The sequence below is a fragment of the Candidatus Omnitrophota bacterium genome (assembly GCA_028693815.1).
Taxonomy (GTDB): domain Bacteria; phylum Omnitrophota; class Gorgyraeia; order Zapsychrales; family Aceulaceae; genus Aceula.
The window spans coordinates 1-56719 of record JAQUUP010000007.1; the positions used below are offsets into that span (position 1 = coordinate 1).

The window sequence follows — 56719 nt, forward strand, 5'->3', positions numbered from 1 at the left end:
CCTGGTGGAATGACAACAGCTGAATCGCTTGCTAAGGGAATGCCGATGGTTATTGTTAATCCTATTCCAGGGCAGGAAGCTAGAAATACAAAACTTCTTTTGGAAAAAGGGATTGCTATAGAAATTGAGAACATTGATGAGCTTGGAGTAAAAATAAAAGAACTTTTAGATAATCCAGAAAAAATTAAGTTAATGAGCAAGGCTGCTCTTAAGCACAGCAATATTCAAGCGGCTTTTGATATTGCAAAACTTATCTTACAGCAATGATACAATATTATCTTTATAGATTTGGCCAATTTTGCGTTAGATGCCTTCCCATTTCTCTGTCGTATAAAATTGCCATCTTTATGTCTGACGTGCATTATTATCTTTGTTCCCGAGATCGTCGTATTGTTAAGAATAATTTGAAACTAATTCTTTCTTCAGAAGAGAAGCTATCGTATTTTGCGAGGGAGGTTTTTCGTAATTTTGGAAAATACCTTATTGATTTCTTTAAAATTGAAAGAAAGTTAAGCGACCAATATGTGAGCGACCACATTACTATTAAAAATATTGATCGTTTAACAGAAGTTTTAAAGAATCAAAAGGGTGCGATCCTTTTAACTGCGCATATGGGTAACTGGGAGCTTGGGGGATGCGTGATTAGTAAATTAGGGTATCCGCCGATCGCAGTTGCATTGCCGCACAAGGAAAGATCTGTTAATGATTTATTTAATGAGCAGCGCGCGATTGAAGGAATGACCATTGTTCCTAATAATGTTGCAATTCGAGAATGCATTAAAGGGTTGCGGCAAAACCGAATAGTAGCGCTCTTGGCAGATCGTGATTTTAAATCAAATGGTGAAGTTGTTGATTTTTTTGGTAAAAAAACAATTTTTCCGAGAGGACCAGCTGCTTTTTCGCTTAAAACAGGGGCGCCGATTATTCCCGCATTCTTAGTTAGAGAGAAAAACGATTGTTTTACATTATTTTTTGAAGAGCCAATTTTCCCATCGAAAAACGGGCATTCTAAAACAGAGCAATCCGACATGATCAAGAAATATGTTTCAGTTATTGAAAGCAAGATACGTGCGTATCCAACACAATGGTTTATGTTTCAGAGGTTCTGGGTCGAATGAGAATCTGTGTTGTAATCCCAGTTCATGATGAGGCAGCAACGATTGGTAATTTAGTTCAAGAAATTCGTTGTAAGAGTTTAGATGTTGTTGTCATTGATGATGGATCGGCTGATGATTCTGGAAAAATCGCTGAAGAAAAGGGTGCCGTGATTATTCATCATTGTGAAAAATTAGGCAAAGGCGTTTCTTTGCGTGATGGATTTGCTTATGCCGTTGATAATGGGTACGATGGTGTTGTGGCTATGGATGGAGATGGTCAGCATGCGGTTTGTGAAATTGATAGTTTTATTCAAATAGCAAAACAACATTCAGAAAGCATTGTTTCTGGAAGCCGAATGAAAAATTGCGACAATATGCCGCTTATCCGACGCTTAACGAATCAAGCGATGTCGTCACTAATATCTGCAATATGTCGGCAAAAAGTTCCAGATTCGCAATGTGGCTTTAGGTATATTAGTACAAAAATTTTGAAGGTGATCAAACTTTCGTCATCAGATTTCGAAATTGAGACGGAGGTCTTGATTAAAGCTAGTCGTAAAGGATTCAAAATTTATTCAATTCCTGTTCAAAGCATTTATCGAAATGAGTTAAGCAAGATCAACCCTTTCATTGACACAATTCGTTTTTTTATTTTTATCATAAAACAAGTTTGGTGTTTGTAAAAAACCAAAGTAAGAGCTCGATTTTATGGAAGACAAGATATTTAAATATGCCCTTGCCTTTTCGCTGATTATCCATATTGGAATTTTAGCGAGAATGTCTTATTCTAATATTCATTTTCAGGCCAATCCAATTAACAGCATTGAAGTTGTTTATCCAAGGATTACTATTCAAAAAGAGGTGGTTGACCGAGAGAAGAAGCAAGCACGCGACATAAAGGTTAATCTTGAAAAAAGCACACAAGAGCTAACGAAACAAAAGTCAAATTTGTCATCTTTTATGAAAGATATGTCAAAACTTGCTGATGATTTAATCCATCCAAATACTAAGCCGAAAAGTGCGAAATCAGATAAAGCAAAGCGTAAAATCTCTGTTCCCGAGATCGATTCGAAGAATATTAAAAACCCGCTTTATACAAAATATTATCAAGATATTCGAAACCGTATTCGGGAAAAAGCATATGATAATTATGAGCAATTTGACGCCGGAGAGATATATATAACTTTTATTATTGAAAGTGACGGTGTTCTAAAGGATATTAAAATTATCGAGGAGCGCACTAATGCTAATCAATATCTTCGTCGGATTAGCATTCGAAGTGTACAGCAGGCCAGTCCGTTTCCGTCTTTTCCTGAAGATTTAAAGTATCCAGAGCTTTCCTTTAATGTCGTTATTTCTTTTGAAGTTGAATAAATTTCTCATCGCTTCGTTTATTGACAACAGTCATAACCGGTGTTATTCTAAAATTTATGGAAAAGAACCAAGAGACAAATGATCAGGTAAAAATAGATTTCTTATCATATGTTTCAAGCTTAGGGTTTCAGGCTATGATATTTTTAGGAGAAATCGAGAGCCCTGTGACTAAAAAGAAGGAAACAAATCTTTTACAAGCTAAATTTATTATTGATACCTTGGTCATGTTGCGAGACAAAACAAAAGGAAATTTAGAGCCGCAAGAAGACAACTTGCTTAATGTTTCTATTTATGAGCTTCAGATGAAGTATGTTGATCAAACAGCACCGAAAACGGAAATAACATAGGCAGCTGATTAGAAGTTTTAAAAATTTTACCTTGCTCGATATGACGGTTTAATTTTGTATTGGAAACATAGAGTGTTGGTTTTAGAATTTGGAATGATGTGCATAAAGTTTGTTAATGAAAGGAAGCGCAATGAATAAAATTTTAGTTATTCATGGACCAAACCTTGATCTTTTAGGAACGAGAGAAACAGATATTTACGGCAAAACTTCACTTTTGGATATTAATGCGATGCTTGAAAAGAGTGCGAAAGAAAGTGGAGTAAGTCTGGAATATATACAAACGAACCATGAAGGGCAAATTGTTGATGCTATTGGTAGTGCTCCTAAAAATGGGTTTGATGCAATTTTGATTAATCCTGCTGCATATACGCATACAAGCATTGCTATTCGAGATGCTGTTGCTGCTGTTGATTTGCCAACTGTGGAAGTTCATTTATCTAATGTTTATGCTCGTGAAGAATTTCGGCAGACGTCGCTTATTTCTCCTGTTAGTACTGGGCAGATTTGTGGATTTGGTCCTCATAGTTATGTTCTGGGTCTTCAAGCAATCTTACCTTTGTTAAAGAAGTGAATTTATTCAGAAAAAATATAAGCGTTGTTTTAGACAAATTGGATATTGATGCTTTTCTTGTAACAAAAAGTGTTAATATTGCATATTTAACTGGTTTCCCTTGTGAAGATGCTTGGCTTTTGATTTCCTCGAAAAAATTATTTTATATTACAGATGCTCGCTATACTTCAGAACTTAAGAAGAACTTGAAAAAAGGTATTGAAATTGTTGAATATTCCAAATCAATGTTTGTTTCTGTTTTTGATTTAGCGTTGCAGTTAAGAATAAAACGGTTAGGGTTTGATGATCAGCATATTTCTGTTTTTTCTTTTCAAAAATTGCGTAAAGCAATGAAGCGAAAAGTTAATCTTATTCCAGTTGATGGATTAATTGAGCAGATTCGTATGGTTAAGACACGGCAAGAAGTCAGAAAGATCGATAAATCGATCGCGCTTAACTTAAAATGTTATGAATATCTCAAGAGAATTATACGTCCAGGGGTGACTGAGCAAGAGATTTTAATTAAACTTGAGCGTTATGTCAAAAGTCATAATGCTGAGTTTTCGTTTAGGCCGATTATTGCCTCTGGACCTAATTCTTGTTTTCCTCACGCCCGCATTACAAATCGAGAAATTCGACGAGGAGAACCTATTGTTGTTGATATGGGAATTGATATTGATGGTTACAAGTCTGACTTGACACGGGTGTTCTTTTTGGGTAAAATACCCCAATCTATAAGGGATGTTTATCATCTTGTGCGAGAAGCGCAGCGATTAGCAATTCAAAGAATTAAACCTGGTGTATTGATCCGCGATATTGATCAGCAGGCACGTAACTTTCTCAAAGAAAACAAGATAGACAAATTTTTTGTTCATTCTTTAGGCCACGGAGTAGGGCTAGAAGTTCATGAGGCTCCAGTAATATCTTCAAAGAATCTTTTAGAGCTGAAAGCGGGAATGGTTTTTACTGTAGAGCCAGGTGTTTATTTTCCTGGGCAATTTGGCATTCGGATTGAAGACATGGTTCTGGTAACATCTAGCGGATGTAGAATTTTAAGCGAATAATTTAATATTCTTTTTAATATAAATATTAGTATTAAAGGTTGTTGTGACAATAACGATAAATCAAATTACATCTGGCATGGGCTTAAGGGTTGATGACAATATTTACGTTGTTATTGATTATAGCCATGTTAAGCCAGGAAAAGGCAGTGCGTTTGTTCGCGTTAAATTAAAAAATCTTAAGACAGGACTTGTCATCGAGAGGACTTTTAAAAGTTCAGAAAAGCTCGATGATATTTTTTTAGAAGAACGAACATTGCAGTTTTTGTATCGCTCAGGTAAGAGTCTTCATTTGATGGATCAATCTACCTTTGAAGAGCAGATTATTTCTGAAGATTTATTGGGTGATGATATTAAGTATTTGCAGGACAATCTTAATGTGACTGGTCATGTTTATGAGGGTTTAGTTTTAAAAATTAGTTTACCAAATTTTATTGAAGCTCAAGTTGTTGAAACTGAGCCTGGCCTTAAAGGTGATTCTGCTCGTGCTGGAACTAAGCCAGCAAAAATTGATAGCGGTGCAGATATTTTAGTTCCGCTTTTTATTGGAAATGAAGAATGGATTAAAGTCGACACAAGAACGGGAACCTATGTTGAAAGGGTGAAGAAATGAATTTAAAAGAGATTAAAGAAATTATTAAGTTAATGAATGAAAATGATCTTTCTCAAATTGAGCTGGAGAGGGAAGGATCTAAGATTAAAATTAACAAAGGGCCAACAGGTGCGCCTGTTATTGTTTCAAATCCTGTTGCAGAATATAGAGGTGCTCCTGCGGTTGGTTCTGGGCCAGCGGTCGAGGCTGTTGCAGCGGTGTCTACAGTTTCGGGCTTGAAAGAAGTTAAAGCGCCAATGGTTGGAACATTTTATCGTGCGCCATCGCCAGATGCGCCGCCGTTTGTTGAGGTTGGACAAACTGTTGAAATTGGACAAGTTCTTTGTATTTTAGAGGCGATGAAGCTTATGAATGAAATCAAATCTGAAGTTCGAGGAAAAATTTCTGAAATTAAAGTTGAGAACGCTGAGCCAGTTGAATTTGGCACAGTTATGTTTCTCATTGAACCGGTTTAACATCTTACGCTTATGTTCTCAAAAATTTTAATTGCTAATCGAGGGGAAATTGCTCTTCGCATTATTCGTGCTTGCAAAGAGCTTGGGGTCAGCACCGTTGCTGTTTATTCTGAGGCAGATCGGGATTCTTTGCATGTCCGGTTTGCTGATGAAGCTGTTTGTATCGGAAGAGCCCCAAGCAAAGAAAGTTATTTAAATATTCCAGCTATTATTTCTGCTGCCGAGATAGCAAATGTTGAAGCTATTCATCCTGGATATGGATTTTTAGCAGAAAACGCACATTTTGCTGAGATTTGCGAATCATGCCACATTACTTTTATTGGGCCAACGCCTGAATCAATGCGTATGATGGGAGACAAAGTTTCTGCCCGAAATGTTATGAAAAAAGCGGGTGTGCCTGTCACTCCAGGTGGAAATTCTATTGTTAAGAATAAAGAAGAAGCCATGAAGCTTGTTAAAACAATTAAGTATCCTGTTATTATTAAAGCAACAGCAGGCGGTGGTGGCAAGGGGATGCGTGTATGTCATAACGACGTGACCCTCGTGAGTTCTTTAACTATGGCCCAAACAGAGGCTGAGGCAAGTTTTGGGAACCCAGATGTTTATATTGAGAAATTTATTACGAATCCTCGGCATATCGAAATTCAACTTTTATCAGATAATTATGGAAACACAATTCATCTTGGCGAGAGGGATTGCAGCATTCAAAGACGACATCAGAAGCTTTTAGAAGAGGCGCCTTCTCCAGCGTTAAGTAGTAAGTTGCGCAAGAAAATGGGAGAGATGGCTGTGAAGGGTGCAAAGGCTGTTAACTATCGGGGTGTTGGAACTGTAGAATTCTTGCTAGACGAAGATGGTTCTTTTTATTTCATGGAAATGAATACACGCGTCCAGGTTGAGCATCCCGTCACAGAGATGGTTACCGGTGTTGATATTGTAAAAGAACAGATTCGCGCTGCTGCTGGAGAAAAGCTTAAAATTAAACAGGAAGATGTTAAAATTTCTGGGGCTGCTATTGAATGCCGTATTAATGCTGAGGATCCTGATAATAATTTTATGCCATGTCCAGGAAGAATTGAAGAGCTTAATTTGCCCGGAGGTCCAGGCGTTCGCGTTGATACACATATTTATCCGAAATATATGATTAGTCCATTTTATGATTCGATGGTTGCAAAACTTATTGTCCACGGGAAAACAAGAGCAGAAGCTATTAAAACATTGGTTAGAGCGTTAGATGAATTTTATATTGCGCCAATTAAGACGACAGTTAATTTTCATAAAAGAATTCTTCAGAATCCAGATTTCTTAAAAGGAACCGTTTCTACAAATTTCTTAGAGAAAATGGCAAAGACAGAAACCGATTTACACAAATAACTTTTGAATATTTCATTAAGGAGATGCTTAAAATGAAACAAGATCAACAAGTTGACTATGGGTCTATTCAAATTCACAAAAAAGTTTTAGCTGATATTGTTTTGTCTGTTGTGCACGAGGCAGAAGGAATTGCTGTTGCTTCAGAAAGCTTTATGGGAGGTCTTTTAAATATTTTTCGTAAAAGAAATTATTCCGGAATCATTGTCACGATTGATAAGGATAACGAAGTTAGCATTGAGGTTCGAATTTGTGTTCAGTATGGTGTTAATATTCCAGACGCATCTCGTCAGCTTCAAGATGCTATCCGCGATGCGATTGAGAAAACAACAGATATTAACTTAAAAGATGTCCATATTAATATTCAGGGTATCGAAGGGGGGGCTTAATGAGAGTGTTTACTCGTCTTGCTATGTTGTTTTATAGTGTTATTATTTTGTTTGTTGGAAGTCTTGTTGTTTCATTTACAACACACACGATAGCACTGATAGAGGCTAATGACTATCTTGATGCTGTCTATAATGATACGAATTTATGTTTTGTGATTAGTGTTATTTCAGTGGTTGTTATGTTTTTAAGTCTTCTTTTTGCACGCATTATTATTGGTGGTCAGCAAAAGGAAAAAGTGATTGCGTTTGATAATCCTTCAGGACGCGTTAGCATTTCATTGAGTGCTTTAGAGGATATGATTAAGCGTGCAGTTGCTAAAATTTCTGAAGTTAAAGAAATTAAGCCAAGTATTTTGGCTACAAAAAAAGGTATCGAGGTTACGTCGCGACTGGTTTTAAAATCGGATGTGAGTATTCCAGATATGACAGCGCGGTTGCAGGAATTAATCAAGGGACGGGTTCAAGATGTTTTAGGTATTGAAGAAAATGTCAGTGTCAAGATTCATGTCACGAAAATTGTTCCTTCGTCTGGAAAAGAACAGAGCCGAAAAAGTGATGAAGTAGAACAGAAAGAGAATCTTTCCGTTCCTTTTCAGGGATATCGTAAATAGAACAACAGGTAAGGGTGTTTATGAAAAAGATAGGCATTTTAACTGGCGGTGCTGATTGTCCAGGGTTAAATTCTGTTATCCGAGCTATTGTCCGAAAAGGAATGCAAGAAGGTTATGTGATCACTGGAGTTAAGAACGGATGGCTCGGACTTATCGACAATGACATGAAAGTATTGGATTTAAAGCAAACATCTGGCATTCTTGATCGGGGTGGAACGCTTCTTGGAACAAGTCGTATTAATCCATTAGATAATCCGGAACAAATAAAAAAGATTGAAGAAAACTATAAGCGCAGCGGAATTGATGCGCTTATTGTTGTTGGGGGCGAGGTGACCCTTAATGTCGCTGTTGAACTTTATCGAAGAAAAGTGATTAAAGTGATCGGCGTCCCAAAGTCTATTGATAATTCGTTATCCGGAACAGATTATGCTTTTGGGTTTGATACTGCTGTTAATGTTGCAACTGAATGCATTGATCGATTGCATACAACAGCAGAAAGCCATCATCGTATTATGGTTATTGAGGTTATGGGTCGATATACAGGCTGGGTAGCCCTTGAGTCTGGCATTGCAGGAGGTGCTGATATTATCATGGTTCCGGAAATACTTGTTGATCTCGAAGAGGTTTGCGAGTCTATTCAAAGGAGACATCAAAGAGGAAAGACGTTTAGCATTATTGTTGTTGCTGAGGGTGCACAGTGCAAAGATCATCCAGAGTTTAATGAGAGTTTAGGAAAGAAATTTCGATTTGGTGGCGTTGGTGAATTTATTGCAAAAGCCATTGAAAAACAAACAGGGTATGACACGCGCGTAAGTGTTTTGGGCTACATTCAGAGAGGCGGAACACCATCTGCGTATGATCGAGTTATTGGAACGCGTTTTGGAGTTCATGCGGTTAATTTGGCAAAAGAAGAAAAGTTTGGTCAGATGGTGAGTCTTCATCATAATGTGATTCAATCAGTTCCTATTGAACGTGCTATTGAGAAACGAAAAACAGTTAATATGGAAATTTATGATATGGCAAAATGTTTTTTTGCTGAATAAAAAAATAGAAAGATTTTTATGAAAGAAATAATCCGTCAAATTGTTTCAGATTCTATCGCGGTTAAACAAAAAGCAGTTGAAGATAATATTGATACGCTTGTTAGGGCGGTTGATGCTATTGGAAAAACGCTTAAAAAAGACGGGAAGATTATTTTGTTTGGAAACGGAGGGTCTGCGGCAGACAGCCAACACGTAGCAGCAGAGTTTATTGGACGGTTTCAGAAAGAACGAAAATCAATTCCTGCGATTGCTTTAACGACAGACACGTCTATTTTGACAGCGTTGGCTAATGATTATAGTTTTGATGTTGTTTTTTCGCGTCAGCTAGAGGGTCTAGGTACGTCTAAAGATATCGCAATCGGCTTGTCAACAAGCGGAAACTCTAAGAATGTTTTTGAGGCGATTAAGACGGCAAAGAAAATTGGAATGAAAACAATTTCATTGACCGGCGGAACTGGCGGGTTGATTGCTAGGGCGTCTGATATCAGTATTATTGTTTCATCAAAAAATACGGCGAGAGTGCAAGAATCTCACATTTGCTTGGCTCATGTTATTTGTGAGCTTGTCGAAAGAAAGTTTAGCAAGAAATGAATACTCAAAAGAAAATTGTAAGTCTAGATATTCTAAAGAAGAAAATTGTTATTTTTCGAAAAAAAGGCAAGAGAATTATTTTTACGAATGGATGTTTTGATCTTTTACATATTGGCCATGTTAATTATTTAGAAAAGATTAAAGGCCAAAATGATATTTTAATTGTTGCCGTTAATAGCGATGCTTCTGTGAAGAAAATAAAGGTGACCGGCAGGCCTGTTCAATCGCAAAGATCACGCGCGGGTGTTATTGCAGGTCTTGAGGCTGTTGATTTTGTTATAATTTTTTCTGAAGAAACGCCATATAATGTTATTAAAGCTTTAAAGCCAGATGTTCTTTTAAAGGGCGCAGATTGGAAGTCAAAGGGAGTTGTCGGTCAAGATATCGTTGAGTCGAGCGGGGGAAGTGTTAAGTTTGTTAAATATTTAAAAGGTTTTTCAACAACAAGTATTATTGAGACAGTTTTAAAGAAATGCGTATAATCGAAAAGAAAAAGATATTGCGTGTTATTGATGCAAATTTAAATAGAGCAAAAGAAGGATTAAGGATTTGCGAAGATATTGCGCGTTTTGTTCTTGATCAAAAAAATGAAACTGAGCAGTATAAGGATATTCGTCACCAATTAACACAAGCATGTTTTTTTATAGTCGGAAGCAAAAAGAATATTATTTGTGCACGAGATATTATAAAAGATGTTGGCAAAAAGACAGTTGCCTCTGAACTTAAAAGAAAAGGCATTAAAGATATTTTCTATGCTAATTCTCAGCGTAGCAAGGAATCAATTCGCGTTTTGGAAGAGTTTACAAAATTGATAGATCCAAAAAAAGCTTTAGTGTGCAAGAAAATGCGTTATTCTGTTTATGAGCTAGAGCGAAAGATTGTTTGTTTGTTTTGATAAAATGATTGAGGGAAATGCGAGGGTAATTCAGCGGTAGAATGTCAGCTTCCCAAGCTGGACGTCGCGGGTTCGACTCCCGTCCCTCGCTTTTAAAATATTGATGAGACTAGGCACAAAAAGATTTTATTTGATAGTATTGTCGCTATTGTATTTAGCCGTAGGCGGTTGTGCAACGTATTCAAGCGATTCTTTGAAAAACTTGAGTTGTTCGCAAAAAGGAATTTATCATAAGGTTAGAGGGAAAGAAACTCTTTGGCGGATTGCTAAAGCATACGACTTGACGGTCGAAGACCTTGTGAGTGCAAATAATATTCCTAATGCGGCTCAGATTCAGGAAAATCAGTTAATTTTTATTCCTGGAGCAAGCGAGCAGAAAAAAGTTATTTCGATGCAAGAGGCCTTTGTTGATAATGAATTCAGATGGCCAATAAAAGGAAGGGTGATTTCTTATTTTGGCAATCAAAAAATGAATGCTGCCAATAATGGGATTGATATCGAATCTGAATTCGGGAAAGATGTTTGTGCGTCTCGCGGCGGAAGAATTGTTTTTGCAGACTATCTTCCGGGTTATGGTCAGACCGTGATGATTGACCATGGTGATGCGTACTTGACGGTGTATAGTCAAGATTCAGATATTTTAGTTTCTGTTGGAGATCTTGTTGTATCAGGAGATCCAATTGCAAAAGTCGGGAAAAAAGATATGGTGGCGTTTTTGCATTTTGAGATTAGAAAGAAATCTGTTGCGAGTAATCCGTTATATTTTTTGCCGTAAATGTAGAAAGAAATCATGGATTTAGAAAAACTTTTTTTTGATAGAAAAAATATTTTAGAAATTCTTAAAAAACGCGTGATTGATTTAAAAGACGGGTATCGTCAAAACGTTGCGCTTTTAGGTCCGCATTACATTGGAAAAACTTCCATTTTTCGCAAGTTTATTTCTGACTTGGACGATCCAGAGTTAATTACGATTTATTTAGATTTAGATCAAAAAGATTTTAAGCATATTTTTTCTAATTTTGTCGGAAGCATTCTTTATAATTTTGCAAAATTAAAGCAACTTGTTCTTTATGATGATCTTAATCTTTTAATGGAAGCGACAAGGCATGAGCTTCCACAAACTATTGAAGCGATTAAGCGAATCCAGAGCAATATTGAGAAGAAACGATTTGCAGAAAGCTATCGACAGCTTATTTCTCTACCGGAAGTTTTTTCTTTAGAATCAAAAATGTTTTGCTTAATTATTTTAGATGAGTTTCATAATCTTGAAGATTTGGGCATTGTTGATGTTTTTCAAGAATTAGGCAAGAGGATTATGACACAAAAAAGATGCTTGTATTTAATGGCAAGTTCTATGCAAAATATTGCTCGAAAAATTCTTTCTGAGAAATTGTCGCTTTTATTTGGTCATTTTGAAATTATCAACATTCTTCCATTTGATTTAGAAACAAGTCAGAATTTTATTGATGAATGTCTTTCTGGCGTTCAGATGAATCGTGATTTAGGAAGTTTTTTAATCGATTTTACAGGAGGTCATCCATTTTATCTTAGTATTTTGAATAGAGAAATTAAGAACCTAGCGTTAGTGTATGGGCAATCTGAAGTTTTTTTGCCGCTTTTATCCAAAGTTATTGAAAATACAATTTTTGATAAATGGGGCGTTTTAAGTCGTCATTTTGAAATTATGATTAGTCAATTGTCGCAAGGCAAAAATAATCGGGAAGTTTGTAGTTTGTTGATTGCACTTGCGAATAATCATCACAAAACAGAAGACATTGCTTCAAACACTGACCTTCGAAAGAGCTTTATTTTGCAAAAGATGTCTATTTTGATTGAACTTGGTATTGTTGAGAAATGTACAAGTTTTTATTATTTGAGAGATAAACTATTTAAATATTGGATAAAATATATTTTTCAAAAGAGGCTTAATTCGATCGGATGTGATTTTGAACGTCAAAAACAATGTTTTTCTTCTGAGCTCAGTGAATCGATTTTGAGCTTTCAATTGGTTTCCAAAAAAGATTTATCTTTGCGCGTCATGGATCTTTTAAAATGTTTTGATAATGAATCATTTAATTTTCAAGGGCGACGATATCGTTTGCCATGTTTTTACAAAATTAAACCATTAAAGATGAAAAGTGTTTCTCGAAAAGATTTGGATATTATCAAAGCATACTCTTCAGATGAGGCATGGTTTATTGTGCTTAATGAAGAGCCTTTGTCTGAAGGTGATGTTAATGCTTTTTTAAGTGAATCAAAAAAATTGAGCCAAAAACCGCATCGACGCGTTATCATTTCTCCTAAAAATTTGGAAAATAGCGCACGGCTTAAAGCACTTCAAGAAAAGACATGGATTTGGAACGAAGGGGAGTTAAATTTATTGTTAAATATGTACGATAAACCTTATATTGTAAAATGAAAATAGGCGTTCTTTCTGATACTCACTCTCGCGCGTTATCTAAGAAAGTTTTAGATGATTTTAAAACAGTTGATTTAATCATTCATGCTGGAGATTTTTGTTCGGCTGAAGATCTTAACAGTTTAAAAAGAATCGGAAGAGTAGAAGCGGTTTACGGCAATATGGATGGGTCTGGCTTGCGCAATATTTTGCCAAAAAGCCAAATTATTAATTGCGAATCATTTTCTATTGGTTTATTTCACGGAGAAGGTGCGCCAAAGTTTTTGCTGGATCGTGTTAAAAAAGAATTTAAAGGAAAGAAAGTTGATGCTATTATTTTTGGGCACTCACATCATCCTATGAATGAAAAGATAGACAACGTTCTTTTTTTTAATCCAGGTAGTGCGACGGATACCATTTTTGCGCCGTTTCGTTCTTATGGTATTTTAGATATTACGGATCATATCGAAGGAAGGATTGTAAACATTGATGAAAGCTAAAAGGCTTTGGGCCCCTTGGCGCTCTAAATATGTAACAGCGATACACGAGAAAGCAAAGGGTTGTGTTTTCTGCGGCATTTTTTCAAGTAAAGCAGATAAGAAAAATTATATTTTTAAAAGGACAAAGCATTGCTTTGCAGTCTTAAATATTTTTCCTTATAACAATGGGCATATTTTAATTATTCCTAATCGACATGTTAATGATTTAAAAAAGTTGAAAAAGGAAGAAAAATATGATTTATTTGATCTTTTGGAAGAATCAAAAGATCTTTTGGAAGAGGTTTTAAGTCCCCAGGGATACAATATTGGCATCAATATCGGACGTATTGCTGGAGCGGGATTTCCGGGACATCTCCACATCCATGTGGTGCCGCGCTGGAAGGGTGATGTAAATTTTATGCCAGTTATAACAGATTTAAAAGTTATATCTCAATCCTTAGAAACATTATACGAAAAATTGATTTATGCGGACAAGAGAAGAAATTGAACAATTAGAAGTAAGAAATTTAGCTCCTTATGCGATGTGTAGCAGGGATTCTGCAGGGCGCGTTTATGCGGAATCTCTTGATGATAAGCGCACATGTTATCAGAGAGACCGTGATCGTATTGTGCATTTGAGGGCGTTTCGAAATCTTGAATATAAAACGCAAGTTTTCCCTATTTTTGAAGGAGATTATTATCGAACGCGCTTAACACATACATTGGAAGTGGCCCAAATTGCAAGAACGATTGGTCGTAATTTGATGCTCAATGAGGATTTAATTGAAGCTGTTGCCCTTGCCCATGACCTCGGTCATCCACCTTTTGGTCATGCAGGAGAAAAAGCTCTTGATGAAATTATGAGCGAAGAAAAACTTGAAGGATTTTTTAGCCGTATTACTGGAAAGCATAAACCTAAGGGATTCAATCACAATAAGCGAAGCTATGAAATTGTGACGCGCGAAAGACGCTATCCGAATTTTGAAGGATTAAATTTAACAAAAGAAGTTTTGGTTGGTATTCTCAAACATAAAACTGTCTATGATATTCCTTCAAGCGAGGAAGAATTCTTAAAAGAATTCCCAACTTTAGAAGCGCAAGTTGTTAATGTTGCTGATGAGCTTGCGTATCTTGATCATGATATTGATGACGGGCTTGCGTCGGGATATATTAAAAAAGAAGACTTGGCAGAAAGCAAGCTTTGGACAACAACATTGGATCAAGTTCGAAAAACAACAAAAAGTACAAATGAAATTATTGAACGCAATCAAATTGTCAAGAATCTTATTAATATACAGGTTGTTGATCTTTTACAGAATTCAGATAAAGCGATTGAAGAAAGAAATTTTAAGTCTGTTTTGGATGTTAAAACGCTCGGAGAAACTGTTATTAAGTTTAGCGATGAAATGGATCAAGAGCGATGTAAACTTCAAAAGTTAATTAATGAGAAATTATACCACCATTATCGTGTTGAGCGCATGACAATGAAAGCTAAAAGAGTTGTGCATCGACTTTTTGATATTTATAGTAGTAATTTGAATCAGTTGCCATATGAGATTTATGATAGACATGTTCAATATGGCAAGCAAGAGGAACGAGAAGTTATCTGTAATTTTATTTCTGATATGACTGATCGTGCAGCTCTATCAGAATATAAGAAATTGATTTAATATGACAAATTTAAAAACGTATTATTGTTTATCTTCTCGAGAAAAATACAAGCGTGTTATTGCAGCTGTTCATATGGTTTATCGTTTGGTTAATTCGACATATAACACAAAAGAGCTTTTGATTCGATTGACGCGTATTATTTGTCAGCTTGTTGGCGCAAGTTCTTCTCGTGTTCATGTTCTGGACGAGCAAACAGGAAAATTGAAATTTATTGCTATTTTTAATGGTAGAGTTAATATTCTCTTAGAAAAGAAGTCTGATTTTAAAAAAGTATCCAAAGATGAAAAGACTGTTGTTAGAGGTGGGGTAGTTATCCGTAACCGTTTTATTGGCTTGCCGCTTGTTAGTGATGAAAATATTGGCGCTGTTTTTATGTGTCGCAAAAGAACAGAACTCCCCTTTGATGATTTCGACAGAGAAGTGTTGTCTGTTTTAGCAGAACAGGTCGTAACGGCTGTCAAAAATCTTCAACTGCATGAGATGCAGCAAAAAGTAATTTTGGATAGCATCAAATCTATGGGAAAATTTTTTGAAAAATATGGTCCGCTGAATAAATCAAATCATGCGCCAAGTTATTATAATGTGGTTCGATGTTTAGCTGAAGAGCTTAATATGAAAGAAAAAGATACTCGCTGTCTCGAATATGCTAGTATTTTACACGATGCCGGATCTGTGGATGTGCCGTGCGATATTTTGTCTAAGACGAGTCGATTGACGCCGAAAGAGTTTAAGGAAATTAGAAAACATCCTCAGAAAAGCGTGGAGCTTATTAAGCCTGTTGCGTTTCTAAGACCAATTTTACCAATTGTGTTGTATCATCATGAATGGTATAACGGCATGGGTTATCCTTCAGGATTATCTGGTGAAGATATTCCTATGGGTGCGCGCGTTATGGCCGTTGCGGATGCGTTTGAATCTATGATTTCTGCCCGGCCTTATCGAAAGGGCAAAAGTCTTGCTGAGGCATTGAAAGAATTGCAAAGACAAAAAGGATCACAGTTTGATCCAGTGGTGGTTGATGCTTTTTGTAAGATTGCTCGTCAAACAAAATGTAAAAAATACTTGAGCTTTATGGCTCGATAGCCATATAATAAATATATGAATATAAATTATAAACAGACACAGTTTGAACTTTTTCCTGGAGCTTCTCGAGAGGCTCAAGATGCAGAAAAACCAAAGTTCTTTTTTTCAAGCATTACTCTAACTTTTGAGAACATTATTGTCTTGACTGTTTTGTTGTTTATGGCTATTATTATATCTTTCTCATTTGGGGTTGAAAGAGGAAAAAGAGGCGTATTGGTAAAAAGTGATATTTCAAGCCAAAGTCAAGATATTTTGATAAAATCCGAACCTCTAAAGGTGCCAGAGATCCCTGTTGAGGAAAATAAGATTTCGGTAGCCAACGAGACTCAAGAGTCTGTTGTGCAAAAGGTATCGGAACCTTCTATTTTAAAAGGATTGCCAGAAGATTTTTACACTGTTCAGGTTGCTTCATTTAAGACGCGCAAATATGCAGAAAAAGAGGCGTTAATTTTAAAGAAAAAGGGCTATGAGATTTTTATTGTCCAAAAAGGAAGCCATTTGGTTGTTTGTGCAGGAAAATTTCTTGAGCATGATCAAGCAGAAGGTTTTTCAGTTAAACTAAAGAATAAATATAAAGACTGTTTAGTTAGGAGATTGTAAAATGTCGATTCATCCATCACTTAAAATTGATTCTGCGGGCACTCAGCACAAGACTGTTTTGTCGAGAATTCAACGCATTAAAGATTTAATGACAAAAGGTAAGTGGCAAGAGGGCAGCAATGTCACATCTTTACCAAAGACTAAAATTGTCAAAGTGAAAGCTCGAAAGACAAAGGCCGCAGATAAGCCTGCTGAGGGCGACGCAAAGAAAGCCGAAAAGGCAACGAAGTAGATCCTTGTTTTGGGATGAACATGGTTAGCTTCTTTATTATTGCGCTTATTTTCTTTTTTTCTATTATTCTTCATGAATGCGCCCACGGTTGGGTGGCATATCGCCTAGGAGACCCCACTGCGAAAGAGCAGGGGCGTTTAACGCTTAACCCTATTAAGCACGTTGATTTTTTTGGAACAATTGTTTTGCCATTGATGCTGGTTGTCATTGGTTCTCCTATTATTTTAGGTTGGGCGAAGCCTGTTCCTGTTAATTTCTCAAGACTTCGTAATCCAAAAAAAGATATGATGCTCGTAGGCCTTTCAGGTCCGATGACGAATATTTGCTTGGCTTTTATTCTAAGCATTATTTTGAAAAGTAATATCTTTCCATTTGTTAGTCATGTTCTTCAAATCGGCGTTGTGCTCAATCTTGTTTTAGCTATTTTTAATCTTATTCCTATTCCACCTTTGGACGGATCCCGTTTTGTTATGGGGCTTTTATCCGCACGATATGCATACTATTATGCAAAACTTGAGAGATATGGAATTGTTATTGTTTTTCTGTTATTATATTTTGGAGTTTTAAATCGTGCTGTTTGGCCTGTTGTTGCTCAATTGTCCAGTTATTTAGGAGTTCAGATATGAAGAATGTATGTGTTTCGCTAAAAGAGAATAGTTATAAAATTATTGTTGGACATAATATTTTATCTAAAATTGGTAATCAAATAAAATTTCTTAAAATTGGAGATGATGCCGTCATTATCACCAATCCTTTAATTAAAAAACTTTATGGTAACGCATTAAGTAAAAGTTTAAAGAAATCTAAAATATCTGCTAAATTCTTTTGCGTCCCTGATACAGAAAAAAGTAAATCTCAAAAAGTTGCGTTTGACGTTATTCAAAAAATTGCTCAATATGATGTGAAGAAAAAGATTTTTGTTATTGCGTTTGGAGGCGGTGTTGTTGGCGATTTAGCTGGGTTTGTGGCTGCTTTATATAAAAGAGGCATCCCGTTTATTCAAGTGCCAACCACATTTTTAGCGCAAGTTGATTCAGCCATTGGCGGCAAGGTAGCTATTGATTTGCCGGCTGGAAAAAATTTGGTAGGTGCGTTCTATCAACCTAAGTTAGTTTTTAGCGATGTTGCTGTTCTCAAAACTTTGAGCCAGAGGCAAATCAGAAATGGTTTGGCTGAGTCTGTTAAGTATGGAGTTATCAAGGACAAGGATTTGTTTGTCTATATTAGTTGTAATTATAAGAAATTGTTATCGCTTGATTTGCCTGCGTTGAGCCATGTTGTTTTAAAATGCAGCCATATTAAAGCAGATGTTGTTTCTAGAGATGAGAAAGAAAAAAAAGGTATTCGAACTATTCTAAATTTTGGGCATACGATTGGTCATGCTATTGAAACAGTTAGCTCTTATGATCGGTATCAGCACGGAGAAGCAGTCAGCATTGGGATGCGCGCAGCAGGCTCTATTGCCTGCGCTATGGGCTTGTTTAGCCAAAAAGATTTAGATGCCCTTGAAAGTCTTTTGTCTCAAATTGGGTTACCTGAAAAAATAAAGAATGTTAATGTTTCTAGCCTGATGAAGATTATGGTGCATGACAAAAAGAATATTTCCAAAAAGAATCGATTCGTGCTTCCGCAGAAAATAGGGCAGGTTTGTGTTTTAGAGGGGGTTTCTTTGCCCCTGATTCAGAAAACAGTCAAGTTTTATTGCGCTTAAGGATTAAGCTTCAAGACAAACACTTCTCCTTGATTAAAGATTTTCACACTATCTTCCGTAATAGCCAAGACTTTTTTGTCACCAATGGCGTCACCCTGCTGAACAATTTTAGCGTTGATTAGTGCTGTATAATGATCGCCTGATTTCATGATACCATTTAAATTAAGACCAGAAGAAGAGATTATTTTTTTTTCTGATGTTGTATTTTGATTGGCTGGAGGTAAGATATTTGTATGCTCAATGAACGTAGGCTTTGAAGCATGGTTAGTGGAAAGAAGAATTGTGCTTAAAACAACAGCACATCCAAAAAAACCACCAACAATAACGAGCATGGCTATTTTGACCCAAGGATCTTTTTTGAAAGAATCTTTTTGGGCCGGATCACCGCTATGCTTCTGCCTTTCTAAGACAGATTGTGTTTTCTTAAGGGCTTCATTTATGATACTCATATTTTATCCTAGTTCTTCAATACATTTTTTGATAATGTCAAAATCAATCGAAAAAGTCTCTGCGACAAATCCAGCTAAAAGTGCTCTGTCGCAAAGAATATTGATTAAGCGAGGTGTTCCGGTTGAATATTGATAAATCTCATTAATGGCTTCATCGGTAAATTGGATTTTTTGATTGGATCCAGCAATTTTGAGTCGATGAATTACATATTCTTTAAGTTCTGTTTTTTCAAGTGGCTTAATGTGGCAACGAATAGTAATACGCTGATTAAGTTGGCGCAACGATGTAAGCTTTAGTTTTTGACACAATTCGGGTTGGCCAACAAGGATAATTTGCAAAAGTTTTTCTTTTTCTGTTTCTAGGTTAGACAAAAGACGGATTTGTTCTAACTGAGATTCTTTAAGGTTTTGTGACTCATCAATAATCAGAACGACATTGTTGCCGTGGCTTGTCTCGTTAAGCAAAAAATCGTTTAAAGCGTTGATAATTGCTGATTTGTTCTTGCTTTTAATTTCGATGCCGAAATCTTTTATAACCATTTGCAGAAGTTGAAGTTCGGAGAAGTTTGGATAAAGAATAAATGCAGTTTTTGTTTTTTGGTCAAGGGTGTTTAGAAGTGCTCGACAAAGCGTTGTCTTACCGGTTCCGATTTCTCCTGTGATGAGAATAATGCCTTTACGCTGTTGAATGCCATAAGTTAAATGGGAAAATGCTTCGGAGTGATGTGCGCTGGAAAAAAAGAATGAGGGATCGGAAGTAACGTTAAAAGGATTTTCTTTAAGTCCATAAAATTGTTTATACATGGGATAAATTATATCATGTGAAGAGGTTTTGTAAAGGTTGTAAATACATGAAAAAAAAGTGGTTGTCGCTCTAAGAAAATATGCTATACTTTTAATAGCCACGGAACCTTAACCTTAAGGAGAAGTGGCATGTTTGTTGAAAATCAAGATAAAATAGAAAAACGCGTATTTCGAAGGACTAGCTTTAAAGAGCCTATATCTTATTTATTTACAGATCCTGAAGACGATGTGGGTGGTTGTCTTGGATCTGATCTTAGCGAGCGTGGGCTTTGTGTTAATTTTAATCGTTTTGTGCGTCCAAAAACAGATATGGTTTTCAAATTTCGTTTGTCAGGGGCTTCAGATGTTTTAATGGCAAAAGGACGGGTTGTGTGGGCGCATCGGGTTCCATGTTCAGACCGTTATCAGTTAGGTATAGAATTTGAAGAAACAAATACAAGAGTTCAAGAAGACATCCGCCAATACGTTGGATCTCATATCAAGTAATATCATCCTATAAAGTAATAATTATACTAGTTTTATTCTTAGGAAAGGAGTAGAAGTACACATGGCTAAAGCAACAGAAGAACAGGTGACCAATTGTCCTGCCTGCAAAAAGCATCTTAAAAAATCGAAGAAGTATTATCGAAATGGACAATATTTTTGTAATAAAAATTGCTGGAACAAAGTAAACAAATCAGCACAGGAAGAGTCTCAAGAAGAAAAGGGGTAATAAGAAAATGATTATGTCTTCTAACGAAAGACGAAGGGATCCTCGCGTAGATAATAATGTTCCTGTTAAAATTTCGAGCGAGGATTTTGATGTTGTTACTGAAAGCAAGAATTTAAGCTCTTCAGGGGCTTATTGTTTGGTGGACAAGCCTTTGGAACCTATGACCAAGCTTAAGATTCAGCTTTTACTCCCAGTGAAGCAAAAGAATAAAACGATTGTAAAGAAAATATCTTGTTGTGGAGTTGTGGTGCGTTCACAACCGCAAGAAGATAAAAAGTGCTTTAGCACGGCAATTTATTTTAATGACATCAAAGACAAAGATAAAAAAGTCATTACCCAGTATATTGATGTGCTCCTAAAGAATAAGATTTCAACTAATAATTAAATTTTAAAAAAGGTCTGTTATTATGGAAAATGGTGTCACGGTGTCAATAACGCCTCTTCAGATTTTATTGTCTTTGGCTTTTCAGGCTTGGATTGTTATTTTTCCAATTATTATTATTAGAAAATTAAATTCTATTTCAGAATTATTGCAATCGCAGTATGAAGACGAATCCGAAGAGTCTTAAAGCAGCACACATTAAGCTAGTTCCGATTTTATATAAAGATGATCAGTATGTTGTTTTCGATAAGCCTGCAGGTTTACTTGTAATTCCTACCCCTCAAAAAGAACAGCGAACATTAGAAAGTATTGTTAATGGCTACGATATTGATAAGAAAGAGGCTAAGCTCTATCCATGCCATCGTTTAGATCGCGATACTTCGGGTGCAATTATTTTTGCGTGGGGAAAAAATAATCAAAGGCGCATGATGGATCTTTTTAAGAACCGTAGTGTTAAGAAAATATATTTGGCGATTGCACATGGGATTTTAAAGAAAAAAAGCGATCAGATTAAAGCGGTGATAAAAGATTTTGATGCGCAAAAGTATCATTCAAAATCAAAAGGGCGTTTTGCTCAAACAGATTATCGCGTGATTGGCCAAGGTAAAGAGTTTAGTTTTCTTGAAGTTTTTCCTAGGACCGGTAGGACAAATCAAATCCGCATTCATTTAAGCCAGATTGGCCATCCGCTTGTTGGCGAAAGAAAATATGCATTTGCAAAAGATTATTTGTTAAAATTTAGGCGCACAGCGTTGCATGCGCATATATTGGAATGCCAAAATCCAATTACAGGCAAGATGATTAAAGCCAAGGCCCCGTTGCCTGAGGACATGGAAAAGTTTTTATTAAATTATGATTATCAAGGAGTATAATATGACAGAAGCGATTATAAAAAATATGACTTTAGATCAATTGACAACGCTTTGCCATGATACGGCTGTAGAAAAAGGGTTTTGGGATCAGGAGCGTAATATTGGGGAGGCATTAATGCTCGTTGTGACTGAATTGGCTGAAGCAATGGAATCTTATCGTATTGAAGATCAAGATAATTTTAAAGTAGAAATCGCTGATACATTTATTCGTCTTTTTGATCTGTGCGGCGGGTTAGGCATTGATATTGCTGAAGAGATTGAAAAGAAATCTGAAAAGAATAAAAAACGTCCGTATAAGCATGGAAAAATTTGCTAAGGAGGAAACATATGCTTAAATTAAAACAAAGGAATTATAGCCGGAGCATTGGGTTTGTGTTTTTAGGATTATTATTTGTTATTTCTTCAGGGTGCGTTACTGTGAAAATGCCACAGTATATAAGTCCGGAGAAATCGTATCAGAGGTCATTTTATGCGGGTTACAAGGAAGCGCTTAACGCAACGATTGTTGCGCTTGAGAAAACAGGATGGAAAATTTCGAAAGAAACGCATCCTTTTGTTTTTGAGAAGGACGAAATGTCTCGCGATAATGAGATTCGCCAAGTTTTAATTCTTACAAATATTCGGCAAAAAGCAATGCTTTTAGGTTCACGGTATACGACGATTAATGTTTTAGTTAGAGAAAGCGGACAAAAAACAAATATTGAAATTCGCTATTTTTCAACATTATCAACTGCGATAAAGAATTTTGACAGCTATCAAAACGACAGTCTTGTTGATCAAATATTTAAGCTCATCGCTGATCAATTAGAAACAAAATAAAATATCATTGCTTTATGGATCAATTTGTCTTAAAGAGTCTATTTTCTCCTGTTTCAGAACAGGAGAAGGCGACTAAAGTTTTAAGTGCAAATCTTCAAAAGGGTGTTAATTCCCAAGTTCTTCTAGGTGTAACCGGAAGTGGAAAAACTTTTACGCTTGCCAACGTTATTAAAGAAGTTAATCGTCCAGTTCTGGTCATTTCCCATAATAAAACATTAGCGGCACAGCTTTTTGGGGAGTTTAAAGAATTCTTTCCCGATAACGCGGTTGAATATTTTGTTAGTTATTATGACTATTATCAGCCTGAGGCGTATATCCCGCAGACGGATGTGTATATTGAAAAAGATGCTTCTATCAATGATCAGCTTGATCAGCTGCGATTGTCTGCAACAACATCCTTAATGTCCCGCCGCGACACGATTGTCGTTTCCAGTGTTTCATGTATTTATAATTTAGGGTCTCCTAAAGAATATAAAGATTTTTTGCTGTGTCTTGAGAAAAGTCAGAAAATGGAGCGCGATGCATTTCTTATGAAACTTGTTGATATCCAATACGAGCGAAATGATTACGAGTTTTCTCGTGGAAAATTTCGTGTTCGCGGCGATGTTGTTGAAGTTTTTCCTGCCTATCGAAGGGATGCGCTTCGTATTCAGTTTCTTGGTGATGAGATTGAGAAAATTTCTCAAATTGACCCGATAACAGGTGATGTGCTTTTAAATTTAGAAAAGATTGCGATTTATCCAGCAAAACACTTTGTCATGTCTTCGGATGCTGTTGAGTTAGGCATTGTGCGTATTGAGCGGGAGCTTGAAATCCAGCTTAAGGTTTTAAGGGAGAAAGGAAAACTTTTAGAGGCGCAACGCCTTGATTCACGAACGCGTTATGATATGGAAATGCTAAGGGAGGCTGGATATTGCCATGGAATTGAGAATTATTCTAGATTGCTTTCTGACCGCCCTGAAGGTAGTCGGCCGTATACGCTTTTAGATTATTTTCCAAAAGATTTTTTAGTTATTATTGATGAGTCGCACGTGACAATCCCGCAGCTTAATGGCATGTACGAGGGGGATCGATCACGTAAAAAAACATTGGTTGAGCATGGATTTCGTTTACCATCATGCTTGGATAATCGTCCCTTGAAATTTAAAGAGTTTTCTGATGTGATCGGTCAGAGGATTTATGTTTCGGCAACCCCTGGAGCGCTTGAGATTAAAGAAAGCAAAGGCAAAATTGTTGAGCAGATTATTCGTCCAACTGGAATTATTGATCCTGTTGTGGATATTAGGCCTACTGAAGGTCAAATTGATGATTTGGCTAAAGAAATTCTTAAACGTGCCAAACGAGACGAGCGTGTTTTAGTTACAACTCTGACTAAGCAGATGTCAGAAGATTTGACGAGTTATCTTGAAAAGAAGAAAATCAAAGTTAAATATATGCATTGCGATATTGAGACTATTGATCGTGCAAGGATTTTGCAGAATCTTCGCATGAAACACTTTGATTGTTTGGTTGGCGTGAATTTACTAAGAGAAGGACTTGATCTTCCCGAGGTTTCGTTGGTTGCAATTTTGGATGCTGATAAGCAAGGATTTTTGCGGTCGGAAAAAGCGCTTATTCAGGTTTCTGGTCGGGCTGCACGAAATGTCAACGGGAGGGTTATTATGTATGCCGACACTATTAGTCCTGCGATGAGAGCGATGATGAAGGAAAGCGATCGTCGAAGAAAAATTCAAGTTGCATTTAATGAAAAGAATAATATTAAGCCACAAACAATCAAAAAGGCAATTCAAAAAGGAATTGAAGAATTTGAGAAGGCTAAAGAGCTGGTTTTGGATGTTTCTGGCCAAAATCAAGAGCAATATAGTTTCTCAAATTTAGTAGCAGAGCTTGAAAGAGAAATGGATTTGGCGGCGCGTAATTTGCTTTTTGAAAAAGCAGCGCTTATTAGAGATAAGATAAAGGAGCTAAAAGCAAATGAATCATTCGTTTCTAAGAAGTAATACTTTTGTTTTTCTTCTTCTTACGGCTGTTGTATTCTTGGTTTTCGGCAACGCACTTTTTAATGAATATTCTTATGATGACCATTATTTAATTTTAAATAATCAATATATTCAAGATTTCTCGCATTTTAAAGATTTTCTTTTTAATGACGTTACTGTGATGACATCTATTGAAAAATCGAGCGGGTATTATCGACCAGTCTCGATGATTTTCTTGGTTTTGAATTATAAGCTGTGGGGCTTTAATGCGTTTGGTCTTCATTTGATGAGTGTGATTATTCATCTTTTAAACTGTTTTTTTGTTTTCCTTATTATTAAGCAAATTGCTAAGAATTTCTGGATTTCTTTTTTATCTTCTTTAATTTTTGCCGTTCACCCCATTCACGTTGAGGCGGTAGCTCCAATTTTTAATTATATGGGAATTTTGGCATCATTCTTTGCACTTTTTTCGTTTTGGGCGTTCGTTAAAAGCGATTCAATGCGCAACTTAAAATATGTTATTTTATCTGTGGTGCTTTTTTTATTTTCTGTGTTTTCAAAAGAAGAGGCTATTATCTTGCCTGGAATTTTTGTGTTGTATGATTTTTATTTTTGCTCAGGTTATTCTGTTTTAAGTGTTTTGCGTAAATGGAAACAATATTTATTTCTAATTGCGCCGGCTATTCTTTATATTGCTTTGAGGTTCCTTGTTTTTGGCAAGCAGGCAGCTTTAGGGTTTTGGAATATGAATATTGAATTTAATATTGCGACTAATAACAATGCTTGGGATCAGGTTGCTATTATTTTTTATGTATTTTTTAAATACTTTTCAATCTTAATTTTTCCTGTGAACTTAACGGCTTTTTATTTGATCAAACCAGCAACAAGCTTGATGCCGATCGAGATTTTTGTGTCTATATTTTCTGTTTTATTTCTAGTTGGGTATGCGATTCTTTCTGCCAGAAGAAATTCGATTGTCTCTTTCTTTATAGGGTGGTTCTTTGTTAGCAGCATTATGATTTCTAATATTATTCCAATTGGAGGGCTTTTTTCAGAGCGGTTTATGTATTTCCCGTCTGTGGCATATTGTTTTTTTATCGGATATTTTTTTTATAGATTGCCAATTTTTTTAAAAGACGTAGATAATCGGAAAAGAAGTTTTTTTGCAGTTATTGGATTTTTAGTGATATTTATTTTGTATGCACAAAAAACTGTTGCGCGTAATTATGTTTGGAAAAATGATATTACGCTTTGGTCAGATACGGCTAAAAAAACGCCTGAAAGCTATCGTCCTTATTTAAGTTTAGCTGATGCATATCATTTTTATGGGGAGCAGTATTATGATAAAGCTCTTGATGCATATCTTAAAGTGCTTGAATATCCTGAGGCGCCTAAATTGCGTGTTCAAAATAGCATTGGTAAGTTTTATGGGATGCAAAATAATCATCAAAAGGCTCTAGAGTATTTTAAAGCAGCACTTGTAGAAAACCCTGAAGATGTTGACACTCTTTATAATGTTGGGGTTACGTATTATTTTTTGAATCAAAATGATGAGGCAGCAAGATATTTTGAAAAAGTCAATTTTATAGACAAAGATTATCCTTGGGGTTACTATGGTCTAGGTTTAGTGTTTCAGAAAAAAGGTCAAAATAGAAAAGCAAAAGAACTTTTTGCAAAAGCACTTGAGCTTGACCCAGAATTTAAGAGCGCTCAAATTGCTTGGGAGGCTTTGTAGATTGAAGAAAGAATTATTGTTAGTGGATATTGGAAACACTTCGACAACGATCGCGATTGCAAAGAATAATAAGATTGTTTTGTTTGCATCTGTGGATACTGGGTTGTCGGCACCGCTGTTTAAAAAAACATTTTTATCCGCTATTCTAAAGGCTAAGAAAAAATATAAGAATTTAAATCAAGGCATTATTTGTAGTGTTGTGCCAAAAGTGTCCTTTTTGGTCGTATTTATTTTAAAAAAAGAGATATGTCAAATGCCTTTAATTGTTGGAAAAAATCTTAAGGTTCCAATTGAGAATTGTTATCAAGAGCCTCGTCAGGTTGGTCAAGATCGATTAGTTTGCGGCTATGCGGCTCGCCAATTGTATGGATGTCCTGTTATTATTATTGATTTAGGGACGGCGATTACAATTGATATTGTATCTTGCCAAGGTGGTTATGAGGGTGGTGTTATTGTCCCTGGGATTCGTCTTACAGCACAGTCTCTTTTTCATAGTACTGCTCTTTTGCCAAATGTTAAAATTGCTCCGCCAAAATCTTTGATTGGTCGCACGACTAATGAAAGTATTTTAAGTGGAATTTTTCATGGATATGGTGCCCTTCTAGATGGACTTATTTTAAGAATTTCAAAGGAACTTAAGAAAAAACCTCGCATTATTTTAACTGGTGGACACGCCAAACTGATGAAAAAATTTGTGCATAAAAGAGTCGATGCTATCGACGATAAGCTCGTTTTTAAAGGAATGATGTTAGCCTTCCAATCCAGATTATAATTTCAGTCTTCTTAAAACATCTTTAAAAAAAATCTTGACATTTTTTCTATTTTTTGCAATAGTAGCACTCTTGAAAGGTAAGTGCTAATTTCGAACTTGTCTTTTTAGGGATAAAAGGTTAAGGCATATAACAAGATACACACTTTAAAGGAGGTGTCGCAATGCAACTCAAACCATTGGCAGACAGAATTATCGTTAAGCCACTTGAGGCAGAGGAAAAGACAAAGGGAGGGATTATTCTCCCAGATACAGCAAAAGAAAAGCCACAAGAAGGCAAGATTGTTGCTGTTGGAAAAGGAAAAGTGCTTGATGATGGCAGCGTTCAGGTGATGGAAGTCAAAGTTGGCGATCGCGTTTTGTATGGCAAATATAGTGGTACAGAAATCAAAACTAAAGAAGATGAAGATCTTTTGATTATGAGAGAAGAGGATGTTTTAGCAGTTTTTACTAAGTAATGTGGATAAATTTAAATTGAGAACCTAGAGCCATTTTGGCTTTTAGGGTGAACCTTCGGGAGAGGATTTTTCAACAATTGTTCTGAAGAATTAAAGGAGTAAGAAAATGGCAAAACAACTTATTTTTAATGAAGAAGCAAGACGCGCTATTCTTAAGGGCGTTGAGCAGCTTGCAAAGGCAGTTAAAGTTACACTTGGCCCAAAAGGGCGCAATGCGGTATTAGATAAAAGATTTGGCTCACCAACAATTACCAAAGATGGCGTTACAGTTGCTAAGGAAATTGATTTAAAGGATCCTTATGAAAATATGGGCGCACAAATGGTTAAGGAAGTGGCTGAAAAGACATCTGACTTAGCAGGAGACGGAACAACGACTGCAACTGTTTTGACCGAAGCTGTTTATCGTGAAGGCCTTAAGAACGTAACGGCAGGTGCTAATCCTATGGCACTTAAAAGAGGTATTGAAAAAGCGGTTGAAGTTATTGTTAAAGAATTAGAAAAGTTTTCTAAGAAAGTTGACAATAAGAACAACAAAGAAGTTGAGCAAGTTGGAACAATCGCAGCTAATGGCGACGTGACGATTGGAAAGAATTTAGCTCAAGCGTTTAGTGTTGTTGGAAAAGACGGTGTTATTACTGTTGAAGAATCTAAAACAATGCAAACTGAACTAAAGGTTGTTGAAGGAATGCAGTTTGATCAAGGGTATCTTTCTCCATATTTTTCTACAGATATGGAAAAAATGGAATGTGAACTTGAAAATCCGGCTATTCTTGTTTATGAAAAAAAGATTAGCAATATTAAAGACCTTGTTCCAGTTCTTGAGCAAGTTGCTAAGCTTGGAAAGCCAATCTTAATTATTTGTGAAGAAGTCGAAGGTGAAGCTCTAGCAACATTGGTTGTTAACAATTTAAGAAAAACATTGGTTTGCGCTGCCGTTAAGGCTCCAGGATATGGTGATCGTCGAAAAGCAATGCTAGAAGATATTGCTGTTTTGACTGGCGCACGCGCTATTACTGAAGAGCTTGGTCTTAAGCTTGAAAATGTTACAATTGATGACCTCGGATCCGCGAAAAAGGTTAAGATTGATAAAGAAACAACAACTATTATTGAAGGTGCAGGTAAAAAAGATAAAATTACTTTCCGCATCAATCAAATTAATAATCAAATTGAAAAAATAGATTCTAATTATGACCGTGAAAAGCTTCAAGAAAGATTAGCTAAGCTTTCTGGTGGTGTGGCGGTTATTAGTGTTGGTGCAGCGACAGAATCTGAAATGAAAGAAAAGAAAGCTCGTGTAGAAGATGCGCTACATGCAACACGCGCAGCTCTTCAAGAAGGCATTGTTCCAGGAGGTGGAGTTGCTCTCCTTCGAACGATTCCTGCTTTGGATGCCCTTAAAGTTAAAGGGGATGAAGCTACGGGCGTTAAAATTATTAAGCGTGCAATCGAAGAGCCTATTCGTCAGCTTTGTGAAAATGCTGGTCTTGATGGATCTGTGATTGTCCAGAAATTAAAAGAAGAAAAAGTTAATATTGGATATGATATTAATAAAGATACGTATGTCGATATGTTTGAATCTGGCGTTATTGATCCAACAAAAGTAACGCGTACAGCGCTTCAAAATGCTTCAAGTATTGCATCACTTCTTTTAACAACGGAAGTTTTGATAACAGATATTCCTGAAGAAAAGCCAGCGATGCCTCAAATGCCAGCAGGCATGGGCGGCATGGGTGGAATGATGTAAAATTGCGTTTAAAATAAACGTAAAAACATCTATTTTTAAGGAAAATAATGTGGGCAAGGGTCTTTTAAGACCCTTGCCCATTTTCTCATAGATATATATTTATATTGACTTTTTAGGCATATATAAGTATATTATATGTTTATAAGTTTACAAAACTGCCTTCCGCAGGAATCAAAATATATATATTCAAGGAGGTTACGTAAAATGGCAGAATGGATCGGAATTGGAAGAAGAGCAAGGCGTTGTTATGGGTTTGATGAGGTTGCCTTGGTGCCTGGACGTATCACTGTTAACCCAAATGAGGTTGATGTTAGCTGGAAATTAGGAAAAATGAAGTTTAAAACTCCCATTTTGGCTGCTGCCATGGATGGGGTTGTGGATGTTGATTTTGCTATTGCGATGGGTAAATTAGGGGGCATTGCGGTCTTAAACCTTGATGGTGTTCAAACCCGATACGAAAACCCAAAAGAAGTTTTGAGTCAAATCGCCAATGCTTCTGCTGACGAAGCGACAAAGCTAGTTCAAAATCTTTATTTACCTCCTATCAAAGAAAAGTTGATTGCTCAACGTATTGAGCAAATTAAAAAAGCTAAAGTACCAGCATTTGTTAGCTGTATTCCTCAAAATGCTAAACATTTTGGGGCTATTGCTCAAGAAGCAGGATGCGATGTTTTTATTGTTCAGTCTACCGTTGCAACTGTTGAACATATTTCAAGTGAATATAAGGTTTTAGATATTAAGAATTTCTGTGAATCTACGAAAATGTCAGTTATCGTTGGAAACAGTGTGACTTACGAAGTTGCTCTTGAGCTTATGGAGCAGGGCATTGATGCACTTTTGGTTGGCATTGGTCCAGGGGCAGCTTGTACAACACGTGGTGTTTTAGGTATTGGCATTCCACAAATTACATCTACAGTTGATAGTGCAGCCGCACGAGATCATTTTTATACGCGTCATGGTAAATATATTCCAATTATTACTGATGGTGGCATGCGTATTGGAGGAGAAATTTGTAAAGCTTTTGCAGCTGGTGCTGATGCGGTTATGGTTGGATCTGCTTTTGCCCGAGCTAAAGAAGCTCCAGGTGGAGGATGTCATTGGGGCATGGCAACTTCAAACGCGAATCTTCCCAGAGGGACACGTGTGCGCGTAGGAACGACCGGAACATTAAAACAGATTCTTGTTGGGCCAGCAAAAGTTGATGATGGTTCACAAAATCTTGTTGGCGCGCTAAGAACATCTATGGGTTCTTTGGGAGCAAGGAATATTAAAGAGATGAATGATGTAGAAATTATTATTGCTCCTTCTATACAGACAGAGGGCAAAGTTTTTCAGATTGGCCAAAAAATCGGCATGGGCAAATAATCCTTTGGCCTTTGGCCCTTAGGATAACCTCTTGGGATATACAGACTGGAAATTACCCGGGGGTTTAATCAAAGAATCGAGGAATTTTTATGAAAAATAAGGACATTATTTTAGTCTTAGATTTTGGATCACAATACACACAGCTTATTGCACGACGTATTCGCGAAAGCAAGGTTTTTAGCAAGATTGTTCCTTATAATATTTCAATTGAGGAGATTGCAGAAATAAAACCAAAGGGACTTGTGTTTTCTGGTGGGCCTTTGAGTGTTTATGACAAAGACGCTCCTCTGCCAAAAAAAGAAATCTTTGATTTAAAAATTCCTATATTAGGCATTTGTTATGGCGCGCAGCTTATTACTCATATGTTTGGTGGAAAGGTCAAGAAAACAAACGAAAGAGAATATGGCCGTGCTGAGCTTTTTGTGGACAGTCCTAGAGGAATTTTCTTTAATCTTCCAAGCAATTTAACATCATGGATGAGTCATGGCGATGAAGTTAAAAAGTTACCAACAGGATTCCGTTCAATTGCTCATACATTATCAACACCGAATGCAGCGATTGCTCATGTTCAAAAGAAGATTTATGGCGTTCAATTCCATCCAGAAGTTGTGCATACTCAGCGGGGACATCAAATTTTGGCTAACTTCTTATTTCAGGTGTGCGGATGTTTGCCGCGCTGGACTATGGATAAATTAGTTAAAGAAAAAATTAAAGAGATCAAAGCTCTTGTGAAAGATAAAAAAGTAGTTATGGGTTTAAGTGGCGGGGTTGATTCATCTGTTGCCGCTGTTTTAATTAATGAAGCGATTGGAAAAAGATTAAGTTGTGTCTTTGTTGACAACGGCCTTTTACGTAAAAATGAAGCGGCTTCTGTTGAAAAAACATTTAAGACAAATTTTAAAATAAATCTTTCATGTGTTGATGCGCAAAAACGCTTTTTGAATCGTTTAAAAAATGTTACTGATCCAGAGCAAAAGCGTAAAATTATTGGCGATGAATTTATTAAAGTTTTTCAAGAGGCTTCTTCTCGAAGCAAAAAAGTAGAATTTTTAGGACAAGGAACGCTTTATCCTGATGTTATTGAATCTTTTTCTCCGTCTGGAGGTCCATCGGTAACAATTAAAAGTCATCATAATGTTGGCGGGCTGCCAAAAAAAATGAAACTAAAGCTTATTGAACCTTTTCGGGAGTTATTCAAAGATGAGGTTCGCCAAATCGGAAAATATTTAGGCGTTCCGGATAGTATCCTTAAGCGTCAACCGTTTCCAGGGCCTGGTCTTGCGATCCGTATTATTGGTGAGGTTACTCAGGAGCGATTAGACATTTTACGCGAAGCAGACGATCGTGTTTTAGATGAGATTAGAAAAGCAGGACTTTATGATCAAATTTGGCAGTCGTTTGCAATTTTACTTCCGATTAAATCTGTTGGCGTAATGGGTGATAAGAGAACATATGAAAACGCGGTTGCAATTCGGGCTGTCACAAGTGTTGATGGCATGACCGCAGACTGGGTACCGTTGTCTCATGATGTATTGGCAAAGATTTCCAATCGCATCATCAACGAAGTGCCTGGTGTTAATCGTGTTGTTTACGATGTAAGCTCAAAGCCTCCTGCGACCATTGAATGGGAATAGTTTTTAAAGAATATTTTTCAAAAACATTTTCAAAAACTATAACTCCCGTATTAAATCATGTATCATTCTGATTTTGTCCATCTTCATGTCCACACACAGTATAGTCTTCTCGACGGAGCTTGTCGGGTTAAGGATTTAGTTCAGAAAGCTGCTGAATATCGCATGCCAGCTCTTGGTATTGCTGATCATGGAAACATGTTTGGTGCGATTACTTTTTATCAAACCGCTGTTCGTCTAGGCGTTAAACCTATCATTGGTTGTGAATGCTATGTTGCACCAGCTAGCCGTTTTGACAAAACTCCTTCTACGGGCAGACGAGGCATGTCGCATCTTGTGCTATTCGCTAAAGATGAGGAGGGCTATCGTCATTTGATGAAACTGGTTTCGTCTGCTTATCTTGATGGATTTTATTATAAACCAAGAATTGATAAGGAAATTTTGTCTCAATATTCGAAGGGTCTTTTAGCAACATCCGCATGTCTTAAAGGAGAGGTCGCGCAGGCTTTACGTCATGAGGGGTTTAATGAAGCGCTGAAAGTGGCTGATGAATTGCATCAAATTTTGGGCGAAGGCAATTTTTATTTGGAGCTTATGGAAAATGGTATTCCTGAGCAGAAAAAAGTAAACGAAGGTCTTCTTAAAGTTTCTAAAGAATTAAACATTCCAGTTGTCGCTACGAACGATGTGCATTATCTTGAGCGCTCACAAGCATCAGCTCATGAGGCACTTTTGTGTGTTCAGACTCAGACTACCCTTGATGACCCTAATCGCATGCGGATGTCTACCGATGAATTTTATTTTAAAAGTCCTGAAGAAATGAAGAAAGCTTTTAGTTATGCGCCGCAGGCTATTTCGAATACATTGGAAATTGCAGAAAAATGCAACCTTGAGTTAACGTTTGATAAGATTCACCTTCCTCGATTTGTTCCGCCTTCAGGAGAGACTAAAGAAGATTTTTTAGAAAAGCTTTGCGAGCAAGGTATTCTTCGTCGTTACAAAGAACGTACTAAAGAAATTGATGAGCGTCTTGAGCACGAACTTAAGATCATCAAAAAAATGGGTTTTGTAAGTTACTTTTTAATTGTTTGGGATTTTATTCATTTTGCGAAACAAAATGGTATTCCTGTTGGTCCGGGACGAGGATCAGCCGCAGGAAGCTTGGTCAGTTATCTTATCGGTATTACAGATTTGGATCCTTTGAAATATGGTCTTCTCTTTGAACGATTTCTCAATCCTGATCGTGCGGGGATGCCGGATATTGATATTGATTTTTGTTATGAGCGACGGCCAGAGGTCATTGAATACGTTACTAACAAATACGGAAAAGATAGCGTAGCGCAGATTATTACGTTTGGAACGATGCAGGCACGCGCTGCGATTAGAGATGTTGGGCGCGTAATGAATGTTCCATATGCTGATGTTGACAAGATTGCAAAGCTTATTCCTAATGAACTTAATATTAAGATTCAAGATGCACTCATCAAAGAACCGCAATTGCAACAGCTTTATGATGAAAACGAGCAAACCGCTAAGCTTATTGAAACAGCTAAAGTTTTAGAAGGCTTAAATCGCCACGCTTCGACGCATGCCGCTGGTGTTGTGATCTCTGACAAGCCTCTTACGGATCACGTACCTCTTTTTAAAACGAGTGATGATCAGATTACTACGGGTTATTCTATGGATGGTATTGCAAAGATTGGTCTTTTAAAAATGGATTTTTTAGGACTTAAGACTTTAACGGTTATCGATAAAGCGCTTAAACTTGTTAAGAAAATTCGTGGCATTGATTTAACTGTCGAGGATATTCCCCCGGATGATTTAAAGACGTATGATCTTTTAAGTCGGGCTAATAGCTTTGGTATATTCCAGCTTGAAAGTTCTGGCATGCGTGAGCTTCTAAAGCGAATCAAGCCAAATCAATTTGAAGATTTAATCTCTATTCTAGCGCTTTATCGACCAGGTCCAATTGGAAGCGGTATGCTTGATGATTATATCAATCGAAAGAGGAGCGGTGGCCATGTGCATTATGATCACCCTAAGCTTGAGGCGATTCTGAAAGAGACTTATGGTATTATTATTTTTCAAGAGCAAGTTATGAAGATTGCAAGCGATTTAGCTGGATTTAGCATGACACAGGCCGATCATTTAAGACGCGCAATGAGTAAAAAGATTTCCGAAGTTATGAATAAGATGCGTATTGATTTTATTGCTGGTTGTAAAAAGACATCCCAAATTAAAGAGCCGTTAGCGAATCGTTTGTTTGATTTGATTGATTATTTCTCTGGTTATGGATTTAATCGAAGTCATTCGGCTGCGTATGCCCTTATTTCGTACCGTACCGCATATTTAAAAGCTAATTTTCCGATTGAATTTATGTGTGCTCTGCTGACTAGCGAAAAAGATAATACGGATAAAGTCGTTGAATATGTTAAAGAGTCAGAGGCTATGGGAATCAAGATTTTGCCACCAGATGTGAATACCAGTGATTTAGAGTTTAGTGTGGATAGTGAGAATTCTATTCGTTTTGGGTTGATTGCTGTTAAAAATATTGGAGGCGCTGCCATTGAATCAATTTTGGAAAAGCGAAAAGACGGCCCGTACAAAGATATTTTTGATCTTTGTAAGCGTGTTGATTTGCGTACTGTTAATCATAAAGTTTTTGAAAGCTTAATCCGTTGTGGTGCTCTTGATCATTTCGGTGTCCATCGATCGCAACTCATGGCTGTTTTGGACAACGCGCTTGAATCTGGCGCAAAATTGCAAAAAGAAAAAAGTTCAGGACAGTTTTCATTTTTTGATATGAATGGTATGGAAGATTTTACAAAGGATATGGAAACATTTCCAGAAATTGATGAATGGCCAAAAAGAAAAGTTTTAACTGACGAAAAAGAATTGCTTGGATTCTATGTGTCTGGGCATCCTTTGGCGCATTATCAAATAGAAATTAAAGAGTTCACGGATTATTCAACCCAAGAATTAAATAAGGCTACTGAAAACCAGGAAGTTAAATTGATTGGATTGATCAGTCATATTAAATTGACTAATACACGAAGAACGGGCGAGCGTATGGCTATATTAAAATTTGAAGACATGGAAGGAGAAATTGAAGTTGTTGTCTTCCCGTCGACGTATCCTGCTGTTGCGCCTTTTCTAAAGGAGGGGGATGTGGTTATCTTAAGAGGTCGCGTTAGTCTTCGTGATGCTGCGCCAAAGATTATTGCAGGGGATATTCAGGATGTTAAAAAAGCGTATGAATTAGTAAAGACGATCAATATCGATCTTTCGGGCGTTAATGAAAATGGTCTCGAAGTCCTAAAAGAAAAATTGTCTCGTTTTCCAGGAGCAATTCCTGTGTATTTGCACTTGAATACGAATGAACACAAAAGTGTTCAAATTTTAGTTGGTGAAGATCTCTATATTGATCCTAGTGAATCATTGATGGATGATTTGAAGGGGTTGTTGGGAGAAAATCGAATTAGTTTGAAACTTTAAGAAAGGTTATGTCATATTTTATGTGGAGCAGGCAAGCCCAAGGTATTTTTAATAAACTGATCAAAAAAACACCAGCGTTTATTCGTAGCGTGGTAAAAGATAAAGTTTCCAAGAAAGCTGAAAGTTTTGCTCAAGAAAATAATAGGGAGCAAGTTGAAGAAAAAGATGTCGTAGATGCTTTTTTTGCCGAAACCCCTTTTGGATTTCATGGAGCAATGAAATGCGATATGGAAGAATTTGGCATTAATTACGAAAAGTATGGGTACGAGAGGTAGATAAGACTTGTATTTTTTTAGGGAGTTCCTTGCTTTACTTGAGGAATCTAGAAAATAGATTATTTTCTGGATTAATTCGCCCATAGTTTTACATTCTTTGATATTCTGAAGAGCTAAGGCTCAAAGGAAACCCCACGTCGCTAAAAAGCGCTCCTGGGATAAATTCGGGCAGATAATTTACGATCGTTAACGCTCCGTAAATTATGCCCTCATTTAAGGAAAAGAAATGAGTTTTGAACCAAAAGTAACTGTGTTAGCTGATTTGGTGAGTTATCAAGATGGATCGGTTGTCAGTAAAACTTTAATCAAAAAAGAGACGGGCACTGTCACATTGTTTGCCTTTGATCAAGGGCAAGGATTAAGCGAGCATATAGCTCCTTTTGATGCTTTGGTTTGCGTGTTAGATGGTCAAGCTGAAATTATGATTTCAAATAATCTGTATGTTTTAAAAGCAGGAGAGATGATTATATTACCAGTTAATGAACCGCATTCTTTAAAAGCGATTAAGAAATTTAAGATGATGTTGACGATGATTCGATCATAAAAATAGGGTAAGTTTTTAAAGTGGCAATTATTTCTAGAAATAGGATAAATTCTTAAGAAAATTTTCGATAATCTGTTGAATTAAAAATGAAATTTAAAGAAATATTTGGAATAACAACTAGCGTTCGTCAAACGTTTCGCTTTTTATTTATTAATTTCTTTAAATTTATAGTTCCTTTTGGTGTATGGGTTTTTATCTTTCGAGAAATTCTAACGGGAAGCTCTCCTGTTGATGGTGATGCTCTGGGACATTATGCATACGTTAAGTATTTTGTAGATAATCTTCGGGTTGGCAGCTTTCCTCTCTGGAATCCTTTTTTGTTACTTGGACTTCCTCAAATTTTTTATAATAGTTTTATTGGAATTTTTAATCCTATTTGGCTTGCAACCTTTTTTCTGAATTTACTTGGCGTAAAGATTTATTTTGCTTATATCTACACAATTATTTTGTATTTCTTTGTTGGGGTATTTGGATTTTATCTTTTTGCGAAAGCTTATTTTCAGCAAAAGCGATCTGCATATATTGCGTTTCTTTTATTGTTATTTTCTTCTTTTGGAATTCCTATTCTTTGTGATCTTAAAAATATAGTCATTTTTGTTCCAGTTATTTGGTTTTTTTATTTTTGGTTACGTTTTTATCAAGAGCAAAAAATAGTTCATTTTGTTGGATTGACTTTTGTCCTAATGATAATTGCAGTATCTTATTTTCCTCCGTATGGGTTTTCGCTTGTGTTGCTAACAGCGATATTGACTGGATTATTTTTTCCTCGGTCGTTGCTTATTTCTATTAAGTCGGTTGGCGGTTTCTTTAAGAAACATAAATTAGTTTTTTTTATATGTTGTTTCGTTGGCGTGATTTCCCTCTTTCCTTCAATTAAAGTGCTCGATGTTGCAAGAAATAAAGAGGTTGTTTTTCCTTTTAGAGCAGGGAATCAGCAAGATGTTGATCAGAAAGGTCCGGAAGTCGATTTGGTTCGATCGCAGGGGCTGATGTCTACGACTAGAGGGTTTGTAAACGATTATTTAAGTATCGGTCCTTGGCATTTGTTTTATCGAGATATAACTCCTTTTTATGTTTCGATATTTGCTTATATTCTAATATTGCTCGGCGCTTTTAATGTCTTAACAAGATCACTGATGATTAAAATTTTGCTTTGGGTAATTTTATTCTTTATTATGTTTATTCCAGCGGGCCCTGTTCACAAGCTTTTGTTTTATGGGTTCCCCGGTTTTAATTTGATACAGGGCGTTAAATCTTTTATGCCAGCGTTTATCATGGTTTTTATTTTGTTAGCTGTGGAACAGGAAAAAAAGATTGTTGAAGAGAAATTTCTTTTATCTAGAAAAACAGCGTTGGTTTTTGTTCTTTTTGTTCATTTAGGTGTTTTCTTTTTTGTTTTAACGCGTCCCGAGAGTATTTTTTCTTCCTATGTCTCGATTATTTTAAGTCTAGTTTATTTTATTTTGATTCTTTTTCGAAAAAGCAACACGACTATTCTTATGGCATTGGTGTGTGCTTGCATATTGTTGCAGCCTTTAGAAGTTTTATGGCGTTATGATTCCAAGCCCTACGAAGGCCCGAAGCTTGCTTCTGAAATACTCTTTTATCCTAATGCATTGCCAACATTTGCTTACCAACGTCCACTTGCAGCGAGTTCTTTGGAGCCGCGCGAAGAGAATCTTCAATACGATGTTTCTATGCATGATGCTCCAGGAATTGTTCTAAGCAGAGATTTTCCGACTCGATGGTCATATTCTCTTCTTCAAAAGAGTCCTTCGACAGCATTGAGGGAATATATTCAGAATAAGTTTTATTTATATGATAATGTTGTTATTTCTGATTTTTTAGAGAGTGATATTGCTGAAGAAGTCTTAGCTAGAAAGAAAAATGTTGCTGTTGTACATGTAGAATCCAATAAGAGTGGAAAAGGCGATATTTTGGATTTTAAAAGTTTGTTGTTAACAGATAGTAAAAATATTCTATCCCAGGCTCAAGCTGTCGAAGCGCCAAGCCGTTATTTTGAGGTTGTTTCTTTTGGTGTAAACTCTTTGGAGATTCGGACTAATTTTGATAAGGATAAATTTTTGGTTTATACTGATAGTTACCAGTCTGATTGGAAGGCTGTTCTTAACAAAAGAACGCAAAGGATATACCGAGCAAATGTTGCTTTTAAAGGTATTTTCTTGCCACGAGGGCCTAATAATCTAACTTTAAGCTATGCTCCGATGGGAGGAGAATATACATATTGGCTTATTTTTGCTATGTACATAGGGATGTTTTTGTGGTTGATTGTTTTATTTTTTAAAGAAAGAAATGGTAAGCAAAGAATTGATACAGATTAGTCAAATAAAAGGATGGTTGTTGTTTTTATCGAAAAGATGCCTTTGGGTTTATTTTATTGTAGTGTTTATTTTGGCTTATTATGCAGGGAAGCCAGATCCAGTTAATACTGTTGTTAATCGTTTAAATTATTTGCGCTTATCAGAGATCTATATTTCAGAATCATTGTCGAAGGATCAAAAGATGTCAAAGCGAGAATATTGTTCTGCGATTAAATATTACAAAGAACTTGTTGAATTCATTGGTCCTAAGGATTATCTTTTTGCAAATATGGGATTTTGCTGGTATCGTATTGGAGATTACAACAAAGCTCTTGAAATGTATGATCAAGCTATTCGATTAAATCCTGCAATTTATACGTATTATGCAGACAAAGGGATGATTTACCTTGCTTTAGGAAAACCCCAGGAGGCAATATCTTGGCTTGAACAATCTTTGTCAAAGATTGCACTGAGCACTCAGCATTATGATCGATATTTGCAATCTTTGCCGGAGCCGTATAGACAATATGCGATGATAAATCTAAATATTTTGACCGTAAGACTTAAGAATGATTTGTTGTTTTTAAAGCAAAAGCTATTGGATCTTCATATGGCGAGTGTTAATGAGAAAATGAATGATATCGCGGTAAGTCCAGAAAAGATGCCTTTGCATCTTGATACTTTTTTAGGGAGAATTTCTACGGATATAGCTGTGTTGGAAAAGGTTTATGATGGTCCGTGATCGTTTTTAAGGAATAATCTGATTTTTAATTCTGCTAATAGGCGAGGAGGAAGATGATAAAACAAAAGAAAATATCTATTATTTTTTCTTTCCGAAACGAGGAGAAAACTCTCGAGGAATTATATCGTCGAACACAAGATGTTTTGAAACGTAGTAATCTTTTATACGAAATGATTTTTGTCAACGATGCCTCAACTGATGGTTCTTTGAATATTTTGACTAACTTAGCGTTAAAAGATCAATCGGTTAAAGTTATTAATTTATCTCGGCGCTTTGGGTACAATCAAAGTTTTATGGCTGGCTTAGAATTCTTTAGCGGAGATGCAGCCGTTATCTTAGATTCTGATCTTCAGGATTCGCCTGAAGAAATTCCTCGTCTTATTGAGAAGTGGGAATTAGGAGCTGAGGTTGTTCATGCTGTTCGTCAAGAAAGACTAGGAGAAAATTTCTTTAAATTGCAGCTGACATCCCTTGCGTATAAAATTATTCGAAAAATTTCCTCTATTGAGCTTTTAGAAAATGCAGGAAATTTTAAGCTTCTTTCTCGGCGAGTAGTTCAAGAGTTGCTAAGATTAAAGGAGCAGGATCCTTATTTGCGCGGTTTGATCTCTTGGGTTGGATTTAAGCAAGACAAGATATATTATAAAAGACAGAAGCGTTTTGCCGGGAAGGGTCATTTTCCTGTATTGACTAGTTCTGGGCCAATAAAAGAATTTATCAGTGGAGTGACGTCTTTCTCAGAATTTTTTCCATTTTTACCGATCGGGTCAGGACTGATATTTCTAATTTTGGGTCTTGTTGCGGGCTTTAGAGAGCTGATCATTTTTTTGTCTGGCGCAATGTCACCAAGCTGGATAATTACATTGATTTTGATTGTAGGAGGAGTGCAGTTGATATCTTTGGGATTGGTTGGATTATATATCGGCCGCATATGGAAAGAAGTTGCACGGCGTCCTCGACATATTGTTGAGAGCACAATTAATGTCTCGTGATTGTTTTATGCGCTGAAGCAGGTTGCGGGTGCGCTTTAGGAGAATAAGGTGTATATGGACATTTCCAAAAGATATAAGATTTTTGTAGTTTTAATAGTTTGTTTGTTCCTTGGATGTAATTCGCAGCTTTCTTCGCCTATACCGGCTAGCACGCAAACGCAATATCGAGATGATGCCCAAAAGATTTATTCGGCGTATCAAAATCATCAATCTAATTTTTTTGTTGAATCTAAAGGGCGTGTTGTTAAAATCCTTTTGGATGATTTAAAGGGAAGCCGTCATCAACGGTTTATTTTACAATTAGCAAAGGGGCAAACAATTCTTGTTGCACATAATATTGATATTGCTCCTCGAATTAACAATTTAAATATCGGAGACGAAGTTTATTTCTACGGCGAGTACGAATGGAATGACAAAGGAGGCGTTGTTCACTGGACGCATCATGATCCAGGGTATCGACGGATTGGCGGGTGGCTTGAGCATCAAGGGATGAGATATCAATAAAAGTTAAAATAAAGAATGGAGAAAATTATGTCAAAAGAAATAACCTTTAAAGGAAATGTATTGCACGTAACTGGCGTTGATCTTAAAGTCGGAGATAAAGCTCCTGATTTTAAGGTTGTTACAAAAGATTTGAAAGAAGTAGGCTTGGGCGATTATTCAGGAAAAATAAAGATTCTAACAACGTTCCCCTCGATCGATACGCCGGTTTGCGAGGGGCAAGTCAAAGAGTTTAATGAGAAGGTGTCTAGTTTTGAAAATACGGTTGTTTTGGCGATTAGCAAAGATTTGCCTTTTGCGCATAGTCGATTTTGCATGTCATTTTCTATTAATAACGTTGAAACGCTTTCAGATTATAAATATTCTTCTGTGGCTGAGAATTATGGGGTTCTAATCGACGAGCTTAAACTTCTAACGCGAGCAGTATTTATTATTGATAAAGACGACATTATTCGATATGTTCAGTTTGCAAAAGAGATTACAGAGCCTTTAAATTATCAAAAGGTATATGAGGCGCTGAAAGACATTTAAAAAAGATGTATTTGTTAGGTTCAGTTTTATTGATTGGTTTTTAGTTTTTGCCTATTTTTTAATAATTCAGTTATTGGAGAATTCCTATAGATGATAAATGTTGCACAGATGATGATTTCTAAATCACCGATTTTAGCTATATTTGTTGTTTTCGGGGTTGGATTTGTCGCGTCTTTAAGTTCTTGTACTTTGGTTAGAATTCCGATTGTTTTTGGATATATTTCCGGAGCTTCTCATTCTAAAAAGCATTCTTTGTTGTTATCCTTATGTTTAGTGGCTGGTCTTGTTTTTAGCTATACATTGGTAGGAATGCTTCTTCTTTTTTTAAAGAATTTTACTTCGAATTTGGTGCAAATAAGCAGATATATGTATTTAGCGCTAGGATTCTTTTTGCTTGTTGCGGGTTTGTTTTATGCGGGTCTTATTCCTGCTGTGCATGCACAGGCACATTGTAGCAATAGAACCAATACATTTAAAAGATCTGGATTTATTGGAGCTTTTATTTTTGGCGCTATGTTTGCGTTTTTAGAAATGCCGGCTTGTCCTTGTTGTGCTTCTGTGCTTTTTGTAATCATTGGCGCTGTCAGTTTGATCAATTCTTGGATTTATTCTTTTATTGTTTTGTTAAGTTTTGCGCTTGGGCAAAGTTTGCCGATTTTTCTAATAGGATTTTCAACAAATTTGACAAGAATTTTAGCGCCCAAGGTTGCTCAAATCGAAAAGTACATTCAGTTTGCCGCAGGAACAATTTTAATTGTTATTGCGTTATATTTCTTAATTATTGCATAAGGATTTTTATGAAAACGAACGAAAATACTTGTAGTTGTGGACATGGCTCTACGGGTCAATTAAAACTATGGCATCGATGGGCTTTGGTTGGATATGTCATTGTTGTTAGTTTTTTTGCGATGAAGCCTCTGATTGTTCGTCAGCTTTTATCTCGTGCGGTGTCATATTCATCTGCTGGTTTGCATGATAATGCCATAAGAATTTATAAAAAAGCGATCTTAATTGAAAGTCGCAACGCTAATCTTTGGGGCGATCTTGGGTATGAGTATCGAACAATCGAAGATATTGATAGAGCTACTGACGCTTACCGCCAATCAATAAAGATTGATCCAACCAACAAAGAGGCTTGTTTGAGTTTAGGCCTAATTTTGATGGGTCAAGAAAGGTACGGGGAAGCTGTTTTTTATTTCGAACAAATAAGACGATTAGGGCCAGAAAGCAATAAAGACTTTAAAATGAATACCGTTGCCTACCATAAGGCTTCTTTGAGAATGTTGTCAACATGTTATGACGCTTTAGGTGAAGTAAAAAACAAAGAAGGCATATTAAGAGATCTTGAGCGTTATTATCCTTAGAATAATTTCATTTTAGGACTTATTTAAATACCGCTTGACACCCTAAGCTCCTGTTGATACGATACTTATGACTGGGAGGTGGAATTAATGACAAAGAAAGATATCGTTTTAAGGATTACAGATTCGACTGGAATTAAGCAGGTTGATGTTAAAAGAGTTGTTCAAAAGACGTTTGATACGGTTATTGAAAGCCTTATTCGAAACGAAAAAGTTGAATTGCGTAATTTTGGTGTGTTTAAGATCAAAGAGCGAAAAGCACGTTTTGGCAGAAATCCTCGCACAGGCGAGAGCGTTCCTGTCCCCCCTAGAAAAGTCGTCGTGTTCAAGCCTGGCCTTGAAATGAAAGAAAAAATTAAATAAATTTTTTAAATTTTGACTAAGATATAAATATAAATATAAAGGGCGGAGAAGAGAGCTTCTCCGCCCTTACCACTATAGGTGCAGATAGTTATGAGCAATAAAGAAATTTCAATTCCACGCGGAACCGCTGATATTTTTGGTGACGAAGTCTTGCAATGGTCTTTGATTGAACAAAAGGCTCGGGAAATTCTACAAAACTATAATTACAAAGAAATTCGCACCCCAATGTTCGAAGAAGTTGATTTATTCGCTCGCTCAATGGGAAAGACTAGCGATGTGGTTCAAAAGCAAATGCTTACGCTTGAAAGAAATACGCGTGAAGGTGAAATGGGTGAGTCTCAAAGTACGTTTGCTCTAAGGCCAGAAGGCACTGCTTCAGTTGTGCGGTCATATATTGAAAACAGTATTGATCGAAAAGAACCGCTGACAAAGTTATTTTATATTGGTTCGATGTTTCGTGGTGAACGCCCACAAAAAGGGCGCTTGCGTCAGTTTAATCAAATTGGCGTTGAGGCTATTGGTCCAGATAGCCAGAACGCTTATTTAGACGCAGAAGTGATTTCTCTTGCGATGAATTTGCTTGCGAGCTTTGGCGTTAAAGACGCGACTTTGAAAATTAATAGTCTTGGAACGCCTGAAGACAAAGAAAAATTTGCTCAAGCATTAAGAGAACAGCTAAAAGATAAGAAATCTTCTTTATGTGAAAATTGTCAACAACGTTTTGATCGTAATATTTTTCGTGTTTTAGATTGTAAAAATAGAGATTGCAAAAAAGAAATAGAAGCTCTTGAAATTAAGAGTAGCTATTTATCCAAAGAAAGCCAAGAGTATTATAATGATGTTAAAAAAGCTTTAGCCGGGATTGGTGTCGCGTATCAGGAAACACCTGATTTGGTGCGGGGACTTGATTATTATACAGGAGTTGTTTTTGAGATTACAAGTCAGTCTCTTGGAAGTCAGGATGCGCTTGGTGCAGGTGGGCGATATAACGGGCTAGTCGAGCAGCTTGGTGGAACTAAGGGCGTTGATGCGGTTGGATTTTCGCTTGGGATTGAAAGAATTTTGCTTGCGATCAATGAAACCGCGCAACAAGAGATAAGCACCGATGTCTGTCTTGTTGCTTTAGATGAAAATGCGTTTGAAAAAGCTTTTAGCATTTTAAATGAGTTAAGGGCCAGCGGAGTCAAAAGCGACATTGTGTATCGAGCAGCTTCTGTTAAGGCTCAAATGAGAACTGCCAACAAGACAGGGGCCAAATATGTTTTGATTCTTGGTCAAGATGAAATTAGTAAAGGAATCATTACTCTTAAAAATATGCAAATTGGTGAGCAAGAAGAAATTCAGATTAGCAAAATTGTTGAATTTATAAAATCGATTTTATAGAAAGATTAATTTAAAATAGAGGATACTCCACGTCGCCACAGAAGGCTCCTGGAGTAAGTTCAACTGACCAGCTTACGTTCCTCGCGAAGCTCGTCCATAAACTGGAGTTTCATTTATGTTAAGAACACACACGTGCGGCGAATTAAATAAAACGCACAAAGATCAAGAGGTTACGCTTTGCGGCTGGGTGCATCGAAGACGTGATCATGGAAAACTTATTTTTATTGATGTTCGAGATCGTTACGGTTTTACGCAGGTTGTTTTTGTTCCATCGGTTAGCAAAGATGCTCATGAAAAAGCACAACAGCTTGGCCCAGAGTTTGTTGTTAAAATTACAGGCACAGTTAATGTTCGTCCAGAAAAGAATGTTAATGCAGATATCCCAACAGGGACGATTGAGCTTTGTGCGACTGGTCTTGAGATTTTAAACGCATCAGAGGTGCCTGTTTTTGAAATTGATGATGAGGGCGATGTTTCAGAAGAATTACGTCTTGCTTATCGTTATCTGGATTTAAGGCGCCAAAAACTTCAGACGTCTTTAAGTTTGCGTCACAAGCTTTGCTCGACGATTCGAAATTTTCTAGATAATGAAAGCTTTATTGAGATTGAAACGCCTGTTTTGACTAAGTCCACGCCTGAGGGAGCAAGGGATTTCTTAGTACCTTCTCGATTAAATCCAGGTGAGTTTTTTGCATTGCCGCAGTCACCGCAGTTGTTTAAGCAAATCTTGATGGTTTCTGGAATGGATAAATATTATCAGATCGTCAAATGTTTTCGCGATGAAGATCTTCGAGCTGATCGCCAGCCGGAATTTACTCAGTTGGATATGGAGATGTCTTTTGTTGAACAAGATGATATTTTTGATTTGACGGAAAGAATGTTTAAAAAAGTTTTTAAAGAAGTTAAAGGGATTGATATCCCGACACCTTTTCCTCGAATGACACATGCCGAGGCGATGGAAAAATACAAAAGCGATAAGCCAGACATAAGAAAAGAGGGTCAAGAATTTGCATTTCTTTGGGTTGTTGATTTCCCATTATTTAAGTATAATGATCAAGACAAGCGTTGGGAAAGCGAGCATCATCCGTTTACGTCATTTTATGAAGAAGACGAAAAACTTTTAGATGGAAAAGATTTAAACAAGATTCGCTCACGCTCGTATGACCTTGTTTTAAACGGAAATGAGATTGGAAGCGGATCTGTTCGTATTCATAAACAAGATGTACAAAAAAAGATATTTGATATAATAGGGTTTGATGAGCAAGAAGCTGAAAAGCGTTTTGGGTTTTTGTTGAAAGCGTTTAAATATGGAGCGCCGCCACATGCGGGCGTTGCTTATGGGATTGATCGGCTGGTTGCACTTTTAACGGGTCTAGATTCAATTCGAGATACTATTGCTTTTCCAAAGACACAAAAAGGAAATTGCCTTTTGACAGATGCGCCGACACCTATTGATACAAAACAGCTTAAAGATTTAGGATTAAAGGAATTATAATTTAGGAGTCCTTGATTTGTCCCTTTAGGGCGCGGGATTCGCAGGATAATCTAAGATAAAATTGGTAGTTTCGAAAATAAAGTTTTCGGAATAAATTCGCACAGATTTTTTGCGAGACAATATTTATTAATTTCATTAACCCCGCTTGAGCGGGGTAAATTCGCAGACGGCCTTTGGCCTATGATTTATGTCACAAATGTGACATAAATCATCTGCTCATTTAAAGGAGGAGAAAGATGGCTAGAAAAATGATTGGAATTATTGGTGTTATTTTGTTGGCATTTGTTGCTACAAGTTGTACTGTTCGAAGTTACGTTCAGGAGAGAAATCGTGTTGACCAAGAAATGCCCGGAAACGCTGGGTGTCTTCAAGGGTCATGTCAGCCTGTTGATCGAAGTAATATTCGGAAAACAAGAAAAACTTATGTTTTAGAGTTTACTAAAAATCCAAAGAATGTCGAAACTCAAGATAATATGTCCGAAGATATTTATTCGGAGACTTATGTTGAAGACGACAGCGATTCGTACACAAAATCTTCATATAAAAAATCAGAATCTGTTGTGATTTATAATAATGAAGAGCCGGTGGCAAAGGAAGAAACTGTTTATGTCGATTATGTTGTTCAAGAAGGTGATACGTTGCAGAAGATTTCAAAGAAATCTTATGATACATATAAGCGATGGTATGAGATTTATGAGATTAATAAAGATGTGCTTCCTAATCCGGATCGCATTAAACCAGGTAAAGTGATTAAAATACCACAACCGAAATAACGGCGCAAAATATCTTATGGAAAAAAATATCGAACTTAATAACAATCAGGACCTTCAGCTGCTTTTCGGAAAATATGATCAGAATTTAAAATTGATTGAGAAAGAGCTAGGCGTTCAGATCGTTCGAACAGAAAGCGGTTTAAAAGTAGTAGGAGAAGAATATAAGATCGACCGTGTTAGCGGGCTCTTGGATTATCTTTTAGATTTTGTGAAGAAGGGCCAAGATGTTAAGCGTTACGACATTGTTTATGCTTTAAAGCTCTCTGGGTCTGATGAAGGTGTTGATTTTAAGCGTTTATCTAAACGTAAAATTCCTGTTGCTGCTAAAAAAGGGGCAGTTGTTACCCCTAAAACAAAAGGTCAAGTAGAGTATGTTGAAACGATTAAGTTTCATGATATTGTGTTTGGCGTTGGTCCTGCAGGAACTGGAAAAACATATTTGGCTGTGGCTATGGCAGTCAATGCTCTCAAAAAAGGATTGGTTCGTCGAATTATTTTAACGCGACCAGCGGTTGAGGCCGGTGAGAGCCTTGGTTTTTTGCCAGGGGATATGGTCGAGAAAGTTTCACCTTATGTCCGGCCTTTATACGATGCGCTTTATGATATGCTTGAATCTGAGCGAGTTGATGAATATGTTGAAAAAGGAACCATTGAAATTGCTCCTTTAGCGTACATGAGAGGACGCACACTTAATGATGCCTTTGTTATTTTAGATGAAGCGCAAAATTGCACGTCTGATCAGATGAAAATGTTTTTAACCAGGCTTGGGTTTGATTCTAAGGCTGTTATTACAGGTGATATCACGCAAAGCGACTTGCCGTCGAGTGAAGAGCCAGGGCTAGTATCCGCGGAAAGAATTTTGAAAGATGTTGAAGGAATTAGATTTGTTCATCTTACAGGAGAGGATGTTGTTCGACACGAGCTCGTTCAGCGTATTATAGAGGCATATGAAAGATCGAATTCTAAATAATCTAAATTTGCTACAAGCGGTGATCGCGATTGTTTTAATGTTGGCATTAGGATTTTTTTGCTATGTTGTCAATTTTTCGCTATCTATTCCTCTTTTGATTCTGCTTTTAGGGCTATATCTAAAGGGATACAAGAACATTGATACAAAATTGTTTTTGCATTTCGGTTTTCTTTTAGCATTGATTGTTTTTGTTACGCACGCCCTTTTGACTTATACGACAATTTCCGCACTTTATGTTCCGGTTGCGGCGGTGGCAATGATTGTGATGCTTTTGTACAATGATTTGCAGCTTGCTTTTGTTATGTCATTTGCGTCAAGTATTTTGGTTGGGTTGGTTGCTGGTAATCGATTGGACTTAACGATTGTTTATTTTTGTGGAAGTTTAATGGGTGCTTTTTGTGTACGCGATTCAAGGACACGTTCTGAGCTTTTAAACGCTGCGTTCTTTGTTGGGATTTTGCAGGTTTTATGTATCGTGCTTTTAAATCCTTCTAAAGAGTTTTTGTTTTCTAGAGAGTTTGTCCTTGTTTATTTGCGTGCTTTGTTTTTTAATGGTTTTATTTCTGCAGCGGTTGTTCTGGTAACATTAAAAATATTTGAAAATCTTTTTGGAGTTATGACCAATTTTAGCCTTTTGGAGCTATCTGATTTTAATCATCCTTTGTTAAGATTGATGATTTTAGAATCTCCGGGGACATATCATCATAGTTTATTTGTTAGCAATTTATCCGAAACAGCGGCTGATGCGATTGGTGCTAATTCTCTTCTGGCGCGTGTGGGTGGATATTATCATGATATAGGAAAACTTGAGAAACCTCAATATTTCACTGAGAATCAGATTTTTGAGGGTAATCGACACGACAAGCTTGAGCCATCAATGAGTCGGCTTGTTATTCTGAATCATGTTAAAGATGGAATGGAGCTCGCTAAGAAATACAAACTAAATCCGATTATTTCTGATTTTATTCTTCAGCATCATGGTACAAGTGTGATGCATTATTTTTATCAACGTGCAATTTCTGAGGTATCAGATGGGCAAACAGTTGACGAACAAACATTTCGATATCCTGGCCCAAAGCCACAAACGCGAGAGACGGCCATTGTTCTTTTAGCGGATTCCGTTGAGGGTGCCTGTCGATCTCTTGATGAGCCGACACCAACACGCATTGATGATACAGTGCGAAAAGTGGTCAACAATAAATTTATTGATGGACAACTCGACGAGTGTAATCTTACGCTTAAAGATCTTGATCGAATTAGTGCTACATTTTCTCGCGTATTAAGTGCGATGTATCATAGTCGAATCAAATATCCAGAAAAAACAGATGGCTATACAGCTAACCGTAAAAAATCTACAGAAGAAAATTCCAATAAATCTTAATCTCATTAAGCAAAAGATTGTCAGCATTCTTTGTTCTGAGAATGTTTTGGATGCTGATCTCTCTGTCGTGTTCTTGACAGACCAGCGGATTCGAACGCTTAATAAGAAATATCTTAACCATGATTATGCAACGGATGTGTTGTCATTTGATTTATTATCCCATCAGAAAATAAGTAAGAATAAATATCTTGAAGGTGAGATTTTTGTATCGGCTGAGACTGCATATCGAAATGCGAAGATATATGGCTCGACTGCTTCACAAGAACTCATGCTTTATGTGGTTCATGGAATTTTGCATTTATTAGGATATAACGATAAAACCGTGCTAGATATAAAGAAGATGCGCGCAAAAGAACAACAAATATTTAATTTTCTTAAGAAATGATTCTTCAAGCTGAAGGTATTGTTTTAAAGACTTTTGATTTTCGAGAGACGAGCCGTATCGCAACATTTTTTACAAAAGAATACGGCAAGGTCAAAGGGGTTTTAAAAGGAATCCGAAAAGATCACAAAAAATTTGGAAGTAACATTGACCAGTTCTCGGTCAATGACATTGTTTATTACACTCACCGTAATTCTGATTTACATCTTATTAGCCAGTGTGATTTAAAAGCGTTTTTCTTTCCGATTCGACAAGATATGAAAAGAACTTTGGCGGCAAGTTATTCGTTAGAATTGGTAGATTCTATCATGCCGGTTGAAGAGCCAAACAAAGATATTTATAGGCTTTTATTGTATTATTTAAATACACTGGAACATACCGATGATATTAATAAGTTGGTGCATATATTTCAAATTAAGATTTTATTGCTCTCTGGGTTTCGTCCATTTTTAGATTCGTGCGTGGTTTGCCAGAACAAAATAACGCCTCGTATGCGTTTTAGCATGAAATTGGGAGGTTTGATTTGTGAAGACTGTCGATCCAATGATCATTCGGCCAATATGGTTTCAAGAGGGACTATTGCTTCGCTAGTGCATATTGAAAAAAGTAGCTGGGAGAAAGCTTTGCGATTGAATCTTTCGGTGATGACGGAGAAAGAATTAAAATATATTCTTAATAATTTTCTTATATTTCATCTCGAGCGTCACATCAAAGCGACAAAGTATTTAAAATAAGGACATGACTTAGAGAGCTTTTGCGAATCTAAGTCATAAGTCCGAATTTATTCCGAGCGCAAGCGAGGAATCGCAAAAGGTGCTAGAATTTAGAGCGATTGAGCTGAGAAAGGATTTCTTTGGCAAGTGTTTTGCCGATTTGATCGACGCTGGAAAGATCATCAAGAGAAACAAATTTTAGCTCAGAAAGTCTCTTGTGTCCTTTTTCAAAAAGATTGCGCGCACGAACGCGCCCCACGCCTTTAAGCGAGACAAGCTCTAGAAGTTCTTCCCGAATACCATAACGAACGCGATTTCTTAAATCTTCGGTTTCAAAGGTGAGGCGTTTGAATTTAAAAAGTTCTGCAATCACACTGGCTGCGTGAAAAATCCACCGAACACTTTCGGTATGACGATGAATATCCCCAGGACCCATGTTAAATTTTTCACAAATATTTTCTTCTTTTTCTTCATCAATCCAGCAAGACAAAAACCATGCTGTTTTAAGTGTTGTCATATAAAAAAACATGTCGTCAAGCTCGGCAACATCGTTTCGTGTCATAACAAAATCTTCTCGATATTCGGCTGCAAAATTTTCAAGATCATCATAGATCGACTTTGCAAGGTTGACTGTTCGTTCAGTGTCAGGGCAACAACAAATGAGATGTAAAAGCCCGACAACGGTGAGAGGGGCTTTGTTTTCATGAATTTTCTTAAGCCCATTGCGAAGGATAATGCCTGTAATTGGATCAATATAGAGTCGGCTAACGCAATGGCCAAAGGCGGTTGCAAAATAACGAAAACCACTTTTTTCAACTAATTGTTCTTCTTCTAGAAATTCAAAAATTTCACTGATCATTTCAATCAGATGAGAAGTTTGTCTTTGGTGTGCCAAAAACGTGTGAGAGATAAATTCAAACATTTCATTGATGTCATGGACGTGTCCGGCTGAAATTGCTGCCAAGACGTGCATGCGAAGCGCAGATTCATTTCCTAGCTTTGAGATGACTGGCTCAGGGTCAGCATTAATATAGCGATCAAATAACAGTTGAGACTCAGAGAGCGACTTGGCGATAATAACAGCCTCGCCATATTCATCATACCCAGGTCGTCCAGCACGCCCAGCGCATTGTTTGTATTCGCTAGCTGGAATGTATGCGGCTCCGACGCCTGCTTGATAGCGCTTGGTATCGCGCAAGATTGTCCGTCGCGCAGGAAGATTAACGCCCGCGGCTAATGTTGGTGTTGAGCAAATGATTTTGATAATGTTTTGCTTAAAACTGTCCTCAATTAATTTTCGTTGGTGAGGCCTAAGACCTGCGTGATGAAATGCTACGCCATGCTCAACAACATTAGCTAGTTTTCTACAGATTTTTGTTGATTCGCCAGAGCCTGACAAGACATTTCTGGCGATGGATTTTAGTTTCTTTTTTTCTTCTGGGCTTAAGATACTGTCAACGGCTTTGCATAAAGATAAGCTTGAAGCTTGTGCAGAACGCCGGCTATTGACGAAAACAAGAATTTGACCTTTTGAGCGAAGAGTGTCGAGTGCAAGTTTGCTTAAATCGTCAGGCAGCTCTTCTTTAACAAGACGCCGGCCTGCGTTTTTAAATGTAATTTGTTCGCCAAAATAAACGCCTTCTCTTAACGGCACAGGTCGCCATGTGCTTTGGACGAATTTAGCACCCAGCCAAAGGGCAATTTCATCAGCATTTTTTACCGTTGCGCTTAATGCTAAGATTTGTGAATTCGGATTAAGTTGCTTGATGCGTGCTGTTAAGATTTCTAAAGTTGGACCACGAGACTCATCGTTGATAAAATGAATTTCGTCTAAAACCACAACCGATAATTCATCAATCAGCCATTTGGCTCGAGAACGTAACAGTGAGTCGACTTTTTCAGCTGTTGCAATGATAATTTGATATTGATTAAGACGCTTGCTCGGACTATCAAGGTCACCGATGGCAATGCCAACTTTAATCCCAAGTGGGCTGTATTTTTTCTTGAATTCTTCGTATTTTTCACTGGCCAATGCTTTTAAAGGGGCAATATAGAGGCAGCGGCCATTTGTTTGGATGATGGCTTTGATCATGCACAGTTCTGCAATCAACGTTTTTCCAGCGGCTGTTGGGATTGCCAAAAGAAGATTTTCTCCGTCTAGAGCACCTTTTTCTATTGCTTCGGCTTGCGGAGGGTAGAACTCTTTTATTTGGCCGTTTAAAGTTGCAGCTTGAATAAATTCTTCTGGAAGCTTATAAGTTTTAAGAGTTTTTCGAATGTCCATAGTTTTTTAAGCGTTTCAATGTAAAAATAATGACTAGTTCTAACACAAATGGGTAGTTGTGTCAAACTTCAAGGGTCTCCTTAATAATAGTGAAAACGGCTTTTGTATCGTGCACGTAAAAGTTAGGAAACTAATATTTAGATAGATATTTATTAGGATTCTTATTATAATTCAAGATAATTATAAATTTTTGATCTTTTGTTTTTTGGCCCCCGTCAGTTTCTGTGATCATGAATGATTACGGGAACAAATATGGAGATTTTTATGCCGCTGATTCAACCAATCATTCGACCTCCATCTGAAGCCAACAGTTTACTTTTACAGGTGACGGTTGGATGTTCTTCCAATACATGTACCTTTTGCGGCGCGTACGCATCAAAGCAATTTGGTATGATGGAATTTTCAGATATAGCCCAAGATATAGAGCAGGCTGCTCGTTATTATCCTGAAACAAGAAAGGTATTCTTGCTCGACGGAGATGCTTTAGCTGTAAGCAATGAGAAGCTCGTTCCTATTTTAAGGCTTATCAATGAAAGTTTTCCAAAATTAAGCCGTATTGCAAGCTATGCGAATGGTTACAACATGACAAAAAGAACGCATGAAGAATTAAAAGAATTGCGCGATAACAATTTAAGCTTGATTTATATGGGGCTTGAAAGCGGCAGTCAAAAAGTTTTAGATTTGTGCAAAAAACGCGCAACAGTTCAAGAGATGATAAAAGCCGTACGAGTTTCAGATGATGCAGGCATAAAATCATCGATTATTGTTCTTTTAGGGTTGGGTGGAAAAAAGTATTCTGAAATCCACACAAAAGAAACTGCAGCGGCCCTTAATAAAATGCAGCCAAGATATTTATCTTTTCTTTCTCTTATGTTGATAGAGGGCACTCCGTTGTGCAAGCAAGCAGAGGCTGGTGAGCTTGAAGAGCTTGATTCAGAAGGATTTCTAAAAGAGGCTTATGATATTGTTAGAGGGCTTGATTTAAATAAAACAATATTTCGCTCAAACCATGCTTCAAATTATTTGCCTTTAGAGGGGCGTTTACCAAAAGATAAGCAAAAGTTGCTCGACGCGTTTAAGGCAGGAATTAATGGCAACACATCTTTAAGGAGTGAGATTTCTAGAGGATTGTAGAGAAAAAATGTCAGGATACAGAGTGAGGAAGGCTCATTTGTGTTGACCTTATTAGGCGTGTACTCTATAATTTAATAATATAAATGATCGCATGTTTTTATGGAGCAACGACGACATAAAACATATGCGAGAATTTATCCCGAGATATTCTAAGAAAGAATATATCGGGATTATATCTGAAAGCTTATTTATGAAAATTGTTATTCAAAGAGTTAAGCAAGCGAGTGTTACGGTTTCTCAGAAGATTATTGGCAAAATTGATCAGGGAATTTTGGTTTTGTTGGCTATTGCCAAAGACGATGATGCAAGTGATATTGAATATTTGGTTAATAAGCTTGTGGATTTAAGAATTTTTGAAGATCAAGACGGCAAAATGAATGCTTCTGTTTTAGATATTAAAGGTGAATTCTTAGTTGTATCGCAGTTCACACTTTTAGCGGATTGTAAAAAAGGCAGAAGGCCTTCTTTTGATAAGGCGGCTGATCCAAAAAAGGCCAAAGAGCTCTACGAGCAATTTGTTGAAGTTTTGCGCAAAAAAGGATGCAAGGTCGAAACCGGAGAGTTTGGCGCGACGATGGATGTCGCGCTTGTTAATGATGGGCCCGTGACGTTTACGCTAGAGAGCGCAGAAAATTAATGGAAACCCCACGTCGCTTAAAAAGCGCTCCTGGGGTAAATTCAACCTAAGACTTGCGTCGCATTTTATAAAATGATGATGCTCCGCAAGTCAAAGGATTCATTTATGATGGATGTCGCACTTGTCAATGATGGGCCTGTGACGTTCACGCTAGAGAGCGCAGAAAATTAATGGAAACCCCACGTCGCTTAAAAAGCGCTCCTGGGGTAAATTCAACCTAAGACTTGTGTCGCATTTTATAAAATGATGATGCTCCGCAAGTCAAAGGATTCATTTATGATGGATGTCGCGCTTGTTAACGATGTGCCTGTGACGCTGATTATAGAGAGTAAGGGTGTTGGTATCTAGTATCTAGAAAGGGAAAAAGCGGCAGGGAACGGGTGATAGGCATTTTTGTTATTATTAGACAAGAAATTGAGAAGAAGAAAAAGGAGGGGTACAATGGGCAAAAAAGAACAATTAGTATCGGCGATAATGGGAGGTTTTGCGATTGCAACTTTTATTTCTTTTGTTGAATTTACTATTTATAAGGATGATTCTGTTAATTTCTTAGTAGCTAAATTTCTTTTTTATTTTGCATCTTTCATTATAGTAATGTATTTCTCTGTATCTCAGCAAAAGAAACGAATGGATAAGTGGAAAGAAAACCACTATTCAAAATTAAATCAAGAAGAATTCAGGTGTTTTAAGTGCAAAGCTCTTATTAATCAAGATGACGAAAAATGTCCTCAGTGTGGATGGAAATGGTAAAGAATTCCAGTGACCCGTCTAGGGTAATTTAAAATGAAGAAAATTATAATAGCGCTTATTATTTTTAGTTTTTGTGGATGCGGTCTGGTGCCTGCTTATAGACGAGCTCAGCCTGATTTTCAAAAAGCTGCAAATATGATGCTTTATGGTGGCTCAAAAAATATGGTTCGATCAGATTGGGGAGAACCCGATAAGAAGGAAATTCTTGAAGATGGCACAGAAGCATGGACGTATTATAATCGTCAAGATGGTAGAACTTTTATTTTTTATTTTAATAAAAAAGCAAGGCTTGTAAGAGCTAAAATTTAATAAGGCGGCTGGTGCTTTTTAAGGTTTTCTTAATTAGGTACGTGTCCCCGGAACTATGCTCAGGACAGAAAGAAGAGGATAACAGATGAAGAAATTTCTACTTGCCACAGGTATTGTGTTGATTGTTTTTGCTGTCTTGATGTTTTTAATTGACGCTTCTTCAATGTGCATGATATCTGTTATTTGCATGATCATTGGTGGATGTATGTTGGGTTATAGCGATTGGCTTGCCATTAATGATATTAGAAAAGAAGTCAGTGCTAGTTCAGTATTTTGTTTCTTATTAGCTCTAACAACAGCGGCATTGATTGCTTTATCAACGCGTATCGGAATTATCGTCGAATTAGTGACTCCTTTTCTGGTCCTAGCTTCGCTGGTGACTGGTGGTATTTTCTTTTTTTTCTACAAGAAAAAAGGTGGGCTGCTGTGCTTTAAGTCTGTAGCTATAACAGGAGTATCACTTAGTGTATTCATGTCAATGATGGTTATTCTTGGCATTATTGATAATTTTTCGAATTTTCCAGAAAGTTATAACGATCGAGCTTCACAATATAAGTATTGGAAAGCCAGTGAATATGTTTCACGAGACAAATGGGATGCTGCGATCAAAGAACTTGATGAGGCGATAGCCTTGTCACCCGACGATGGCCGCTATTATGAAAAACGGGGTTACGCTTATCTTAGCAAGGGTGATGATGATAAAGCCATGTCTGATTATAAAATGATGGAGCTCTATTCTAATGAAAATTCTAGAGGTTTAAGCTATGGAGCTCGTGGTGATGTATATTTGAAAAGAGGCGAATATGATAAGGCAATAACGGATTATAGCAAGGCCATTGAATTGTCAAAGCACTTTTTGGAGCCTTACTATCAAGGACGCGCTAGAGCATTCTTTGAGAAGAATGAATACGACAAAGCATGGGAGGATCTTCAAAAGCGAACCCTGTATTTTGAACCGACTCAAGAGGAAGATTTTGTAAAAAAACTTAAAGAATGGAATAAGAATAAAACAATTCGCGCGAGTTATCCTGGGCTTGATGGACACTAGATTTTGGGAGATGTCCCTAATTAAGGATGCGGTGGCGGAGGGTTT

At 36.9% G+C, this 56719-nt stretch carries 66 protein-coding genes and 1 tRNA gene; 64 read left to right on the forward strand and 3 right to left on the reverse strand.

All coding sequences use genetic code 11. From position 1 onward, the window contains the following. The 27 genes from PHY73_03360 to aroB all read left to right on the forward strand — a co-directional run. A partial coding sequence (locus tag PHY73_03360; protein ID MDD3374747.1) for a galactosyldiacylglycerol synthase occupies positions 1-267 on the forward strand: 267 nt, incomplete at its 5' end. Further along, positions 264-1118 carry a lysophospholipid acyltransferase family protein gene (locus tag PHY73_03365; protein MDD3374748.1) on the forward strand — a complete coding sequence of 285 codons (855 nt, stop codon included), beginning with the start codon at positions 264-266 and terminating at the stop codon, positions 1116-1118. The genes PHY73_03360 and PHY73_03365, both read left to right, overlap by 4 nt. Next, positions 1115-1780 (forward strand): glycosyltransferase family 2 protein, encoded by a 666-nt coding sequence (locus tag PHY73_03370; protein MDD3374749.1) that lies wholly within the window; start codon positions 1115-1117, stop codon positions 1778-1780. The genes PHY73_03365 and PHY73_03370 overlap by 4 nt, the downstream gene beginning before the upstream one ends. Before the next feature lie 25 nt (positions 1781-1805). Then, entirely contained in the window at positions 1806-2471 is a 666-nt protein-coding gene (locus tag PHY73_03375) for a hypothetical protein (GenBank protein MDD3374750.1), read from the forward strand. A 56-nt stretch (positions 2472-2527) separates the two neighbouring features. Further along, the gene (locus PHY73_03380) at positions 2528-2818 is read left to right on the forward strand and encodes a DUF1844 domain-containing protein (protein MDD3374751.1); all 291 of its coding nucleotides are present in this window, start codon (positions 2528-2530) and stop codon (positions 2816-2818) included. A 130-nt stretch (positions 2819-2948) separates the two neighbouring features. Continuing rightward, entirely contained in the window at positions 2949-3389 is a 441-nt protein-coding gene (gene aroQ / locus PHY73_03385) for a type II 3-dehydroquinate dehydratase (protein ID MDD3374752.1), read from the forward strand. After that, positions 3386-4432, forward strand: coding sequence for a Xaa-Pro peptidase family protein (locus PHY73_03390; protein MDD3374753.1), 1047 nt, complete (start codon positions 3386-3388; stop codon positions 4430-4432). The genes aroQ and PHY73_03390 overlap by 4 nt, the downstream gene beginning before the upstream one ends. Positions 4433-4475: 43 nt before the next feature. Continuing rightward, entirely contained in the window at positions 4476-5042 is a 567-nt protein-coding gene (gene efp / locus PHY73_03395) for an elongation factor P (GenBank protein MDD3374754.1), read from the forward strand. After that, positions 5039-5497, forward strand: coding sequence for an acetyl-CoA carboxylase biotin carboxyl carrier protein (accB, locus tag PHY73_03400; GenBank protein MDD3374755.1), 459 nt, complete (start codon positions 5039-5041; stop codon positions 5495-5497). Before efp ends, accB begins: the two co-directional genes overlap by 4 nt. Positions 5498-5509: 12 nt before the next feature. Then, complete coding sequence (gene accC, locus PHY73_03405; protein ID MDD3374756.1) at positions 5510-6871, forward strand: acetyl-CoA carboxylase biotin carboxylase subunit; 1362 nt, start codon at positions 5510-5512, stop codon at positions 6869-6871. A gap of 32 nt (positions 6872-6903) precedes the next feature. Next, complete coding sequence (locus PHY73_03410) at positions 6904-7257, forward strand: Asp23/Gls24 family envelope stress response protein (protein ID MDD3374757.1); 354 nt, start codon at positions 6904-6906, stop codon at positions 7255-7257. Continuing rightward, the gene (amaP, locus tag PHY73_03415) at positions 7257-7868 is read left to right on the forward strand and encodes an alkaline shock response membrane anchor protein AmaP (GenBank protein MDD3374758.1); all 612 of its coding nucleotides are present in this window, start codon (positions 7257-7259) and stop codon (positions 7866-7868) included. The genes PHY73_03410 and amaP overlap by 1 nt, the downstream gene beginning before the upstream one ends. Positions 7869-7888: 20 nt before the next feature. Continuing rightward, on the forward strand, positions 7889-8911 hold the full coding sequence (locus PHY73_03420; GenBank protein MDD3374759.1) for an ATP-dependent 6-phosphofructokinase: 1023 nt from the start codon (positions 7889-7891) through the stop codon (positions 8909-8911). 18 nt (positions 8912-8929) lie between these two features. Further along, the gene (locus PHY73_03425; protein ID MDD3374760.1) at positions 8930-9502 is read left to right on the forward strand and encodes a D-sedoheptulose 7-phosphate isomerase; all 573 of its coding nucleotides are present in this window, start codon (positions 8930-8932) and stop codon (positions 9500-9502) included. Next, a complete protein-coding gene (rfaE2, locus tag PHY73_03430) occupies positions 9499-9984 on the forward strand; it encodes a D-glycero-beta-D-manno-heptose 1-phosphate adenylyltransferase (GenBank protein MDD3374761.1) in 486 nt (161 codons plus the stop codon). The genes PHY73_03425 and rfaE2 overlap by 4 nt, the downstream gene beginning before the upstream one ends. Then, on the forward strand, positions 9975-10397 hold the full coding sequence (locus PHY73_03435; protein MDD3374762.1) for a thiamine-phosphate pyrophosphorylase: 423 nt from the start codon (positions 9975-9977) through the stop codon (positions 10395-10397). Before rfaE2 ends, PHY73_03435 begins: the two co-directional genes overlap by 10 nt. Before the next feature lie 19 nt (positions 10398-10416). Further along, positions 10417-10488: transfer RNA gene (locus PHY73_03440), tRNA-Gly, on the forward strand. Positions 10489-10500: 12 nt separating this feature from the next. Continuing rightward, entirely contained in the window at positions 10501-11172 is a 672-nt protein-coding gene (locus tag PHY73_03445; GenBank protein MDD3374763.1) for a peptidoglycan DD-metalloendopeptidase family protein, read from the forward strand. Between the two features lie 15 nt (positions 11173-11187). Then, the gene (locus PHY73_03450) at positions 11188-12816 is read left to right on the forward strand and encodes an ATP-binding protein (protein ID MDD3374764.1); all 1629 of its coding nucleotides are present in this window, start codon (positions 11188-11190) and stop codon (positions 12814-12816) included. Continuing rightward, complete coding sequence (locus tag PHY73_03455) at positions 12813-13295, forward strand: metallophosphoesterase family protein (GenBank protein ID MDD3374765.1); 483 nt, start codon at positions 12813-12815, stop codon at positions 13293-13295. Before PHY73_03450 ends, PHY73_03455 begins: the two co-directional genes overlap by 4 nt. Then, complete coding sequence (locus PHY73_03460) at positions 13285-13782, forward strand: HIT domain-containing protein (GenBank protein ID MDD3374766.1); 498 nt, start codon at positions 13285-13287, stop codon at positions 13780-13782. The genes PHY73_03455 and PHY73_03460 overlap by 11 nt, the downstream gene beginning before the upstream one ends. Then, complete coding sequence (locus tag PHY73_03465) at positions 13760-14944, forward strand: deoxyguanosinetriphosphate triphosphohydrolase (protein ID MDD3374767.1); 1185 nt, start codon at positions 13760-13762, stop codon at positions 14942-14944. The genes PHY73_03460 and PHY73_03465 overlap by 23 nt, the downstream gene beginning before the upstream one ends. 1 nt (position 14945) lies before the next feature. Continuing rightward, entirely contained in the window at positions 14946-16028 is a 1083-nt protein-coding gene (locus PHY73_03470) for an HD domain-containing protein (GenBank protein ID MDD3374768.1), read from the forward strand. A gap of 15 nt (positions 16029-16043) precedes the next feature. Continuing rightward, complete coding sequence (locus tag PHY73_03475; protein ID MDD3374769.1) at positions 16044-16628, forward strand: SPOR domain-containing protein; 585 nt, start codon at positions 16044-16046, stop codon at positions 16626-16628. Position 16629: 1 nt separating this feature from the next. Further along, complete coding sequence (locus PHY73_03480; protein MDD3374770.1) at positions 16630-16860, forward strand: small basic protein; 231 nt, start codon at positions 16630-16632, stop codon at positions 16858-16860. A gap of 20 nt (positions 16861-16880) precedes the next feature. Further along, on the forward strand, positions 16881-17486 hold the full coding sequence (locus tag PHY73_03485; protein ID MDD3374771.1) for a site-2 protease family protein: 606 nt from the start codon (positions 16881-16883) through the stop codon (positions 17484-17486). Then, positions 17483-18571, forward strand: coding sequence for a 3-dehydroquinate synthase (aroB, locus tag PHY73_03490; GenBank protein ID MDD3374772.1), 1089 nt, complete (start codon positions 17483-17485; stop codon positions 18569-18571). Before PHY73_03485 ends, aroB begins: the two co-directional genes overlap by 4 nt. On the opposite strand, the gene PHY73_03495 is transcribed toward aroB, so the two are convergent. Both PHY73_03495 and PHY73_03500 read right to left on the reverse strand, forming a co-directional pair. Further along, positions 18568-19020, reverse strand: coding sequence for a hypothetical protein (locus PHY73_03495; GenBank protein MDD3374773.1), 453 nt, complete (start codon positions 19018-19020; stop codon positions 18568-18570). The genes aroB and PHY73_03495 overlap by 4 nt on opposite strands. A gap of 3 nt (positions 19021-19023) precedes the next feature. After that, a complete protein-coding gene (locus PHY73_03500; protein ID MDD3374774.1) occupies positions 19024-19824 on the reverse strand; it encodes an AAA family ATPase in 801 nt (266 codons plus the stop codon). Positions 19825-19953: 129 nt separating this feature from the next. Between PHY73_03500 and PHY73_03505 the strand changes: the two genes are divergently transcribed. From PHY73_03505 to recO, 32 genes are all read left to right on the forward strand, one after another. Next, positions 19954-20310 carry a PilZ domain-containing protein gene (locus PHY73_03505; GenBank protein MDD3374775.1) on the forward strand — a complete coding sequence of 119 codons (357 nt, stop codon included), beginning with the start codon at positions 19954-19956 and terminating at the stop codon, positions 20308-20310. A gap of 61 nt (positions 20311-20371) precedes the next feature. Further along, positions 20372-20536, forward strand: a complete 165-nt coding sequence (locus PHY73_03510) for a hypothetical protein (protein MDD3374776.1) — start codon at positions 20372-20374, stop codon at positions 20534-20536. Positions 20537-20549: 13 nt separating this feature from the next. Then, a complete protein-coding gene (locus tag PHY73_03515) occupies positions 20550-20921 on the forward strand; it encodes a PilZ domain-containing protein (GenBank protein MDD3374777.1) in 372 nt (123 codons plus the stop codon). A gap of 22 nt (positions 20922-20943) precedes the next feature. Further along, entirely contained in the window at positions 20944-21105 is a 162-nt protein-coding gene (locus PHY73_03520; protein ID MDD3374778.1) for a hypothetical protein, read from the forward strand. Next, positions 21080-21790 (forward strand): RNA pseudouridine synthase, encoded by a 711-nt coding sequence (locus PHY73_03525; protein MDD3374779.1) that lies wholly within the window; start codon positions 21080-21082, stop codon positions 21788-21790. The genes PHY73_03520 and PHY73_03525 overlap by 26 nt, the downstream gene beginning before the upstream one ends. A 1-nt stretch (position 21791) precedes the next feature. Beyond that, entirely contained in the window at positions 21792-22106 is a 315-nt protein-coding gene (locus PHY73_03530; protein MDD3374780.1) for a nucleotide pyrophosphohydrolase, read from the forward strand. Between the two features lie 11 nt (positions 22107-22117). Further along, complete coding sequence (locus tag PHY73_03535; protein MDD3374781.1) at positions 22118-22609, forward strand: hypothetical protein; 492 nt, start codon at positions 22118-22120, stop codon at positions 22607-22609. A gap of 14 nt (positions 22610-22623) precedes the next feature. Next, on the forward strand, positions 22624-24609 hold the full coding sequence (uvrB, locus tag PHY73_03540) for an excinuclease ABC subunit UvrB (protein MDD3374782.1): 1986 nt from the start codon (positions 22624-22626) through the stop codon (positions 24607-24609). Then, positions 24584-26323: a tetratricopeptide repeat protein gene (locus PHY73_03545; protein MDD3374783.1), complete on the forward strand. Its 1740-nt coding sequence runs from the start codon at positions 24584-24586 to the stop codon at positions 26321-26323. Before uvrB ends, PHY73_03545 begins: the two co-directional genes overlap by 26 nt. 1 nt (position 26324) lies before the next feature. Beyond that, positions 26325-27095, forward strand: a complete 771-nt coding sequence (locus tag PHY73_03550) for a type III pantothenate kinase (GenBank protein ID MDD3374784.1) — start codon at positions 26325-26327, stop codon at positions 27093-27095. A gap of 161 nt (positions 27096-27256) precedes the next feature. Beyond that, positions 27257-27550, forward strand: coding sequence for a co-chaperone GroES (groES, locus tag PHY73_03555; protein MDD3374785.1), 294 nt, complete (start codon positions 27257-27259; stop codon positions 27548-27550). 106 nt (positions 27551-27656) lie between these two features. Further along, the gene (gene groL / locus PHY73_03560) at positions 27657-29294 is read left to right on the forward strand and encodes a chaperonin GroEL (GenBank protein MDD3374786.1); all 1638 of its coding nucleotides are present in this window, start codon (positions 27657-27659) and stop codon (positions 29292-29294) included. 204 nt (positions 29295-29498) lie between these two features. Further along, on the forward strand, positions 29499-30659 hold the full coding sequence (locus tag PHY73_03565; GenBank protein MDD3374787.1) for a GuaB3 family IMP dehydrogenase-related protein: 1161 nt from the start codon (positions 29499-29501) through the stop codon (positions 30657-30659). Between the two features lie 89 nt (positions 30660-30748). Then, complete coding sequence (gene guaA / locus PHY73_03570) at positions 30749-32293, forward strand: glutamine-hydrolyzing GMP synthase (protein ID MDD3374788.1); 1545 nt, start codon at positions 30749-30751, stop codon at positions 32291-32293. Positions 32294-32350: 57 nt separating this feature from the next. Then, positions 32351-35785, forward strand: a complete 3435-nt coding sequence (locus PHY73_03575; protein ID MDD3374789.1) for a DNA polymerase III subunit alpha — start codon at positions 32351-32353, stop codon at positions 35783-35785. Positions 35786-35793: 8 nt separating this feature from the next. After that, positions 35794-36060, forward strand: a complete 267-nt coding sequence (locus tag PHY73_03580) for a PCP reductase family protein (GenBank protein MDD3374790.1) — start codon at positions 35794-35796, stop codon at positions 36058-36060. Between the two features lie 226 nt (positions 36061-36286). Next, on the forward strand, positions 36287-36604 hold the full coding sequence (locus PHY73_03585) for a cupin domain-containing protein (protein ID MDD3374791.1): 318 nt from the start codon (positions 36287-36289) through the stop codon (positions 36602-36604). Between the two features lie 86 nt (positions 36605-36690). Next, positions 36691-38946 carry a YfhO family protein gene (locus tag PHY73_03590; protein ID MDD3374792.1) on the forward strand — a complete coding sequence of 752 codons (2256 nt, stop codon included), beginning with the start codon at positions 36691-36693 and terminating at the stop codon, positions 38944-38946. Beyond that, the gene (locus PHY73_03595; GenBank protein ID MDD3374793.1) at positions 38918-39667 is read left to right on the forward strand and encodes a tetratricopeptide repeat protein; all 750 of its coding nucleotides are present in this window, start codon (positions 38918-38920) and stop codon (positions 39665-39667) included. The genes PHY73_03590 and PHY73_03595 overlap by 29 nt, the downstream gene beginning before the upstream one ends. A gap of 53 nt (positions 39668-39720) precedes the next feature. After that, positions 39721-40659: a glycosyltransferase family 2 protein gene (locus PHY73_03600; GenBank protein MDD3374794.1), complete on the forward strand. Its 939-nt coding sequence runs from the start codon at positions 39721-39723 to the stop codon at positions 40657-40659. Between the two features lie 54 nt (positions 40660-40713). After that, positions 40714-41163, forward strand: coding sequence for a DUF3465 domain-containing protein (locus PHY73_03605; protein ID MDD3374795.1), 450 nt, complete (start codon positions 40714-40716; stop codon positions 41161-41163). A gap of 27 nt (positions 41164-41190) precedes the next feature. Beyond that, a complete protein-coding gene (gene tpx, locus PHY73_03610) occupies positions 41191-41691 on the forward strand; it encodes a thiol peroxidase (protein MDD3374796.1) in 501 nt (166 codons plus the stop codon). A 90-nt stretch (positions 41692-41781) separates the two neighbouring features. Further along, on the forward strand, positions 41782-42480 hold the full coding sequence (locus tag PHY73_03615; protein MDD3374797.1) for a cytochrome c biogenesis protein CcdA: 699 nt from the start codon (positions 41782-41784) through the stop codon (positions 42478-42480). Positions 42481-42488: 8 nt separating this feature from the next. Continuing rightward, positions 42489-43055 carry a hypothetical protein gene (locus tag PHY73_03620; protein ID MDD3374798.1) on the forward strand — a complete coding sequence of 189 codons (567 nt, stop codon included), beginning with the start codon at positions 42489-42491 and terminating at the stop codon, positions 43053-43055. 87 nt (positions 43056-43142) lie between these two features. Further along, positions 43143-43415 carry an integration host factor subunit beta gene (locus PHY73_03625; protein ID MDD3374799.1) on the forward strand — a complete coding sequence of 91 codons (273 nt, stop codon included), beginning with the start codon at positions 43143-43145 and terminating at the stop codon, positions 43413-43415. A 90-nt stretch (positions 43416-43505) separates the two neighbouring features. Further along, on the forward strand, positions 43506-44798 hold the full coding sequence (gene hisS, locus PHY73_03630; protein MDD3374800.1) for a histidine--tRNA ligase: 1293 nt from the start codon (positions 43506-43508) through the stop codon (positions 44796-44798). 115 nt (positions 44799-44913) lie between these two features. Beyond that, a complete protein-coding gene (gene aspS / locus PHY73_03635) occupies positions 44914-46293 on the forward strand; it encodes an aspartate--tRNA ligase (protein MDD3374801.1) in 1380 nt (459 codons plus the stop codon). Between the two features lie 236 nt (positions 46294-46529). Further along, positions 46530-47066: a LysM peptidoglycan-binding domain-containing protein gene (locus PHY73_03640; protein ID MDD3374802.1), complete on the forward strand. Its 537-nt coding sequence runs from the start codon at positions 46530-46532 to the stop codon at positions 47064-47066. Between the two features lie 16 nt (positions 47067-47082). Beyond that, positions 47083-48036: a PhoH family protein gene (locus PHY73_03645; GenBank protein ID MDD3374803.1), complete on the forward strand. Its 954-nt coding sequence runs from the start codon at positions 47083-47085 to the stop codon at positions 48034-48036. Continuing rightward, a complete protein-coding gene (locus tag PHY73_03650) occupies positions 48014-49417 on the forward strand; it encodes an HDIG domain-containing protein (protein MDD3374804.1) in 1404 nt (467 codons plus the stop codon). The genes PHY73_03645 and PHY73_03650 overlap by 23 nt, the downstream gene beginning before the upstream one ends. Then, positions 49362-49802 carry an rRNA maturation RNase YbeY gene (gene ybeY / locus PHY73_03655; protein MDD3374805.1) on the forward strand — a complete coding sequence of 147 codons (441 nt, stop codon included), beginning with the start codon at positions 49362-49364 and terminating at the stop codon, positions 49800-49802. Before PHY73_03650 ends, ybeY begins: the two co-directional genes overlap by 56 nt. After that, positions 49799-50533 carry a DNA repair protein RecO gene (gene recO, locus PHY73_03660; GenBank protein ID MDD3374806.1) on the forward strand — a complete coding sequence of 245 codons (735 nt, stop codon included), beginning with the start codon at positions 49799-49801 and terminating at the stop codon, positions 50531-50533. Before ybeY ends, recO begins: the two co-directional genes overlap by 4 nt. 82 nt (positions 50534-50615) lie before the next feature. On the opposite strand, the gene PHY73_03665 is transcribed toward recO, so the two are convergent. Further along, entirely contained in the window at positions 50616-52796 is a 2181-nt protein-coding gene (locus PHY73_03665) for a DEAD/DEAH box helicase (GenBank protein MDD3374807.1), read from the reverse strand. Positions 52797-53060: 264 nt separating this feature from the next. On the opposite strand from PHY73_03665, the gene PHY73_03670 reads away from it, so the two are divergent. The 5 genes from PHY73_03670 to PHY73_03690 all read left to right on the forward strand — a co-directional run bounded on the left by PHY73_03670 (position 53061) and on the right by PHY73_03690 (position 56674). Then, positions 53061-53930, forward strand: coding sequence for a radical SAM protein (locus PHY73_03670; GenBank protein ID MDD3374808.1), 870 nt, complete (start codon positions 53061-53063; stop codon positions 53928-53930). A 190-nt stretch (positions 53931-54120) separates the two neighbouring features. Continuing rightward, positions 54121-54567 (forward strand): D-aminoacyl-tRNA deacylase, encoded by a 447-nt coding sequence (gene dtd / locus PHY73_03675; GenBank protein MDD3374809.1) that lies wholly within the window; start codon positions 54121-54123, stop codon positions 54565-54567. Between the two features lie 441 nt (positions 54568-55008). Continuing rightward, entirely contained in the window at positions 55009-55317 is a 309-nt protein-coding gene (locus PHY73_03680) for a hypothetical protein (GenBank protein MDD3374810.1), read from the forward strand. A 33-nt stretch (positions 55318-55350) separates the two neighbouring features. Further along, a complete protein-coding gene (locus tag PHY73_03685) occupies positions 55351-55626 on the forward strand; it encodes a hypothetical protein (GenBank protein ID MDD3374811.1) in 276 nt (91 codons plus the stop codon). Between the two features lie 85 nt (positions 55627-55711). Continuing rightward, positions 55712-56674 (forward strand): tetratricopeptide repeat protein, encoded by a 963-nt coding sequence (locus tag PHY73_03690; protein ID MDD3374812.1) that lies wholly within the window; start codon positions 55712-55714, stop codon positions 56672-56674. Positions 56675-56719: the final 45 nt, after the last annotated feature.

Coding starts and splice junctions, on each gene's coding strand:
- PHY73_03510 (MDD3374776.1), top strand. CDS start 20,372: ATGGCTAAAGCAACAGAAGAACAGGTGACCAATTGTCCTGCCTGCAAA.
- PHY73_03485 (MDD3374771.1), top strand. CDS start 16,881: ATGGTTAGCTTCTTTATTATTGCGCTTATTTTCTTTTTTTCTATTATT.
- hisS (MDD3374800.1), top strand. CDS start 43,506: ATGAGCAATAAAGAAATTTCAATTCCACGCGGAACCGCTGATATTTTT.
- aspS (MDD3374801.1), top strand. CDS start 44,914: ATGTTAAGAACACACACGTGCGGCGAATTAAATAAAACGCACAAAGAT.
- PHY73_03580 (MDD3374790.1), top strand. CDS start 35,794: ATGTCATATTTTATGTGGAGCAGGCAAGCCCAAGGTATTTTTAATAAA.
- PHY73_03445 (MDD3374763.1), top strand. CDS start 10,501: ATGAGACTAGGCACAAAAAGATTTTATTTGATAGTATTGTCGCTATTG.
- PHY73_03535 (MDD3374781.1), top strand. CDS start 22,118: ATGCTTAAATTAAAACAAAGGAATTATAGCCGGAGCATTGGGTTTGTG.
- PHY73_03545 (MDD3374783.1), top strand. CDS start 24,584: ATGAATCATTCGTTTCTAAGAAGTAATACTTTTGTTTTTCTTCTTCTT.
- PHY73_03685 (MDD3374811.1), top strand. CDS start 55,351: ATGAAGAAAATTATAATAGCGCTTATTATTTTTAGTTTTTGTGGATGC.
- PHY73_03525 (MDD3374779.1), top strand. CDS start 21,080: ATGAAGACGAATCCGAAGAGTCTTAAAGCAGCACACATTAAGCTAGTT.
- PHY73_03650 (MDD3374804.1), top strand. CDS start 48,014: ATGAAAGATCGAATTCTAAATAATCTAAATTTGCTACAAGCGGTGATC.
- groL (MDD3374786.1), top strand. CDS start 27,657: ATGGCAAAACAACTTATTTTTAATGAAGAAGCAAGACGCGCTATTCTT.
- PHY73_03470 (MDD3374768.1), top strand. CDS start 14,946: ATGACAAATTTAAAAACGTATTATTGTTTATCTTCTCGAGAAAAATAC.
- aroB (MDD3374772.1), top strand. CDS start 17,483: ATGAAGAATGTATGTGTTTCGCTAAAAGAGAATAGTTATAAAATTATT.
- recO (MDD3374806.1), top strand. CDS start 49,799: ATGATTCTTCAAGCTGAAGGTATTGTTTTAAAGACTTTTGATTTTCGA.
- PHY73_03645 (MDD3374803.1), top strand. CDS start 47,083: ATGGAAAAAAATATCGAACTTAATAACAATCAGGACCTTCAGCTGCTT.
- PHY73_03420 (MDD3374759.1), top strand. CDS start 7,889: ATGAAAAAGATAGGCATTTTAACTGGCGGTGCTGATTGTCCAGGGTTA.
- PHY73_03425 (MDD3374760.1), top strand. CDS start 8,930: ATGAAAGAAATAATCCGTCAAATTGTTTCAGATTCTATCGCGGTTAAA.
- PHY73_03455 (MDD3374765.1), top strand. CDS start 12,813: ATGAAAATAGGCGTTCTTTCTGATACTCACTCTCGCGCGTTATCTAAG.
- PHY73_03515 (MDD3374777.1), top strand. CDS start 20,550: ATGTCTTCTAACGAAAGACGAAGGGATCCTCGCGTAGATAATAATGTT.
- PHY73_03480 (MDD3374770.1), top strand. CDS start 16,630: ATGTCGATTCATCCATCACTTAAAATTGATTCTGCGGGCACTCAGCAC.
- PHY73_03670 (MDD3374808.1), top strand. CDS start 53,061: ATGCCGCTGATTCAACCAATCATTCGACCTCCATCTGAAGCCAACAGT.
- rfaE2 (MDD3374761.1), top strand. CDS start 9,499: ATGAATACTCAAAAGAAAATTGTAAGTCTAGATATTCTAAAGAAGAAA.
- PHY73_03605 (MDD3374795.1), top strand. CDS start 40,714: ATGGACATTTCCAAAAGATATAAGATTTTTGTAGTTTTAATAGTTTGT.
- accC (MDD3374756.1), top strand. CDS start 5,510: ATGTTCTCAAAAATTTTAATTGCTAATCGAGGGGAAATTGCTCTTCGC.
- aroQ (MDD3374752.1), top strand. CDS start 2,949: ATGAATAAAATTTTAGTTATTCATGGACCAAACCTTGATCTTTTAGGA.
- uvrB (MDD3374782.1), top strand. CDS start 22,624: ATGGATCAATTTGTCTTAAAGAGTCTATTTTCTCCTGTTTCAGAACAG.
- PHY73_03665 (MDD3374807.1), bottom strand. CDS start 52,796: ATGGACATTCGAAAAACTCTTAAAACTTATAAGCTTCCAGAAGAATTT.
- PHY73_03365 (MDD3374748.1), top strand. CDS start 264: ATGATACAATATTATCTTTATAGATTTGGCCAATTTTGCGTTAGATGC.
- PHY73_03495 (MDD3374773.1), bottom strand. CDS start 19,020: ATGAGTATCATAAATGAAGCCCTTAAGAAAACACAATCTGTCTTAGAA.
- PHY73_03620 (MDD3374798.1), top strand. CDS start 42,489: ATGAAAACGAACGAAAATACTTGTAGTTGTGGACATGGCTCTACGGGT.
- PHY73_03520 (MDD3374778.1), top strand. CDS start 20,944: ATGGAAAATGGTGTCACGGTGTCAATAACGCCTCTTCAGATTTTATTG.
- PHY73_03465 (MDD3374767.1), top strand. CDS start 13,760: ATGCGGACAAGAGAAGAAATTGAACAATTAGAAGTAAGAAATTTAGCT.
- PHY73_03585 (MDD3374791.1), top strand. CDS start 36,287: ATGAGTTTTGAACCAAAAGTAACTGTGTTAGCTGATTTGGTGAGTTAT.
- PHY73_03595 (MDD3374793.1), top strand. CDS start 38,918: ATGGTAAGCAAAGAATTGATACAGATTAGTCAAATAAAAGGATGGTTG.
- PHY73_03640 (MDD3374802.1), top strand. CDS start 46,530: ATGGCTAGAAAAATGATTGGAATTATTGGTGTTATTTTGTTGGCATTT.
- PHY73_03370 (MDD3374749.1), top strand. CDS start 1,115: ATGAGAATCTGTGTTGTAATCCCAGTTCATGATGAGGCAGCAACGATT.
- PHY73_03450 (MDD3374764.1), top strand. CDS start 11,188: ATGGATTTAGAAAAACTTTTTTTTGATAGAAAAAATATTTTAGAAATT.
- ybeY (MDD3374805.1), top strand. CDS start 49,362: ATGGCTATACAGCTAACCGTAAAAAATCTACAGAAGAAAATTCCAATA.
- PHY73_03530 (MDD3374780.1), top strand. CDS start 21,792: ATGACAGAAGCGATTATAAAAAATATGACTTTAGATCAATTGACAACG.
- PHY73_03375 (MDD3374750.1), top strand. CDS start 1,806: ATGGAAGACAAGATATTTAAATATGCCCTTGCCTTTTCGCTGATTATC.
- PHY73_03590 (MDD3374792.1), top strand. CDS start 36,691: ATGAAATTTAAAGAAATATTTGGAATAACAACTAGCGTTCGTCAAACG.
- PHY73_03625 (MDD3374799.1), top strand. CDS start 43,143: ATGACAAAGAAAGATATCGTTTTAAGGATTACAGATTCGACTGGAATT.
- tpx (MDD3374796.1), top strand. CDS start 41,191: ATGTCAAAAGAAATAACCTTTAAAGGAAATGTATTGCACGTAACTGGC.
- PHY73_03475 (MDD3374769.1), top strand. CDS start 16,044: ATGAATATAAATTATAAACAGACACAGTTTGAACTTTTTCCTGGAGCT.
- PHY73_03600 (MDD3374794.1), top strand. CDS start 39,721: ATGATAAAACAAAAGAAAATATCTATTATTTTTTCTTTCCGAAACGAG.
- PHY73_03460 (MDD3374766.1), top strand. CDS start 13,285: ATGAAAGCTAAAAGGCTTTGGGCCCCTTGGCGCTCTAAATATGTAACA.
- PHY73_03690 (MDD3374812.1), top strand. CDS start 55,712: ATGAAGAAATTTCTACTTGCCACAGGTATTGTGTTGATTGTTTTTGCT.
- PHY73_03435 (MDD3374762.1), top strand. CDS start 9,975: ATGCGTATAATCGAAAAGAAAAAGATATTGCGTGTTATTGATGCAAAT.
- PHY73_03565 (MDD3374787.1), top strand. CDS start 29,499: ATGGCAGAATGGATCGGAATTGGAAGAAGAGCAAGGCGTTGTTATGGG.
- groES (MDD3374785.1), top strand. CDS start 27,257: ATGCAACTCAAACCATTGGCAGACAGAATTATCGTTAAGCCACTTGAG.
- PHY73_03680 (MDD3374810.1), top strand. CDS start 55,009: ATGGGCAAAAAAGAACAATTAGTATCGGCGATAATGGGAGGTTTTGCG.
- PHY73_03575 (MDD3374789.1), top strand. CDS start 32,351: ATGTATCATTCTGATTTTGTCCATCTTCATGTCCACACACAGTATAGT.
- guaA (MDD3374788.1), top strand. CDS start 30,749: ATGAAAAATAAGGACATTATTTTAGTCTTAGATTTTGGATCACAATAC.
- amaP (MDD3374758.1), top strand. CDS start 7,257: ATGAGAGTGTTTACTCGTCTTGCTATGTTGTTTTATAGTGTTATTATT.
- accB (MDD3374755.1), top strand. CDS start 5,039: ATGAATTTAAAAGAGATTAAAGAAATTATTAAGTTAATGAATGAAAAT.
- PHY73_03500 (MDD3374774.1), bottom strand. CDS start 19,824: ATGTATAAACAATTTTATGGACTTAAAGAAAATCCTTTTAACGTTACT.
- PHY73_03380 (MDD3374751.1), top strand. CDS start 2,528: ATGGAAAAGAACCAAGAGACAAATGATCAGGTAAAAATAGATTTCTTA.
- PHY73_03410 (MDD3374757.1), top strand. CDS start 6,904: ATGAAACAAGATCAACAAGTTGACTATGGGTCTATTCAAATTCACAAA.
- PHY73_03615 (MDD3374797.1), top strand. CDS start 41,782: ATGATAAATGTTGCACAGATGATGATTTCTAAATCACCGATTTTAGCT.
- PHY73_03505 (MDD3374775.1), top strand. CDS start 19,954: ATGTTTGTTGAAAATCAAGATAAAATAGAAAAACGCGTATTTCGAAGG.
- dtd (MDD3374809.1), top strand. CDS start 54,121: ATGAAAATTGTTATTCAAAGAGTTAAGCAAGCGAGTGTTACGGTTTCT.